The sequence below is a fragment of the Micromonospora zingiberis genome (genome assembly GCF_004331455.1).
Lineage (GTDB): Bacteria > Actinomycetota > Actinomycetes > Mycobacteriales > Micromonosporaceae > Micromonospora > Micromonospora zingiberis.
This window is the reverse complement of sequence record NZ_SJJR01000015.1, coordinates 1-57,671: the sequence shown is the minus strand read 5'-3', so window position 1 is coordinate 57,671 and position 57,671 is coordinate 1. Positions and strand designations below refer to the sequence as shown.

Below are 57,671 nucleotides of genomic sequence, written 5' to 3'. Positions count from 1 at the left end.
ACTGTGGCCAGGCGTCGGCCGGGTAGTGGGTGGGCAGGTCGAGCGCGGTGAGCACGTCGCGGTGCCGGCGGGCGGTGACCGCGTCCAACCGGCCGGCGAGCCGGGCCAGCTCGGCGGCGTACACCAGACCGACCGACACGGCGTGACCGTGCCGCCAGCGGTACCCCTCGACCTTCTCGATCGCATGCGCCAGGGTGTGCCCGTAGTTGAGCACCTCCCGTACGCCCGACTCGCGCAGGTCCCCGGCGACCACGTCGGCCTTGACCCGGATCGCCCGCTCGATCAACTCCCGGGCCACCGGCCCGGTCGGGTCGATGGCCGCCGCCGCGTCCCGCTCGACCAGGTCGAGGATGACCGGGTCGGCGATGAAGCCACACTTGACCACCTCGGCCAGGCCGGCGGCCAGGTCGACCGGCGGCAGGGTGTCCAGCGTGCTGAGATCCGCCAACACCCCGACCGGCGGGTGGAAGGCACCGACCAGGTTCTTGCCGGCCGCGGTGTTGATACCGGTCTTGCCACCCACCGCCGCGTCGACCATGCCGAGCAGCGAGGTGGCCACCGGCACCCAGCGCACCCCACGCAACCAGCAGGCGGCCACGAACCCGGCCAGGTCGGTGACCGCACCGCCGCCCAGCCCGACCACCGCGTCGGTCCGGGTGAAACCGGCCGCACCGAGCCGGTCCCAGCAGGCCGCCGCCACGTCGACGTGCTTGCCGGCCTCGGCGTCGGGCACCTCGATCGACAGCGGTGTCACGCCGGCCGCGCCGAGCCGGTCGCCGATGGCGTCGGCCAGTTCCTTCAGCGGCGGGGCGTGCAGCACCGCCACCCGGGTGGCGTCGGGCAGCAGGCCGGGCAGCGTGTCGAGCAGGCCACGACCGACCAGCACGTCGTACGGCCGCTCGCCGCCGACCGGAATCCGGGTCACCTCGTTCATCGCCGGGAGCCTAGCCCACCCGTGGCGGCCTCGACCGGCTCCGCCCGCGCGGCGCCCGATGGTTGGAACAAAGGTTTACCGCGCCGTGAACCGGGCAGGGGCAGCCACCGCCAGCGGCGGCCCTTCCTTACCGCTTCAGCAGGGGGATGATCTCGGCGGCGATCTCCTCCGGAGTGCGGCCGTCGGTCATCACCGTCGCGGTCGCCACCTCGGCGTAGAGCGGTCGGCGCTGATCCATCAGGTGCTTGAGGGTGGCCCGTGGGTTGATCGTCAGCAGCGGACGCCCGATGCCGAGGCCGACCCGCTTCACCGCGTCGGTCAGCTCGACCGACAGGTGCACCACCCGGTGCCCGACCAGCGCGGCGCGGTTCTCCTCGGCCAGCACCGCACCGCCGCCGAGGGCCAGCACCCCGTCGCAGGAGGCCAGCGCCGCGGCCACCGCCGCCCGTTCGAGGGTACGGAAGTGCGCCTCCCCCTCGTCGACGAAGATCTCCGGGATCGGCTTGCCGGCCTGGCGCTCGATGTCCGCGTCGGTGTCCCGGAACTCCACGCCCAGCTCGGCCGCGAGGACCTGCCCGACGGTGGTCTTGCCCGAGCCGGGCGCCCCGACCAGGACGCAGACCGGACGGGTGGCAGCGCTCATCGGATCACCAGCGCGTCGAGGTAGCCGGCGAGGTTGCGGCGCATCTCGGCGACCGAGTCGCCGCCGAACTTCTCCACCGCCGCCTCGGCCAGCACCAGCGCCACCATCGCCTCGGCGACGACGGCGGCGGCGGGCACCGCGCAGACATCGGAACGCTGGTTGATCGCGGTGGCCGGCTCGCCGGTGGTGATGTCGACGGTGGCCAGTGCCCGGTTCAGCGAGGAGATCGGCTTCATCGCGGCCTTCACCCGCAGCGGCTCACCGGTGGTGATGCCGCCCTCCAGGCCACCGGCCCGGTCGGTGACCCGGCGTACGCCGGTGGCGGTGGGAATGATCTCGTCGTGCGCCTCGGAGCCGCGCGAACGGGCCTGCTGCCAGCCGTCGCCGATCTCCACACCCTTGATCGCCTGGATCGACATCAACGCGGTGGCCAGCCGGGCGTCGAGCTTACGGTCCCACTGCACGTGGCTGCCCAGACCGGGTGGCACCCCGTAGGCCAGCACCTCGACCACCCCGCCGAGGGTGTCGGCGGCCTTCTTCGCGGCGTCGACCTCGGCGACCATCCGGGCGCTGGCCTCCGGGTCGAGGCAGCGCAGCGGGTCGGCGTCGATGCGCGCGGCGTCCTCCGGGCGGGGCCGCAGCCCCGGCTTGACGGCGACCGGACCCAGCTCGACCACGTGCGAGACGATCTCGACGTCGAGGGCCTGCCGCAGCAGCGCCTTGGCCACCGTGCCGACGGCGACCCGGGCGGCGGTCTCCCGCGCGCTGGCCCGCTCCAGGATCGGCCGGGCGTCGGTGTGGCCGTACTTCTGCATGCCGGCCAGGTCGGCGTGGCCGGGCCGGGGGCGGGTGAGCGGAGCGTTGCGGGCCTGCCGGGCCAACTCGTCGGCGTCGACCGGGTCGGCGGCCATCACGGTCTGCCACTTGGGCCACTCGGAGTTGCCGACCCGCAGGGCGACCGGGCTACCGAGCGTCACCCCGTGCCGCAGGCCGCCGATGACCTCGATCTCGTCCTGCTCGAAGGACATCCGCGCACCCCGGCCGTAGCCGAGCCGGCGGCGGGCCAACTCCCCGGCGATCTCGGTGGTGGTCACCTCGATCCCGGCCGGCACCCCCTCCAGCAACGCGACGAGAGCGGGTCCGTGCGATTCCCCTGCGGTCAACCAGCGCAACACAGCGGCCAGTCTGTCACGCCCGGTACCCGCCAACACGCACCGCCCGCCGCGTCCCGCCCACCGGACGCGGCCGAGGGCACCGGCCCCGTTGGAGGCCGCGCCACCTACGGCTTCTTGATCGCAATGATCGACTTGGTGAGACCCGCGAGACGCTCGTTGCGGATGGTCGCGTCCGGGAAGAGGTACCGCAGTTCCGCACGCCCGATCAGCTCGGTGGTCAGGACCTGCCGCATGGCCGCCTCGTAGGACTTACCCGGGGTGTACGCGAGCGGCCACTTGCGGGCCATCACCACCCGCATCGACACCGGCAGGAACTGCATACCGGGCGCCACCCAGTGCGGCTCCACCGGGAAGTACCGGTAGGGGGTCTGGACCCAGTAGGCGGGCGCCAGTTCGCGGATCGCCTCGGCCATCCGCCGCCGACGTTCGTGTCCGCCGACGTGCTCCAGCACGCTGTTGCTGAACACCAGGTCGTACCGTCGGCTCAGGATCTCCTTCGGCAGTTCGCAGGCGTCGGCGTGGTCCGCCTCGGCCCAGTCGGGCAGCTGCGACGGCAGCGGTTCGAGGTTCACCACGTGTACGCGGGCCGGGCGGACCGGAACCTTGGTCCAGCTCTCGACCCGCCCGCCGAGGTCGAGAACGCTCATCTCGGCGAGGTCGGGGAACGTCTCCGAGAGCCAGGCGGCCCGCCGGGCCCGCCGCTTGGCGCCGTACGAGGTGGGTGAGTCGACGAGGCGGAACCTGAGCGAGTGCAGTGCCATCGACGTCTGATCTTTCTGTAGGGGTGGATGGACGAGCTGTGCAGCGGAACCGGCCGTCAGATGCCGCGGCCGCGCTTGTGCAGGGTGCGCAGTACGGCGTCGGCGCGGACCACCCGGCCAGCCACCGCCAGGGCCAGATAGGCCCGGGGTTCGCGCGGGTTGCGCCGGATGGTGCGCCGGGCCCAGCGCATCGCTCCCCGAGGGTCGCCCGAGGCGGCCCGGGCGAAGGCGATCTGTCCGGAGACCCGGGCCTCCCCCGCCGGCTGGGTGGCGAACTCGGGATAGCGCTCCAGCAGCCACTGCAACGCCTCGGAGATGGTGTCCCACCGTTGGGCGAAGTACGACCGCTTGTGCCAACGCACCAGCACGTACGGGGTGCGCAGGTTGACCAGCGGGGCGCTGCGGGCAGCGCGCAGCAGGAACTCGTAGTCCTCGGCGTAGCTGCCCGGGATCTCCTCGTCGACCAGCCCGAACCCGTCGCGCAGCGCCGCCGCCCGGATCAGGAAGGTCGACGGGTGCAGCTCGGTCATCCGGTCCCGCAGCAGGTCGGACAGGCTGATCGAGTCGCGCTCCAGCACCCGCTCGACGGTGTGCCCGTCGTAGCTGACCCGGATGCCGCAGCTGACGAACTCGGCACCGGGCACGGCGGTCAGGGCGTCGACCTGGGCGCGGAGCTTGCCCGGCAGCCACTCGTCGTCGTCGTCGCAGAAGGCGACCAGTTCGCCGGTGGCCGCCAGGGTGCCGGTGTTGCGGGCGCCGGCCAGCCCCGGGGTACGGCTGTTGGTCACCACCCGCACCGGGCGCTGCGGGCCGGCCAGCTCGGTCAGCGCCGGGTCCGGCTCGGACTGGTCGTACACCACGACCGTCTCGACCTGACCCGGATAGTCCTGGGCGACGATGGCCCGCACCGCCGCGCGCAGCAGTTCGGGACGGTCCCGGGTGGGCACGACGGCGGTGACGCTGGGGTACGCGGTCATGGGGTGCGCCTTCCGTTCGGGCCGGGCCCGCGCCACGGCCGCCACCAGGGCCGCTGACGCCGCTGCGCGGCCTCGGCCACCAACTCCTCGACGATCACGCCCACCCGGCGCACCGCGGCGCGTTGGCCCTCGACCGCCTCGTCGTCCACGTTCGCGGTGAACCGGGCGGGGTCGGACAGGCCGGCGGTGAGGGCGTCCAGCAGTTCCTGCCGGGTCTCGCAGAGGGCGACCAGACCGGCCGCACCGAGCCGGCGGGCGAACAACTGCTGGTGGTCGTCGACGTGCTCGCCACGGGCCGGATCGCGGGGCACCACGATCGGCAGGTGCCCGTGCCGGCGGGCCTCCAGGATGGTGGCCGGGCCACCGTGACAGACCACCAGGTCGGCCCCGGCCATCGCGGTCTGCAACTCGGTGTGCCCGAGAAACGGCACCGCGTCGGGCAGGCCGTCGACCCGGGTGTGCCCGTGCTGCACGGTCAGCGCCACCGCACCGGCGACGTCGGTGTGCCATTCGCGCAGCCAGCCGACCAGCCGGTCGAAGGGATGCTTGTCGGTGCCGACCGAGACCAGCAGGTGGGTCCGGCCGTCGGGACGCCGGTCACGCGGCGCCGGTATGCGTACCGTCGCGGCCGGGCCGGCGGTGGCCGGGCGTACCGACCCGCCGCGCTGCCCCTCGGCGGGGGTGGCCTCGCCGGTCACAGCAGCGTCCCCACGACGGTGGCCTCCGGGTACTGGCGACGCTGCTCCTCCCACTGCACGAGCATCGCCGACAGGAACGGGCGGCACAGCCGGGCGGTCAGGGTCGGGGTGTCGATCCGGTCGTAGACCTCGATGTAGACCGTCGGGATCCGGCGCAACCGGGCCAGTACGACGAACGGCACCGCCACGCCGGCCCCGGTGGTGACCACGGCGGCGACCCGCCGCCGACGCAGCACCCGGGCCGCCAGCAGCGTGTTGCGCAGCAGGTTGCGTAGGTTCCGGGTGGTCGGATGGTACGCCGGGATCAGGTCCTCGCCGGCCAACAGGGACACCGCCTCCGGGGTGTCGAAGGTGACCCAGCACCGCTGCCAGGTCTCGTACCACGGTTTCAGCGCGAGCAACTGGGCCAGGTGCCCGCCGCTGGATCCGACCAGCAGCAACAGTGGCTGCTCCCCGCCGCTGTCAATGGTGTTCTCCACGCGACTCCCCACAAGTCCGCTGTGTCTGCACGACGATCACGCCCCAGCGACATCATCCACTGTGGTGGTCGGGTCGGCCCGACCACATCAGCCACCCTGTCGTTTCTCGACGACGTCCAGCAATGCGGGATGCAACGCCGGATTCCAGCCGGCACCAGCGGCGGCCAGGCGCCAGGTACGCAGCCACATCTCCACCAGGTACGCGTCGGCCACCAGGCCGCGGCGAGCCGGATCGAGACCCAGCCGGTCGCCGTACCGGTCCAGCCACTGTCGTACCTGCTCGGCCGCGCTCGCGGCCGGTTCGCCCCGCAGCACCAGCGACCGCTGGAACGCGTCGTGGGCCAGGTCGAACCCGACCGGCACATCCGGCCCGCTGTGCTCCCAGTCCCAGGCGATCAGGCCACCGGCGTGCCGACCGAGGTTCCACGGCACCCAGTCGCCGTGCCAGTGTCCGAACTCGACGGTGACGTCGCCGTGCCGACGCGCCAGTTCGGTGACCGCCGCCACCGCCCGCGCCCCGGCGGGATCCGTGGCCGCGGCCTGCTGCGCCTGCGCCGTCAACCGGGTCAGGAACGGCGAGCCGGCCAGCGGTCGCGGTGTCGCCGGGGGCCGGCCGCGTCGGGCCACCGCGAGCAGGGCCGCGAGCTCTGGCGGCGCGTCCACCGGCATCCCGCGTACCCCGGTGGGCAGCGGTTCGACCAGCGCCACGGCCTGCCCGGCCCAGCTGGTCTCGGCGAGCAGCCGGGGGGTGCCCGGATGCCCGGCCGCACCGGCCACCGCGGACAGCTCCCGCAGGGCTGCGGCCTCGGCGGTGACCAGCGCGCGGGTCGCGTCGTTCCAACCGATCTTGGCGTAGCCACGCGGCGCACCGGCGCGGTCGAACAGTTGCAACGTCGGCTTGTGGTTCGGATCCGGCGGGCGCACCCCGCAGGCCGCGTACGCGGTCCCGCCGCCGAGGTCGGCCGCGAGCCGCTCGGCGAGCAGCACCTCGGCGGGGTCGAGCGCGGCCGGCAGGGCGACACTCAACACCGGAAACGGGGCGCGGGCGACCATGCCGGCCCGCGCCGCCACGCCGAGTGCGGCCCGCACGGCCCGCACCTTCACCGGCCGCAGCGCGTTGTACGCCAGCAACGCCCCCGCCGTGGCCCGCGACGATCCGAGCGGCAGCAGGAACCGGGCCCGGTCCACCGACGGGACGATCGCGTAGCGGGCCACCACGGTGTGCCCGGCCGGGACGGCGGCATCCACGACCAGCGCGATCCGCTGATCGCCGAAGACCGCCCGGGTGACCCATCCCAGCCCGTCGTCGCGGGTACGGGGGTCCACCGCCCCGGTCACCTGGTCACCACGCCGGTCCGCCCGGCACCGCTGGCCCGCTCGCGCATCCGCCTCACGCCACCCGGTCCGGCCAGTCCAGGCTCAGCCCCAGCCGCTGCCGCAACGCCTCGTTGTGCGGGCGGTAGTACTCGGTCAACTCGGCGCGCAGCGCCGGTTCCAGCGGCGCCGACCGCCGGTCGTTGTAGACCTTGAAGTCGGGCAGGTCGAAGGCGGGCAGACCGAGGAAGTCCAGGGTGCGCCGGTAGGTGGCCCGCGCGTCGCGGTAGAGGTCCTCGCTGGGCAGGAAGAGCAACTGGGCCCGGTCGAACCGCGCCAGCCACGGTTCGAGGTGCTCCAGATAGCGGCCCCGGGCCCGGTAGGTGTACCAGTCGTAGGGCTCGCTGAAGTACTCCGGCTCGGCGATCAGCCGCTCCCGCTCCCCCGCCGTACGCTCCGCCTCGGCGGCCAGCGCGGCGGCGAAGTCCAGCGGCTCCACCCCGTTGGTGCTCCGCTCCTTCCAGTGCGAGTACGCCCGCTCCACCGGATCACGCAACAGCACGATGAGTTTCACCTGGGGCATCAGCGCGGCGACCCGCTGCGCGGCCAGCGGATGGAACATGTACAGCGGGGCGGCCTCACCCACCCGGACCGGGCCGCCGTGCCGGCTCTCCAGGGCCTCCCGCTGCCGCAGGGTCGGGAAGTGCGAGCGGTACCACGCCTCGCCCCGACCCCAGTGCTCCTCGAAGTAGTGCGAAGACTTCGTGTTCCAGGCCGGAAAGAGCCGGGGCACCAGCGGGTGCTGGATGAGGTAGTTCCACAGCGAGGTCGTACCGCCCCGCTTGGTGCCGATGATGAGGAAATCCGGCAGCGGCCGGCGGTCGCTGGTGCGTACCCCGTAGTCGACGAGGCTCTCCCGCACCCGGTTGGTCACCTGGAGCGGCACCAACTGCTTCACCCGGTCCCGGATGGACGGCACGCCACACTCACCTGCCCTTCGAAGGTCGTGGCGATGCGCTCGTCGGCGATCCGCCACGGATCTGCACCATGGTCGCCCGGATGCCACGCCGCACCCTGGGCAACGTCAACAAACCGACGCAACCGGCGGCCAGTACGGCCAGCGCCACCGCCAGGCCGACGATGCCCCGGCCGCCGGCCAACACGCCGACCGTCGCGGCAGCGCCCACCGCGCCGAACGTGAGGAGTGCGGCCCGCACCATCGACGGGTCCGCCAACGGCTGCCCGACCACGATGCGGGCACAGGTCACGGCCATCAGGTTCTCCGTGACGATGCCCGCCGCCCAGGCGCACGCCGCGCCGGTGGCACCGTGGGCGGGGATCAACACCAGACCGAGGGAGACGGTGACCGTGAGCCCGGCCACGGTCGCCGCGAGGTGCAGCCCGCTGCGTCCGCTCATCAGCAGCAGACTCTGTACGTTGCCCACCCCCGTGTTCACGAGCATGGCCAGCGCGAGCACGGTCATCGCGGTGGCGCCGCTGGCGAACCCCGATCCGAAGAGTTCGAGGAACCCCGCGCCGAAGATGGCCAGCAGCAGATACACCGGCCAGGACAGCACCAACGCCCAGGTGGTCAACTGCCGGTGCAGGGCCGCGGCCGCGTCCGGGCGGTCCTGTCCGAACAGCCGGGACAGCTGCGGCGACACCGCCACCCGCAGCCCCTGCATGGCGAGTTGACCGGCCAGGATGTACCGGCTCACCGCGCCGAAGACACCGGCCTCGGCTGCCCCGGCGAGCACGGTGGTGAGCAGTACGCCGACCCAGACCGCGCCGGCGTCGATCGCCGCCGAGGCGGCCCGGGGCAGCGCGAACCGCCAGAACGAGCCCCACTCGTCGCGTCGGGCCCGTAGCCGCGCTCCCCGGCCGAGCCCCAACGGACCAGCGACCAGCAGGAACGCCACCACCATGGCCAGTAGCGCGGGCACCAGCCAGCCGATGATGCCGGCCAGCAGTCCACCGCCGACCAACGCGGCCGCACCGACCAGCAGCGGCCGCGCGGTGGGCAGCAGGACCGACTGCACGGCAACGTAGGCCCGCATCGACCGTACGCTGCGCAGCACGGCGAACAGCAGGGTCATCGCCACCACCACCGGTACGGCGGCGAAGCTGACGGTGAGCAGGGCAGCCCCGCCGGCGTCCGACCCGTCCAACAGCCGACGGGCGAGGGGGTCGGCCGTGAGGACCCCGACGACCGCGACGGCGAACGCGGCCGCCAGCGGCGGAATCAACGCGACCGGCAGCATCCGCGCCGCGTCGCCCTGCGGGCCGGGTCGACGGCGCGGAAGACTCCAGATCAGTCCGGTCTCGGCGCCCAGTACGCACACCGCGGCAGCCACCGTCACCACACCGATCGCGGCGAAGAAGACACCGGAACCCTCGGTGCCGTAGCCACGGGTGATGACGACCACCAGGACGAAACCCATGAGTCCGTTGACGGCGGCGCCGAACAGCCCGGCCACCCCACTGCGGGCGCCCCGGCGGGCCTCGGTCGCCGCGCTGTCGGACGCCGACTCGGCCGGCGCAGCCGCCGCCACCGGACGAACAGGAAAGCTCATGTCGGCCCTCCACTGCGCCGCTCGCCACGCTCGCTCATGTCGCCGCCTCCGGGCGCGGGGGTGGGTGGGGCAGGACCGGACCGCTCGGTCGGGCATCGCGCTCCACCAGGGACATGGTGAGGGCGATGGCGAAGAAGGCCACGGCGAGGTTCGGGCTCGCCATGCCGTAGAACGGCATCTGGACAATGCACACCACCGGCACCACCGCGAGCCACTGCCCCGCCGGCGACGTGGCCCGCGCGCAGATCACCGCCGCGAGCGCGAACCAGGCGAGGAAGAACAGCAGCGCCGGTACGCCATGACAGAACAGCACCATCCACAACTGGCCTTGGGTGCCGACCGGCACGGGCGCGCTGATCGTGTCGACGGTGGCCGGGGCGCCGTAACCGAGCCAGGGCGACTCCGCCACCCGCCGCAGCACCTCCCCGTAGAGGGCGAACCGGTCGCTGTTGGTGTCGCTGGACTCGACCCGGTTGCCGATCAGCTCGGCGACCGGGATGAACAGGGTGGCGAGTCCACCGATGAGCAGCACGCCGACCACGGAGGCGCCGACCCGGATGTTGCCCCGGCGGGCGGCGCGCAACCCGAGCACCAGCAGGCCGGCGCCGAGGCTGACGAACATCGTCCGGTTCAGGGTGAGGAAGGCCGGCGCCAGCGACAACGGCAGCGACGCGATCAACACCCAGCGCAGCAGGCCACGGCGGCGCAGCATGATGAAGGCCACCACGCAGGGCAGCGTCATCGCGTACGCGCTGCCGTAGTTGTTGGTGTACGGGAAGGGGGCCGACGGCCGGTAGATGGGGTTGAGCGAGCGGACACTGAACTCGCTCGCCGTGATCCGCACCAGGTCCTGGATGTAGGAGTTGCCGGCGATACCGCCCGGCAGGAGCATCTCCATCGGCGTGCTGAGCGTGAACCGGGGTGCCAGCACCCCCAGCCAGCCGAGCACGACCAGCCCGATCCAGAACAGGCACAGTGGTACGAGCAACGACGACAGGTCCGCGCGTTGCCGCGCCACGGCGTACACGTACACGCCGACCACCAGGGCGGTCACGTAGAAGCCGAGCCGCAGGCCGAAGGCGAGCAGCGAGCCGACCGAGGCCAGTTGGGTGGCGCTGACCACGACGAGCGCCAGGAACAGCAGCCACAGTCCGGTGCCCGGCGGCAGCGGCACCCGGCCCCGGACGAGCAGCAACGCCAGCAGCACCGCACCCAGCAGCGACCAGCCCAGATAGAACGCCCCGGCCAGCCACCAGATCGGGACCAGCCCGAACATCACCACCAACGGCCACACCGGCAGCCGGGGCAGCGTCGGCGCCGCCAGCCGGGCACCCGGCACCGGGTGCTTGCCGGCCGGCTCGTCGACTGTCGGCGGGCTGAGGGTGGGCACCCTCAGCCCCGGCCGCTGCGGGTCAACACGAATCCCAGCGGCGCCACTCCGGCGGCCCGCAGTCGCTCCGCCAGCCGGCGCAGATCGTCCTGCCGGGTCCGGTCCTGCTCGACCACCACGACCGCGGTGCCCTGCCGGGCGGCGGCCACGCCACGCTCGTCGGCCTCGGCGGGCGGCGCGTTGAACAGGACCAGCCCCTGTGCGGCCCGCTGCCGCCAGGTGCCGAAGCGGACCCCGCCCGCCCCCACCGTCACCTCGTCGGCCTGCTCGGCGACCGGGCTCTTTCCGCTCGCCGGGCCACCGCCCATCCGCGGCAACATCATCGTCGCCTCCGGATCGGTCGCCCCACGGGCAGCACCCGGAGGCAACATCATCGTCGCCTCCGGGTCGGTCGCCACCCGGGCAGCGCCCGGATGCGGGGAGGGACGACGTACCGTGATCTGCTGGGTCACGTCGTCAACCGAACCGGAACCGTCCGGGCGCGGCTTGGGGATGGTCGGCCGGCCCGGGTTCACCGCCGCGGGCAGCCGACCCCGGTCCGTCATCACCGTCGCGCGCAACCGCTCCAACCGGCCACTGTCGTCGGCCACGTAGACGTCCCGGCCGGTGGCCGCCAGCGCCACCGCCAGACCGGCGGTGAGCACGGTCTGGTCCTCCCGCGTGGTCAGCAGCGCCACCCGAGCGGGCTCGCGTACCCGCTCCGCGATGGCCATCGCCACGTAGCGGATGTCGGCGTCCACCGGCTTGCGCCGGCCGCGCAGCCCTCGGCCCCGGACGGTGCCGAGCAGCGGCAGGCCGGTGGCGTCCCGCCCGTCGTCGACCGAGCGGATCCGCCGGTCCATCGACTCCCAGGCAAAGGCCAGCACGATCCCGAACAGGACACCGCCGAGCACCCCGGCCGCCACGTAGAGCGAACCGCGTCCGGCCGAGGAGACCAGGGCACGTTCGGCGCTGCGGGTGACCCAGCCCGGGTTGACGTCGACCGCGGCGATCTCGGTCCGGGCGGAGTTGAGCTGGGTGAGCTGGTTGTTCACCCCGGACAGCTCGGCCACCGCGGCGTCACGCGCCCCGTCCCGGGCGTTGGCCACCCGCCGTTGCAGGGCCGCCTGCTGCGCGGCGACCTTCTCGATGCTCTCGTCGTACGAACGCAGCATCTCCTCCCGCTGCCGCTCGTACATGGCCCGGCGAACCTCCAGGTACGACTGGGCGGCCAGGTTCGCACCGTGCACCGCCGAGTCGGCCGAGTCCGCCTTGTAGGTGAACCGCAGGATCTGCCCGCCGGCGGGCACCTCCACCTCCAGGGCGTCCCGCACGTCGCGCGGGTCCCGGACGCCGGCATCGGCCAGCCGGCTGATGACGTCGGTGCCGGTGGCGATGCCGCTCTCCACGTTCATGTTCACCGCGCGGTCGGCGGCCGCGCCGCTGGGCGTGAAGGCGTCGGTGACCACCGGGCGGACCGCCACCACCGCGCTCGCGGTGACCGCACCCGGAACCAGCAAGACGTACCCGAGTGCCGCCGCCAGGCCCAGCACCGACACGGCGGCCACCAGTCGGATCCGGTGCAGCGGGACCCGCAACAGGTCGGTCAGCGTGACCGTACGAGCCGCCATCGTTCCGCCGCCGGACCAACCGCCGGGCTGTGCATCAGTCATGAAACGCCACCGTCGCTACGTTGTCGAAAGGGAACATCGCGGGTGCAGGAGACCGCGGACAGCTCCGCCCGACGCGCGGGCCGGCGACGGGAATCCGCCACCGGCCCGACCTGAACAAATTACCGACCTTTTGCTACCTCGGGTACACCCTCACTGCACCGACTCACTGCACCGAGAAGAACATCCTGGACGTCGACCAGGACGGTCCTACCCCGGCAGTGGCGACCACCGTGCTCGCCGCGCCGCTGACCGCGGGCGTGGCCAGCGGGTCGAACGCCACGCTACGCAGGCTGCCGTCGGTGTGCCCGTACACGATCTTGCCATCGACCCAGGCCATCCCGCGCACCGCCGACCAGGTGACGCCGGTGGTCGGCAGCGTGAACTCGGTGGCACCGAGGTAGTTGCCGTCCACCTCGAAGTAGCGGTAGTAGAGCCCGTTGGCGCCGGTACGGGTGTAGTACAGGCGACCGTCCAGGAAGAACGCCCCGGTCATGTTCGCCGGGTTGTACCAGTCGTTGTAGCCGGAGGACTCCCACGGCGCCCCGATCGCGCCACCGTTGAACATCGAGATGTCCAGTCGGCTGCCGGTGGGGGTGCCCACGACGGTACGCGACCAGTAGATCCGGTCACTCACCCGCCAGGTCGCGCCGGCCCCGGTGTAGTTGGGCTGGCTGACCGTGGTCGGCGTGCCGAGGCTGGTGCCGTCGAACGGCACCTTCTCCAACTCACCCGCGACGGCACCGAGGTAGAGGAAGCCGGAGCCCGCCGTCGGAGGGTTGCGTGGAGTGATCGTCCGGCCGCCGGCGACCGGGAACATGCCGAGCCGGCCGTGGTACTCGTTGGCCATGCCGTCGGAGTTGTGCCCGAAGTAGAGACCGTTGCTGCCCCGCCAGATCACCGGCACCTGCGAGCCCCAGTTGCTGGCCCCCGAGGGCAGGGCGTTGCCGCCCCGGCGACCGGGGTTCCAGTTGACCGGCATGCCGGTGGCCGGCGTGACCGCGGCGATGCCGAGCCGGTCGATCGCCCCCGCACCGGCCGCGTCGTGCGCGTTCGGGTTGTTCAACCAGCGGAAGTGCCCGCCGAGATAGATGATGTTGTCGGCCACCTCGACCGAGGTGATCGTGTCGTTGCCGGTCCAGTTGATCCAGGTGCCCAGCTGGTTGGCACCCCGATCCGCGGTCTCGAAACGCACCAACGCGTCACAGTAGGCGGCCGGCCAGCCGGAGCCGCCGTTGGTGCCGACGACGAACCAGCTGCCGTCGCCACCGAAGCGCACGTCCTGCACGTAGTGCACGAAGGTGGCCGGTGCCGCGCACGGCGGCACGAACTTCTCCGTACTCCAGTCGAGCACGCTCGGGGTGCCGGTGAGGTCGATCAGCGCCATCTGGTTACGGGGCAACTCGTCCACGTACATGAAGTTGCCGCCGACGACCATGGTCTTGCCGTCCGGCGTGACATCGATGGCCCAGGCGTACGAACCGGTGCCGTGCCGACCGACGGTGGCGTTGACGTTGAAGGTCGGGTCGATCGCGCCGGTGGTGGCGTTGAGCCGGGCGAGCCCGGAATGCGCCGTGCCGTTGATCCAGTTGAACGCGCCGGCCAGGTAGAGGTGGTTCTGGTGCAGCACCATGTCGCGGATCATTCCGCCGTCGGAGCGGCCGACCCAGCTGTCGATGATCATGCCGGTGGCGGGGTCGAGCGCGACCAGGTTCCGGCGGGCCACCCCGTTGACGTTCCTGAACGCCCCACCGACGATGAGCGTGCCACCCGGGCCGGCGATGAGCGCGTTGACCGCACCGTCGAGCACCGGCACGAACGCGGTGTTGATGGTGCCGGTGGTCCGGTTGTACGAGAACAGGTAACGCTGGGTGATCCACGCGGCGGTGGCGGTCTGCCGGATCTGGGTGAAGCTGCCCCCCACGAACACGGTGTCGCCCACCTCGGCGAAGGCGCGGGCCTCGCCGTCGCGGGCGTGCGGGGTCTCGTCGACCGGGTTCGCCGACACCACGGTGCCTGGCTCGGGAACCGGCAGCACGGCCGCGTCGGCCGCGTTGGGCACGACCAGCACGGCCGCGACGGTAACCAGTGCGACAGCCGCGACCCGGACTCGACGTCTACGGGTTGGGCGCCACTGGAGAGAGATTATGGGCACGCTGCGCCTCCAGAGTGGACGGGATTGCGGGTAGCCTCTCGCGTCCACCCCGCAGGGCGATATCCGCCGATTGGGCGGTCGGCGCATCCGTTAGCGGACAACACCGACGGCGGTCGGATTGCCGACAGCCGACGGTGTGCCCCGAATCCGTGTCCGGTCTTCGGCTCAGCGGCTCCCTCCGGTGGGCTGCCGCAGGTAGCTGTCCCGCCCGGCGGCGGTGAACCCGGCCAGCGACGCCGCGTCGTGGTTCATCGTCATGTTGCAGGTCTTGGTCGTGGTCGTCACGCCCGGCGAGTTGAAGTAGATCGCCGCCTTGATCTTGGGATGGGCCTTCAACGCCGCTGGGAACTCCTCGAACCAGCGCCGCTTCGCGTTCGGATCGTTGACGTCGAAGTTCGTGCCGAACTCGGCCAGCATCCGCGGCTTGCCCGCGCCCAGACCCTTCTCGTCCAGCCAGCGGTAGAAGGAGCCGATCGTGGTACTCGGGCTCTTCCAGACCGTGCCGCCGTTGCAGACGTGGAAGTTGTACGGATCCCAGGCGACCCAGTCGACGTAACGGTCACCGGGGTAGAGCCCGGCGTACCGGTCGTAGTGGCCGGACCAGCCCATCATCGTCCAGACCCAGACCGCGTTGCGTACGTCGGCCGCGGTGAACCGGTCGTGCACGTACCGCCAGGCCCGGACGAAGTCGGCGTCGCTGCCCTTGGCCGGCTCGTCCTCCGGCTCGTGGTCGAAGCCGATGAAGACCGGCTGCCCGACGGCCCGGATCCGGCCGGCGACCGCGTCGATCGTCTCGTCGTACCGGCCACTGTAGACGTCCTTCCAGGTCAGGACGGTGCCGGAGGAGAAGACCCGGCTCTCCCAGGCGAAGAACATCAGCCGACCCTCGCGCATCTGTTCCTGCTGGAACGTGTCGGGGAAGGCACCGTTGCTGCCGGTGTTGGAGAAGTCGTGGTAGCGGTGCACGATGTCGAACTTCCGGCCCACCTGCGCTTCGACGTCGGTGACGGCCCGGCCGTGGTCCCAGGTCGCCGGGTTGGTCGGCGAATACATCCCCCACCAGGCGCCGCAGGACGGGACCAGCTTCTCCGACACCTTTCCGCACTTGCCCGAATCCGCTGGTGGTGGCGTCGCGCTCGGGCTCGGCCGGGCGGGCGTCGGGCTCGCGCTGGGCGAGGCGCTCGGCGAGACGGGGGCCCGCGTCGGTTCGGCGGTGGGCGGCAACGTGGCGCTCGGCGGGGCTGACGTCGGACCGGTACCCACGCTGTAGCTGATCACCAGGTTGGGGCGCACGTCCGCGTTGCGGTTCTCGGCCGAGGCCCAGTAGACGCGGGTGGCCAGGCCAGCCTGGGCCAGTGACACCGTCCAGATGCCGTTACCCGTCACCAGCCCGGAGACATCCCACTCGTTGAAACCCTTACCGACCCCGGTGACCGTGTCCAGGACCGTGCTGACCCGCTCCGGCGCCGGCCTGGACGCGGTGGCGTCGAGGGTGGACGCGTGCGCGGTCACCGTGGCGTTCAACGCCTGCCACGCGTGCACCCGCAGGGTCGCGCGAACGTTCGTCGCGTTCGCCGGCAGTGAGGTCACCAGAAAGGCGAGCACCGCGTCCCGGCCACCACGCGGATTTCCGTCACAGCGCGCCGGGCAGGTCGCCAGGGTCGTCTTGACGCTGTTGTCGCCGTCCTGCGCCACCATCGTGGCCGTGGTGTCGGCGACCACCGGGATGGCCAGGTTGTCGTCGGCGAGCAGGGGCACCATGGTCGCGGTCAGTCCGAGCACGACCGTGATGCCCAACGCGCCGAGGACCACGGCCTTGCGCCGGGGACCGGGGTGCCGGATGAGGCGATGCAGTCCACGCCTGGTCACGGAAACTCCTTGCGTCTACGGCGATGACGCTGAGCAGCGTATCGGTGTACACAACAGAGCGTGGGCATGACAGGGTCACCTAAGCGCGTCTTAAAGGTCACCTAAGCCATCGCTGCACCTCGCCCCTTCCCCGAAATAGATCATGGTGCGAATCCGCCCCTCCAGGGACAGTTCCGCACCAAGATCGCAGCGTGGGTCAGGTGGCGGCGGAGAGGGCGGCGGACATCGCGGCTCGGGGGGCGGGGATGCCGGTGAACTGCTCGAACTGGCCGACCGCCTGGGCCAGCAACAGGTCCAGGCCGGAGACGATCCGGCAGCCGGCCGCTCCGGCCGAGGCGGCAAGGGGGGTCGGCCACGGATCGTAGATCGCGTCGAAGACCACCGTGCCCGGTCGCCAGCGCACCGTGCCGGCCAACTCGTCGGCGGCGCCCTTGGGCACGGTGGAGATCAGCACGTCCGCTTCGGCCAGCGCCGCAGCGTCGGACCAGGGTGCGGCAGTCACGGTCAGGCCCAGGGTGTGTGCGACCGGTGCCAGCTCGGCGACCGCCGCCGGACGGCGGGCCACCACGGTCACGCCGGCCGCGTGCAGCCGGGCCGCAGCGGCCAGCGCCGCCCGCGCGGTGCCGCCGGCACCGAGCACCGTTACCGTCGCGCCTTCGCGTACGCCCGCCTCGGTCAGCACCTCGACCATCCCGGTGACGTCGGTGTTGTCGGCGTACCAGGAGCCGTCGGGGCGCCGTACCAGCGTGTTGGCCGCACCGACGGCGGCGGCGACCGGCGAGACCTCGGCGGCCACCACGAGCGCCGCCTCCTTGCCCGGCATGGTCACCGACAACCCGGCCCACTCCGGGCCCAGGCCGGCGACCAGATCCGGCAGCTCCGCCGCCGCGCACTCGATCCGGGTGTACGACCACCCGTCGAGTCCGGCGGCGGCGTAGCCGGCGTTGTGGATCACCGGCGAGAGCGAGTGCGCGATCGGCTTGCCCAGCACGGCCGCCCGCCGCGCGACCGCGCTCACAGGACGCCGTTCTCCTTGGCCTTCTCGATGTTCTTCAGGTGCTGGCTGTACTCCTTGGTGAAGGCGGAGTTGCCCTCCTTGTCGATCGCCACGAAGAACAACCAGTTCCCGGCCGGCGGGTCCATCGCACCCTCAAGGGCATCCTTGCCCGGGTTGTTGATCGGGGTGGGGATCATGCCGGGCAGCTTGCGATTGTACGGATTCTTCGGATTGTCGAGATCGCTCGGCGACATCTGGGCGGAGGTCTTGCCCTCCTGGCCGATCGACTCGAAGTAGTAGTTGACCGTGACGTCCATCTCCAGGCAACTACAGTCGAAGGTCTGCGAGTACACCCGGTTGTAGGCGACCCGGGCGACCTTGCCAAGATCCTTCTTCGTGCCGGCCTCGGCCTGGGCCAACGACGCGACGATCAGCGCCTCGTACGGACTGATGCCACCCCGCTCCTTCTGCACCCGGTCGGCGAACTCCATCTGCCCGGTGACGGTGAGGAAATGGTCGACCATCTGCTTGAGAATGGTCTCGGCGGTGGCGTTCGGCGGGATCTCGTAGGTGTCCGGGAAGAGGAAGCCCTCGATGGACTTCTTGGACTTCTTGCCGTCCTCCCGCTTGAACCACCAGTCCGGTACGCCGAGCCCCTCCGGGTCCTTCGCGGCTGCCTCGAACTCCTTGACCGGGATCTCGGTGTGCTCGCTGAGCAGCTTGAAGATGCTCTTGGCGGTGCGCCCCTCGGGGACGGTGAGCCCGTTGACGATCCGGTTGGCCGGGTCGAGCATCGCGGCCAGCGCCAACTCACCGCTCATCTGCTTGCGCAGCTTGTAGGTGCCGGGCTGGATGTTGCGGCTGCGGGAGTTGTCCTCGGCGGCCGTGAGGAACGCCTTGGTGCTCTTGATCACGTCGGCGTCGTAGAGCGCCACGGCCATGTCGGCCAGGAATGCGCCCTGCGGGATCTGCACCGTGACGTCCTCGGTGCCTCCGCCGTCGTAGTCGGGGGTGACGAAGTAGTTCTGGATCCGGTCGAAGCCGTAGAAGGCACCGCCGCCGATACCGCCGAGCAACATCAGGGCCAACAGCAGGGCCAGCACTGTCTTACCCCGGCCACCGCCGGATCGGCCATCTCGCCGGCGACCCCGACGGTGCTTGCCCTTGTCCCCCCGATCCTGCTCGTCGTGACCGAGGTCCAGCTCGTCAAACATCTACGTCCGCCTCCGCTGCGCTTCCAGCCAGCTCTGCAGAATCTCCACCGCGGCGGCCTGGTCGACCACCGCGCGTTGCCTCTTCCCCCGGACACCTCGTTCGGCAAGCCTACGACTCGCGACGACCGTGGACATCCTCTCGTCGGTCAGCGTCACCGGAACAGGCGCTATCACATCGGCCAGTTGACGAGCGTACGCCTTCGCGTGCTCGGCCGCGGGTCCATGCCGACCCGCGAGGTTGACCGGAAGGCCCACCACCACCTCGACCGCCTCGTGCTCGACGACCAGCGCCGCGAGTTCGACGATATCGCTCGGCACCGCATCTGACCTGGGATTCTGCTCCCGCGCGAGGGTACGAAGCGGGGTGGCCAGCACCCCGTGCGGGTCGGACCGGGCGACCCCGATCCGGACCTGACCGACGTCCACACCCAGCCGCACACCCCGGGACAGCGCCGTCACTGAACGTCACTCCTGTCGGGAGACACGTCAGGGCGGACCGCTCCGGTCCGCCCTGACATGCCGTGCCGGTAACTCACGCGTCGGCGACCGCCTTCTCGACCGTCAACAGCAGGTTCGGCAGCTCCGACTCGGGCAGCCCGCCGCCCTGGGCGAGATCCGGGCTGCCGCCCCCGCGTCCGGAGAACGCCGCCTTGACCAGGTCGCTGGCGGCGAGGCCCCGACTGCGGGCGGCCGGATTGACCGCCACCACCAGGGACGCCTTGCCGTTCGACCGAGCCGCCACCGCGACCACGCCCGGCCGGGCCGGATCGATCCGGCCGCGGATCTCCTGCGCGAGGGTGCGTACGTCGTTGCCGGCCGCGCCCTCGGGCGCCTCGATGCCGACGTAGGCGACCCCGCGCACGTCCTTGGCCTGGGCGGCGAACGCCGCCGCACCGCCGAGCACGAGCTGGGCGCGCAGCTTCTCCAGCTCCTTCTCGGCGTCCCGAAGCTGGGTGACGGTCTGCTCGACCCGGTCGGCGACCTGCTCGGACGGGACCCGGTACAGCTCGGCCAGACGGGACACCAGCAGGTGCTCGCGGGCCAGGAAATTGAACGCGTCCATGCCGACCAGCGCCTCGACCCGGCGTACGCCGGACCCGATGGACGACTCCGAGAGGATCTTGACGAGGCCGAGCTGCCCGGAACGGGACACGTGGGTGCCGCCGCACAGCTCACGGGCGTAGTCGCCGACCTCGACCACCCGGACCTGGTCGCCGTACTTCTCGCCGAACAACGCCATCGCGCCGATGCGGCGTGCCTCGTCCAGCGAGGTGACGAAGGCGTGCACCTCCAGGTCGGCCAGGAGCACCTCGTTGACCTGCTGCTCCACGTCCCGCAGCACGCTCGGCGCGACTCCGGTGGCGGTGTTGAAGTCGAACCGCAGCCGGCCCGGGGCGTTCAGCGAACCGGCCTGGGTGGCGGACTCACCGAGGAAGTTGCGCATGGTCTGGTGCACCAGGTGGGTCGCGGTGTGCGACCGGGAGATGGCCCGCCGCCGGCTGGTGTCGATCTCGGCGTAGCCGGTCTCCCCGGTACGCACCTCACCCCGGATCACCCGGGCCCGGTGCACGATCAGCCCCGGCACCGGCTGCTGCACGTCGAGCACCTCGACCTGCCCGCCACCCACCGTGATCATGCCGAGGTCCGGCTGCTGCCCACCGCCCTCGGCGTAGAACGGGGTGGTGTCGAGCACCAGCTCGATGGTGTCGCCCTCGACCGCCGCCGCCCGTGGACCGTCGGTGCCGAGCACCGCCCGCACCGTCGACTCGCGGGCCGTCTCGGTGTAACCGGTGAAGGTCACCGGCCCGCCGGCGTCGAGCACCGACCGGTACGCCGACAGGTCGGTGTGCCCGGTCTTGCGGGCCTGCGCGTCCGCCTTGGCCCGGGCCCGCTGGTCGGCCATCAGCCGGCGGAAGCCCTCCCGGTCGACGTCGAGCCCCTGCTCGGCGGCGATCTCCAGGGTCAGGTCGATCGGGAAGCCGTACGTGTCGTGCAGCTGGAACGCCTTGTCGCCGGAGAGCGCCGTGCCGCCCGCGGTACGGGTCTCGGAGATCGCGGTGTCCAGGATCGTGGTGCCGGCGCGCAGCGTGGCGAGGAAGGCGTCCTCCTCGGCGTACGCGTACGCGGAGATCCGCTCGAAGTCGGCGGCGAGTTCCGGGTACGACGGCGCCATGCAGTCCCGGGCCACCGGCAGCAACTCGGGCAACGCCCGCTCCTGCCAGCCGAGCAGTCGCACCGAACGGATCGCCCGGCGCATGATCCGGCGCAACACGTAGCCCCGGCCCTCGTTGGACGGGGCCACCCCGTCGCCGATGAGCATCAGCGCGGTCCGCACGTGGTCGGCGATCACCCGCAGCCGTACGTCGTCCGGGTGCGACTGGTTCGCCGCGTGGCCGGAGTGCACGCCGTACCGCTTGCCGGTCAGCTCGGCCGCCTTGGCCAGGATCGGCCGGACCTCGTCGATCTCGTAGAGGTTGTCGACGCCCTGCAGGATGGAGGCCATCCGCTCCAGGCCCATGCCGGTGTCGATGTTCTTCTTCGGCAGCTCACCGACGATCCGGAAGTGCTCCTTGCTGCGCACGTCCGCGATCTCGTACTGCATGAAGACGAGGTTCCAGAACTCCAGGTACCGGTCCTCGTCGACCTCCGGGCCACCTTCCAGGCCGTACTCCGGCCCACGGTCGTAGTACAACTCCGAGCAGGGTCCAGCCGGGCCGGGGATGCCCATCGACCAGAAGTTGTCCCTCTTGCCGCGACGCACGATCCGCTCCGCCGGCACCCCGGTCCGGCGCCAGATGTCGTACGCCTCGTCGTCGTCCAGGTAGACCGTCGCCCAGATGCGCTCCGGGTCCAGCCCGAAGCCGCCCGCCTCGACCGGCTTGGTGACCAGGTCCCAGGCGAACGGGATCGCCCCGTCCTTGAAGTAGTCACCGAAGGAGAAGTTGCCGTTCATCTGGAAGAACGTGCCGTGCCGGCTGGTCTTGCCGACCTCGTCGATGTCCGGCGTACGGATGCACTTCTGCACGCTCACCGCACGCGGGAACGGCGGCGTCTGCTGGCCCAGGAAGTAGGGGACGAACTGCACCATGCCGGCGTTGACGAACAGCAGGTTCGGGTCGCTGATGGCGGGCAGCGGAGCGGACGGCACCACGGCATGGCCGTTCGCCTCGAAGTGGGCGAGATACCGCCGCTTGATCTCCGCCGTCTTCATCGCTGGTGTTCCTCCGGAAAGATTTCTCGGTCACCGAACCGCGGGTCCTCCCGCAACTCGGCGAACTGGTCGTCGAACGCCTCGCCCTGGGCGAACGCCTCGTGGATCTCCTGCTCCCGCTCGGCCATCCCGGCGCGCACGTCCGCCACGAAGCTACGCAGTTCCTCGACCAGCCCGCCAGCGGATTGTGACAGGTTGTCGGCGATGCCGGCCGGGGTGTACGCGTGCGCGGCACGGGTCGCCTTGCGGACCACCACCACGCCGACGGCCAACCCGATACCCAGCCAGAACAGACGCCTCATGCTCGTACCTCCGACCGGTCAGCGGTTCTCGCGGCGAGCGGCACGCCGCTGGGCCTTGATGGTGTCCCGGACCTCGCGTTCGGTCTCGGCGTGCCGGCGGGCGGCGGCGGCCTTGCGCACCCCGTAGCCGAACGCGGCCACCTTGACCAGCGGGTTGGCCGCGGCGGCGGAGACGACCGTGACCAGGTTGGCGACGTTGGCGCTGATGTTCTGCGCGTGGCTGGTCATGGTGTCGACCTTGGCGAGCTGGAGGTTCACCCCGTCGAGCGAGGTCTGCACCTGCTCCAACGTCACGTTGACGTTGCGAACCGTGGTGTTGACGTCACCCAGTAGCGGACCGGTCCGGTCGTTGAGGTCGTTGATCATCCGGGTGGTCGCGTCCACGGTGTGCCGCAACCGCAGGATGGGCAGCGTCAGGATCAGTACCAGCATCGCGAACGCGATCGCCGCGATCAGCGCCGCGACCTCCAAAAAGCCCACGCCTGTCCTCCTCAACGAAATGTCCCGGGGCGGCAACTCCCCGATTCGCACGACCGTCTCGCCCACGCCGACGCCCGCTGACCCGCCAGAGGTCGGCAGGTGACACGCGGGACGCCAGACCAGACCCTACCGTCCGTGATGACAATCGGCTCAGGACGGTGGTGACGGCGTCAAGTCACCCAGCGGGTCGTCGCCCAGGGTCGGGTAGGGGTCCACACCGGTCAGTGACGGGTCGGTGCTCGGCTGCGGCCGGGTCCGCTCGTCGTCGATCGCGTTCCGCACCTTCACCGACACCAACGATCCAGTGCACTCCTCGGCGGCGGTCTCCGGATCCAACGACGGCACCACAGCCGGCTCGCCGTCCACCGGGGGCGGCACGCAGGTGGGTGGCCGGACCCAGAGATCGAGGGTCAACTCGTCCCGCCGCCAGCAGGTGTAGCTGCCCTTCTCCTCCTGTTCCGGGCAGTAGGCCGGCTTCCACGGCTGCCAGCCGTCCTGACTCAGCGCCGACTCGTACACCTGGGCCGTATCCTCCGGCGGCCGTTCGGAGTTCACGGTCCGCTCCCGCAGCCGGCAGTCCAGTAGGCACCAGCGGCTGCCGCTGACGTCGTCGACCGGATCGACGGCGGCCCAGGCGGGCACGTCCAATTCGTCCAGCGAGGCGAAGACCGGGTCACGGTCCTCCGCCCGCAGGCCGAAGAAGGCCGGTACCGCGCCGAGCAGCAGCACACTGACCACCGCCAGCACGATCGCGCGGAGCCGCTGGTTGCCGGCACCCTGGCGACGCGAATCCGGGTCGGCGTCGAGCCCGTCGTCCGGGGATTCGGCGGTGTCCAGTCCGTCCGGGCCGGTGGGTCGCCGTACCTCCGGCTCGACCTCAGGTCGGGGCACGGCCGGGCCCATTGGGGCGACCGCGGCGGCGGCCCGGGCCACGGCCGGGCCGTCACCGGCCCGCGGCGGCGGGGGCACCGGGGCGGCACCGGACGGTTCGGGACGGCCCGGGTTGCGTTGTGGCGGGGCGGCCCGGCCGGCCAGTCGTTCCTCGGGCCGCAGTGCGGCGGCGCCCCGGGCGACCACCGGCGAACCGGGCGGGCCGGGTCGTTCCCCACCGGCCCGGCCCGGACCGCCTGATACCGGGCTGCCCGGCGGTACGGTGCCCGGCCGAGGCGGGCCCGCGTCGGGTCGCGTCGGGTCGTAGTCGGCACGGGACGGGTCGGCGTCGGCGCGAGCAGCACCCCGGGGCGGACCCGGTGGCATGCCACCCGGACGGCCGGGGCCACCGGCGGGCGCCCCGTCGGGACGCACCGCGGCGCGTGGCGGGCCGTCGGGACGTGCCGACCTGGCCGGTCCCGGCGACCCCTCGTCGGGACGTACCCCCCTCGACGGTCCCGGCGGCACGTCGCCCGGACGCGCCCGGTTCGGCGGTCCGGGTGGCACCTCGCCCGAACCGACTGCCCTCGACGGTCCGGGCGGGTCACCGGGGCGTGCCGCCCTCGGCGGTCCCGGGGGCGTCCCGTCGAAGTTGCCGGCGCCACGCGGCGGTACGGGCGGCGCACCGCCGTCCGGGGACGGCGCCCTGGTCCGCCCGCCCGCCGGCGGCGATCCGGGCCGAGCGGGTGGCGGCGCCGATCCGGGCCGACCGGCCGGTGGCTCGTTCGTGGCCGGTGGCCCGACCGGGGGCACGGCCCGGCCACGACCGGTCGGCGGCCCGTCGACGTGGCGCGGTGCGCCCACCCCGGGCCGCTGTGGTCCGACGTCGGGCCGGTCGGCTTCGGCACCGGCCTCCGGACGGCCGGGCGGCGTCGCGGGAGCGTCCGCGCCGCGCTGCTGCCGCACCCCTGGCAGTTCACCGGAGGGGGTACCGGCGGCGCGGCCCACCGGGGCGTCGCCCGGACCCTTGATCGTGCGGAGCGCGGGATCGGTGTGCTGGGCACGACCGGCCTGTCGCAGCCAGTCCGCCGGCCGTTGCGGACGGTTGGCCCGGCCGCCGCCGGATCGGGAGTCGGCGGTCCGCTGCCCGAGGTCGCCGGTGGCCGGGCCGGCTCCGGTGCCCGGCCCCTCGTCGCTCGGCCGGCGGCCGCCGCGGCCCGGTGACTCCGGCTCGGCAGGGCCGCCCGGGGCGGGCCCGTCCATCGCCTCGGCCGCACGACGGCCGGTGGCCGGCGGCTCCGCCGCCCGACGGCCCCGCGCCGGTGTCGGCGGGCCCTGCGGCACGGTTCGGCGGCCCCGGGGCGAATTCTCGTCGCCGGTGCCACCCGACGACGGATCAGGAATCGGCGGCGCGTTGCCGGACAGCGGCACGACCGGTTGCTCTGCTTCGGGCTCAGCGGCGCGCCGCCGGCCGGCCCGCCGGCCACCGGCAGGTGCGCCCGACGGACCGTTCGGTGCGGCCGGGGTCATGCCCGCTGCGGGACGCCCCACGGCGGGGGGCTCGGATGCCGCACGTCGGCCCGGCGGCGCCGCCTGCGGACGCGGACCAGCGTCGATCTCGGACGGACCCGGGCCCCGGGGACCGTCCAGCGGCTCGGACATCGCCCGACGGGGGCCGGCGGGTGCGCCGGCCGGCCGGCCGGCAGTGCGGCCCGGCCCTGGCGGATCCGACACCGGGCCGGTCGGAGCGCCGGAGACCGGCCCGTCCGGCGGGCCGGGCGGCGCGCCGGTCACCGGCCCGGACCTCGGTTCGCTCCGGGGCCGCCCAGCGGGCGGTACGCCTCCCACCTGCGGCCATCCCCCGGACGGCGTGTTCGGCACATTGGGGTATGCCGGGGTCGCGGGTGGCCGTTCCCGGCCGCCGGCGGAGGGCTGGTGCGCGGTGCCCGGCGGTGGCACCGGACCGGACGGGGTGGCGGCGGCTGCGGGACCACCAGGCACACGAGGCCCACCAGTCGTCGGCGCGGGGCCAGCCGGGCGGGGACCACCGGCCGGCGTGGGCCCAGCCGGGCGAGGCCCGCCCGCCTGAGCGGGCGGGTGCAGCCCACCCGCCGGCGCCGGGCCACCCGTCGGCGCGGGGCCAGCCGTCGGCGCCGGGCCACCCGGGCGGGGACCACCAGCCGGGGCGGGACCACCCGTCGGGACCGGGCCAGCGGCCGGGCGGACGGCCGGTGCCCCCGGCCAGGGGCCGTCCACCGGGCGAGCGCGGGGTGGTTCGGCGGCGCCCCGGCGTGGTGGGGGCGCGGACGGTGGGTTGGCGCCGGTGGGACGTCCGGGCGCCAACTGCCCCCGGCCGTCACCGGCGGGAGCCGGGACCGGTCCGTTCGGCGGCACCGGGCCGGCCGAGGCGGGGCCGGGGCGACCCGGCAGGACCGGACCAGGGCGGCCGGTGGGCGCCGGACCGGGACGATCCGATCCGGGCGGCGCCGCCGGTCCCGGCCGCGATGCGGGCCCGTCCGGTGCCGGTACGACCCCCTCGGGACCGAGTTCACCACGCTGCTGCTTGGCCGAGCGCAGGTCGTCGATCCAGCCGAAGTCCTCACCGCCCTCCGGCTCCTCCGGGTCGGCCTCGGGCTTGCTTCGTCCCCAGCGGCGGCCCTTGACGCGCCGCTCGTCCTGGCCGTCCTCCGGTCGCTCCGAACCAGGCGATCTCACTGTTGAACCTTCCCGTCGGCGCGATCGCCGATCTCATCGGTCGCCTCGGCGTCCACTGTCGTCGACTGGGTGTCGTCGACACCGGACCGGGCCGGAGCCCGACCGCCGCCCGGCGACGCCCCCGACGGTGCGGGGGCGGGCAGTCCACGGACGATCCCGCGCAGCAGCGGGAGCCGGGTGGCCACCGACCGCTCCGCGCCGTGTTGGCTGGGCCGGTAGTAGTCGATCCCGATCAGGTCGTCCGGCACGTACTGCTGGCTGACCACGCCACGCTGGTCGTCGTGGGGATAGCGGTACCCGGTGCCGTGACCGAGGCCGCGGGCGCCGGCGTAGTGGGCGTCCCGCAGTCCCCGCGGCACCGCGCCACCCCGGCCGGCCCGTACGTCGGCGATCGCCGCGCCGATCGCCGTGGTGGCCGAGTTCGACTTGGGTGCGGTGGCCAGGTGGATCACCGCCTGGGCGAGGTTGAGCTGCGCCTCGGGCAGGCCGACGTACTCCACCGCGTGCGCGGCGGCGGTGGCCACGCCGAGCGCGCTCGGGTCGGCCATCCCGACGTCCTCGCTGGCGAAGATGACCAGCCGGCGGGCGATGAACCTCGCGTCCTCTCCGGCGACCAGCATCCGGGCCAGCCAGTGCAGCGCGGCGTCCACGTCCGAGCCCCGCATGCTCTTGATGAACGCGCTGGTCACGTCGTAGTGGGCGTCGCCGGCACGGTCGTACCGGACGGCCGCCGTGTCCACCGCCCGCTCGGCGGTGGCCAGGTCGATCCGACCGTTTCCGAGCGCGGTGGCCGAACCGGCGGCCGCCTCCAGCGCGGTGAGGGCCTTGCGCACGTCCCCGCCCGCCAGCCGGACGAGGTGCTCCTCGGCCTCGGCGTCGAGGGTGAGCGCCCCGGCCAGGCCCCGCTCGTCGGTGATCGCCCGGCGTAGCAGGCTGCGCACCGCCGCGTCGTCGAGCGGGTGCAGGGTGAGCAGCACGCACCGGGACAGCAGCGGTGAGATGACCGAGAAGTACGGGTTCTCCGTGGTGGCCGCGAGCAGCGTGACGGTGCGGTCCTCGACGGCGGCGAGCAGGGAGTCCTGCTGGGTCTTGCTGAACCGGTGCACCTCGTCGATGAAGAGCACCGTGGGCGGACCACCCGAACGGCGTTGCCGCCGCGCGGTCTCGATTACCGCTCGGACGTCCTTCACCCCCGCCGACAACGCCGACATGGCGACGAACCGCCGGTCGGTGGCGGCGGCCACGAGGTGGGCGATGGTGGTCTTGCCGCTACCGGGTGGCCCCCAGAGGATGACCGACATCGGCGCGTCGCCGGCGACGAGTTGCCGCAGCGGAGCGCCGGGGGCGAGCAGGTGCTCCTGGCCGACAAGTTCGTCCAGGCTCGCCGGTCGCATCCGCACCGGCAGCGGCGCGTCCGGGCCCACCGCAGTGAAGCCACCGACGCTGCCGGAACCCGTCACCGCACTGGCTGCGGCGGCGGGTTCACCCAGGGTGAAGAGCGTGTCGGACTCCATCACGAGAACAGTACCGGGCTCGACCGACCACGCCAGAATCGCGGCGCCGACCGAGCCCGGAGTGATCCTTCTCGGTCACCCCCGCCGGGGTCGACGGCCCCGGTACCAGCGGGCACCACGCCGTCCGACACCGGCCAGGTGCAGCGCGAGCAACAGCAGGCCGAGCAGCACAAGAGTGTTCCAGCTGAGCAGGTCCGGTGCACCGAGTCTGGTGTCCAGCAGGTCGAGCAGCAACGCGAAGCCGAAAACCACGGCGGCGGCGATGGCAAGCATGATGTTCCTCCGGTGGGGGTTCCAGTAGGTCGGCCCGCCATGTACCCGATCGGTCCCCTCACCAATCTCCACGGTGGACCGCTCCTGGTCCGAAAGCTCCCCGGTCGGACCCTTCCGTACCGCCGTCCCGACGTTGACCTCCAGGCTGCCGTCATGATCATCGCCGAGGTCGTACCCGTCGGGCGGGACACGATCCCGGGCGTTGTCGGCCCGGTACGACATGGTCGCGCTGGGCGTCTATCCGGCGAACGTGGGCGCGATCCGGCTCTACCGTCGACTCGGCTACACCGACACCTTCCGGCTCACCTCGGTCCGCAACGCCTGACCAGCGACCCGGTCGGCCCGCCACGCCGGCAGGTACAGCGGCGCGGCGACGGCCAGCACCACGGCGCCGACCAGCATCGCCGCGCTCACTCCGGCCCGATCACCGACGTAGCCGAGCAACACCCCGCCGAGCGCGGCGGCCGGCATGGCCACCATCGAGTTCACCGAGATCACGCTGGTCCGGTACGGGCCGTCGACCTGTCGGTGCAGCAGTCCCATGTGCAGCGGGTTGGACGCGCCGTGCACGGCGTAGCAGGCGACGAAGGCGATCAGCACGCCGACCGGTCCGGCGAGCAGGGCCATCCCGACGACCGTGACGCCCTGCACGACGCGCAACAGGGCGGCGCCGGGCGCGGCACCGAGCCAGCGGATGAGCAGCGGCGTGAGCGCGGCGCCACCGGCGGAGGCGAGCCACGCCGCCGTGCTGGCCGGGCCGAGCAGCGCACCGGCCCGATCGGCGTCGCCCACCACCTCGGCGAGTCGGATCGGCAACAGGCTCTCGAAAGTGACCATGCCGAAGCCCCAGAACAACTCGACCGCCACCAGCGCGAGCAGCACCCGGGACCGGCGCAGCAGGCCGAACGCCTCGCCGACCATCCGTGGGGCCTGGCGCAGGGAGGCCCGCAACGCGCCCGCGCCGGCCGCCGGACGTTGCTCCACCAGCAGCGTCAGCAACGCCACCAGGGCAACCGCCTGCAACAGGACCGCGACCACGATCGGCGTGCTGAGCGCACTGACCGGCCCCACCGGACCGAGGGCCACCAGGCCGCCGCTGAGCAGCGCGCCGGCCGCCATGCACACGCCGAGGACCATGCCGGCCTGGCCCAGACCCTTCTCGTACGCGGCGTCCGGATCGGCGGCGAGCGTGCTGTCGACGTACCAGGATTCGAGCGGGCCGCTGTCCAGCGCCCGGAACACGCCCTGCAACGCCCAGACGGCGACCAGCAGGGCCAACGAGTCGGCGACCACCAGCAGGGCCAGCGAGGCCAGACCGACCGCGTTCGCCACCACCAGTACCGGCTTGCGACCCAGCGCGTCGGCGAACCCGCCGGTCGGCACCTCCAGCAGGAGCACCACCACCCCCTGGGCGGCGACGGCCAGGCCGATCTGGGTCAGGGTCAGGCCACGCTCCTGCATGAGCAGGATGAACACCGGGATCAGCAGGCCGACCGGCAGCCACCGCAGACCGTGCAGGACCAGGAAACGGTGGCGGATCTGCGTGACGCTGAGCGCGCTCATCGGGCACCCGGCACCAGGGGAAAGCCAGCGACGAACAGGATGACCTGCTCGGCGGCGGGCGCGTCGGGCGCCTCCGGCACGTCGGCGTCTCGGTACCGCTTGATCACCGCCCACAACTCGTCGTTGAGGGCGCGCAGTTGGGCGGGCGAGAGGGTGAGCAGTGTGTCGCTGAAGTCGACCGCCGCACGCCACTCACGCGGCCGATCGTGCTGCACGGCGATCCAGCGCTGGGCGAACTCGGCCACGAACTGGAACTGTCTGCCCTGAAGCCAGTCCGCCGCGGCCCGGGCCTCCGGGTCACCCTCGAAATCCGTCGTCTGCCACGAACTGACGTCGTGCGCGGCACGCCAGTAGCGCCGCCGACCGGCACCCTCGGCCGGCTCCTCGACGACCAACCCGACCTCGGCCAGTTGGCGCAGGTGGTAGCTGGTCGCGCCGGTGTTGGTGTCGAGTTCGGCGGCCAGCTCGGTCGCGGTCGCCGGCCCGCTGGTGCGCAAAGCGCCGAGCAGTTGGACGCGGAGCGGATGGGCGAGCGCCCGGATCTGCCGCGCGTCGACGTGCACGACCCTCGGTTCGGCCCCGTTCGACATCTCCGCCATGTATGCACAGTAGCTATGCACATCACCTGTGCACAATTATTGTGCATACATGGTGTGCACCATGCCCGGGCAGCTGGACCGGGCGCCAACCGTCGAGCGGCGGGCCGGCGTGACCGGGCCGATGGCAGTTCCCCCGTCGGCCACCCTCGCCCAGGTGGTCAGCCAGCGAACAGTTCGGTGACCCCGCGCAGCCGGGTACGCAGCAGGCCGGCGGCACGGGCGGAGTCGAGGCGCACCTCGGTCGGGCGCACCACTGCGGCGGCGGCACCGGTGCTGGTCCGCAGTCCCGACGCATCGATGCCCTCCCGGCGGGCCACCAGCCGGCCCAGCTCCGCCCGGCTGACCGCGTCCGGGCCGGCCACGTTGAGCGGACCTGCATAGTCGGTGCGCACCAGTTCCCGCACGGCGGCGGCGAGATCACCCACGTCGACCGGGCAGCGCAGCTCGTCGGTGAACAGCACTCCCCGGCCGGCCAGGGCGTCCAGGCAGAGTCGGATCTGCGGGCTGCCCGGCCCGAGGATCAGTGAGGTACGCACCAGCACGGCGGCCGGGTCGAGCGCCCGTACCGCCGTCTCCGCAGCCGCCTTCGCCGCGCCGTACGGAAAGATCGGAGTGGGCGCGTCGTCATCGGCGTACGCCTCAGGACGGCCGGCGTGCAGCGCGTCGCTGGAGAGGTGCACCAACCGGGCACCCGCCTCGGCAGCGGCGCGAGCCACGTGCGCCGCCCCGTCCGCGGTGACCGTCCAGTCGGCGTACCGGTAGGGGGTGCTGACCACGGCGTCGGGGCGTATCTCCGCGACCAACGTGCGCACCGCGACCCGGTCCGTCACGTCCACCCGCCGGACCACCACACCCGGCACCCCGACCTCGCCCGAGTGGCACGTCCCGACGACCGACCACCCGGCGTCGACACCCTGCCGGCAGACCTCCCGACCAAGAAACCCACTCCCACCCACCACCAGAACCCGCATCCCCCGCCCCCCGCTGGTTGATCAAGAAGTTTGCGTCGGTGAAACGCCTAGATCATGACGCAAACTTCTTGATCAACGGGGCGAGGTGCCGGGGGTGCCGTGGGGTGGGGTGGGTGGGTCAGGTGGGGGTGGATACGGGGGCGGCGGGGCCGGCGGTGCCGGGGTGGGGGGCCTGAGCCGGCTTGGGCTTGGCGTCGATGCCGGCTTCGGTGCGCTGTTGCGCGGTGATGGGGGTGGGGGCGCCGGTCAGCGGGTCGAAGCCGCCCCGGGTCTTCGGGAAGGCGATCACCTCGCGGATCGAGTCGGCGCCGGCCAGCAGCATGCAGACCCGGTCCCAGCCGAACGCGATGCCGCCGTGCGGCGGCGGGCCGTAGCTGAACGCCTCCAGCAGGAAGCCGAACTTGTCCTGCGCCTCCTCGGGCGTGATGCCGAGCAGCTCGAAGACCCGCTGCTGCACGTCGCGGCGGTGAATACGGATCGAACCGCCGCCGATCTCGTTGCCGTTGCAGACGATGTCGTACGCGTACGCCAGGGCCCGGTCCGGCGCGTCCTCGAACCGGTCCACCCACTCCGAGTTCGGCGAGGTGAACGGGTGGTGCACCGCCGTCCAGCCACCCTCGTCGGTCTTCTCGAACATCGGCGCGTCGACCACCCAGCAGAACGCCCAGGCGCTCTCGTCGACCAGGCCGGCCCGCTTGGCGATCTCGATCCGGGCGGCGCCGAGCAGTTCCTGCGCCTCCCGGGTCTCGGCGCTGGCGGCGAAGAAGATCGCGTCACCGGGCTTGGCGCCGACCGCGTCGGCCAGTCCGGCCAGGTGCTCGGCCGACAGGTTCTTCGCCACCGGCCCGCGCGCCTCGCCGGTCTCGGCGTCCAGCACCACGTACGCCAGGCCCTTGGCGCCGCGCGCCTTGGCCCAGTCCTGCCAGCCGTCCAGTTCCTTGCGGGTCTGGCCGGCGCCGCCGGGCATGACCACCGCGCCGACGTAGCCGCCCGCGTCGATCGCCCCGGCGAAGACCCGGAACTGGGTGCCGCGCAGGTAGTCGGTCAGTTCGGTCAGCTCGACGCCGTAGCGCAGGTCGGGCTTGTCCGAGCCGTACCGGGCCATCGCGTCGTGCCAGGTGATCCGCGGGATCGGCCGGGGGATCTCGTACCCGGCCAGGTCGGACCAGAGGGCGGCGACGATCGCCTCACCGAGGTCGATCACGTCGTCCTCGGTGACGAAGGACATCTCGATGTCGAGCTGGGTGAACTCCGGCTGCCGGTCGGCCCGGAAGTCCTCGTCCCGGTAGCAGCGGGCAATCTGGTAGTACCGCTCCATCCCGCCGACCATCAGCAGCTGCTTGAACAGCTGCGGCGACTGCGGCAGCGCGTACCAGCTGCCGGGTTGCAGGCGGACCGGGACCAGGAAGTCGCGGGCGCCCTCCGGGGTGGAGCGGGTCAGCGTGGGGGTCTCGATCTCCAGGAAGTCCCGCTCGTGCAGCACGGTACGGGCCAGCTGGTTGGCCCGCGAACGCAGCCGCATGGCCCGCGCCGGGCCGCTGCGCCGCAGGTCGAGGTAGCGGTACTTGAGCCGGATGTCGTCACCGGCCACCACCTGGTCGTCCACCGGCAGCGGCAGCGGCGCCGCCTCGGAGAGCACGTCCAGCTCGGTCGCGGTCACCTCGATCTCGCCGGTGGGCAGCTCCGGGTTCTCGTTGCCCTCGGGGCGGCGGGTGACCTCGCCGACGACCTTGACGCAGTACTCGTTGCGCAGCGCGTGCGCGTCCTCCTCGCGGAAGACCACCTGGACCACGCCGGAGGCATCGCGCAGGTCGACGAAGATGACACCGCCGTGGTCGCGCCGGCGGGCCACCCACCCGGCGAGCGTCACCGTGGTGCCGGCGTCCGTCGCGCGCAGGCTGCCGGCGTCATGGGTACGGATCACGACGTGCGTCTCCTCATCTGGCTCTACATCTGCTCCGGCATTCTCTCAGCACGCCCACGCCGCCGTTTGCCGGGTGCAAGGAAGGGCCCCACGTTAACGCCTGGCGTAGTAGCGGGGCCCCTTATTAACAACACGCACCCAGGGCACGCAGGCGGGCGGGCCGCCGGAGGAGGAATCCGGCGGCCCGCCCATGGAAGGAGAGGACAGGAGTGGTCGATCAGTAGACGCTGACCCCGTAGCGGCTCAGCACCGGCCCGATCGGCTGGAAGTACGTGGTGCCGCCGGTGGTGCAGTTGCCGCTGCCGCCCGAGGTCAGGCCGAGGGCGACGCTGCCACTGAACAGCGAGCCACCGCTGTCACCCGGCTGGGCGCAGATGTTGGTCCGGATCAGGCCGCGCACCTGACCCTCGGCGTAGTTGACCGTGGCGTTGAGCCCGGTCACCGAACCGCTGCGCACACCGGTGGTGCTGCCGGACCGCTGCGCCGACTGGTTGACGAACGCGCTACCGGAGCTGGTGATGTCCCGGTAGGTGCCGTTGTACAGGTAGACGTTGCCCGGCTGCACGACGCTCTGGTTGGCGTACCGGACGATGCCGTAGTCGCTGCCCGGGAAGACACTGCCGGTACGCGAGCCGAGCAGGGCGGTCTGCGCGGAGTTGCTGTACCAGTTCGCGGCGATGTTGGTGCAGTGCCCGGCGGTGACGAAGTAGTAGGTGCTGCCGGCCCGCACGTTGAAGCCGAGCGAGCAGCGCCCGCCGCCCTGGGCGTAGATGGCCTCACCGCCGGAGATGCGGGTGCTCAGCACACCGGTCTCGGCCTCGATGCGTACCGCGCCGTTGGTCCGCGCGGCGGCGGCCTTCACCCGCTCCAGCTTCGCGCCGGTGACGGTGCTGTCGACGGAGACGACCACCTGGTTGGTGGCCGGGTCGACCCACCACGCGGTGCCGGGGATCGCCGCGGAGCGGTCCAGCTCGGCGGTGGCGCGATTCAGCTCCGCCGCACCACGCTTGACGAGCTTCGGGGTGGCACCGGCAGCGGCCACCTGACGGGCCGCGATGCTGTCGGTCACCGCGACGACCATCTTGCCGCTGGCATCGGCGTACGCGCCGGCGGCGCGGGCACCGAGTCGCTCGGCGAGGGTCGCGGCGGCGTCGGGTGTGGCGGACGCGGGTGCCGCCTGGGCCGGCGTGCCGGCCAGTACGCCGGCGACCAGGGTTCCGGCCGCGGCGATGGTCACGACGCGGCGCAGCATTGACCTTGTGGGTCGCATGTAACAGCCTCCCGATGGGGGTTGGAGGGCCCTGTCACGTCGACAAGGCAGGGGGCAACTCGGCCACCTGGGGAAACGGCCAAGCGAAGGCAAGTATTCACATATTTAAGATCATAGGCAAGACCTACTTTGCCCGAATTTCGCCACCCGGCCGAGGTAATCTCTCCGCAACATTGTGGACACAGATAGCCGTCTATACGCTCTGGTCACCGCCACAACCCGGCAACCGTGCACCGGAGGCCACCATGACCCTCGTCCGACGCGCGCTGGCCACCCTCGCCGGCGTCACCGCCCTCGTCCTACTCGTCACCACCCCCGCCGCCGCCGATCCCGGCCCACCGCCGAGCTCGATGGCCAGCCTCGGCGACTCCATCACCCGCGGCTTCAACGCCTGCGGGTGGTACGTCGACTGCACCAGCCGCTCGTTCAGCACCGGCGACGACTCCACGGTGAACAGCCACTACCTGCGCATCCGCCGGGCCAACTCGGCGATCAACGGCCGCAACCACAACGCCGCCCGCACCGGGGCGAAGTCCGCCGACCTGTACGGCCAGGCCGGCACCGCGGTAAGCCAGGGCGTCGGCTACGTGACCATCCTGATCGGCGCCAACGACGCCTGCACCAGCTCGGAGTCGACGATGACCTCGCCGGCCACCTTCCGGGCGAACATCGACTCGGCGCTGGCCCGACTCAAGACCGGCCTACCGAACGCCAAGGTCTACGTGATCAGCATTCCGGACGTGCACCGGCTCTGGTCGGTCGGCAAGGACAGCAGCAGTGCCCGTACCGCCTGGTCCCTCTTCGGCATCTGCCAGTCCATCCTGGCCAACCCGACCTCCACCGCCCAGGCCGACGTCGACCGCCGTAACCGGGTCCGGCAGCGGGTGGTCGACTTCAACGGCCAGCTCGCCGCAGCCTGCGCGGCATACGGCGCGAACTGCAAGTACGACGGAAACGCCGTCTTCGGCTACCCGTTCACCCTCGCCCAACTCTCCGGCTGGGACTACTTCCACCCCAACGCCACCGGCCAGCAGGTCCTAGCCACCGTCTCCTATCCCCCCGGCTTCGCCTGGTAACCCCACCCCACCCCACCCTCGCCTCACCCCGCCCCACCCCGCCCCACCCCGCCCCGCCCCGCCCCGCCCCGCCCCCGCGATCTTGCACTTGTCGTCGGGGCAAACCAGGGCACAAGCCCCGTAACGGCGACCGAAAGTGCAAGATCGCGGGGGGCGAGGGGGCGGGGCGTGGGGGCGAGGGGCGAGGGGGGCGGGGGGTTAGCCGATGAGGGGTTTGAGGTCGGGGTGGGGTGGGGTCCACTCGCCCGGCGCGGCGACGAGTTGCTCGCCGGAGCGGATGTCCTTGACCTCGTCGGGGGCGCCGTCGGCACCGGGGAACCAGACGTACGGGATGCCCCGCCGCTCGGCGTACCGGATCTGCTTGCCGAACTTGGTCGCGCTGGGCGACACCTCGGTGGGGATGCCCCGCGACCGCAGGGCCTCGGCGACCCGGTTGCTGACGGCCCGCAACTCCTCGTTGGTCACCGCCACCAGGACGCAGGTCGGCACCTCCCGGGACACCGACAGGGCGCCCGTGCCGAAGAGCAGCCCGAGCAGCCGGGTGACCCCGATCGAGATGCCGACCCCGGGGAACCGGACGTTGCCGGCACTGGCCAGGTTGTCGTACCGGCCGCCGGAGCAGACCGAGCCGAACCGCTCGTACCCGATCATCTGCGTCTCGTAGACGGTGCCGGTGTAGTAGTCCAGGCCCCGGGCGATGCGCAGGTCGGCCACGCAGAGGCCGGGCGAGTGCGCGGCGGCGGTCTCGACCACCGTGGTCAGCTCGGCGATGCCCTCGTCCAGCAGCGGGTCGCTGACCCCGAGCGCGCGTACCGCGTCGGCGAACGACGCGTCCGGCGCGGAGATCTCGGCCAGCGCGAGGCACGCCTTGGCCTGTGCCTCGCTCGCCCCGGCGGTGGCCGCCAGCAGCTCCGTCACACCGGCCGGGCCGATCTTGTCGAGCTTGTCGACCGCGCGCAGCGCCGCCTCCGGGTCGGTCAGCCCGAGACCACGGTAGAAGCCCTCACAGATCTTGCGGTTGTTCACCTGGATGCGGACCGGCGGGATCGGCAGCGAACGCAGCGCGTCGCCGATGACCAGCGGCATCTCCGCCTCGTGGTGCGGGGCGAGGGTGTCCCGGTCGACGATGTCGATGTCCGCCTGGAGGAACTCCCGGTAGCGCCCCTCCTGCGGGCGCTCACCGCGCCACACCTTCTGGATCTGGTAGCGCCGGAACGGGAAGTTCAGCTTGCCGGCGTTCTCCAGCACGTACCGGGCGAACGGCACGGTCAGGTCGAAGTGCAGACCGAGGGAATCGTCACCGGCCGGACCCTCCGCATCGCCCTGCAGGCGCCGGATCACGTAGACCTCCTTCGAGGTCTCCCCCTTGCGCAGCAACTGGTCCAGCGGCTCGACCGCCCGGGTCTCCAGCGGGGCGAAGCCGTACAGCTCGAAGGTCGACCGGATCCGGTCCAGGACGTACTGCTCGATCATCCGCTGGGCGGGCGTCCACTCCGGGAAGCCGGAGATGGGCGTGGGCTTGCTCATGATGCTCCGTTCACAGACCCGCGCGGCCCGCGCGGGGAAAGATTCGGGGCGGCCGCTACAGGCCGCGGGTGGGGGCCGCCGGTCCCGCGCCGCCCATCCCGACCACCTCGGCGAGGTACGGGTTGGTGGCGCGCTCGCGGCCGATGGTGGTCGCGGGGCCGTGGCCGGGCAGTACGACGGTGTCGTCGGCCAGCGGAAGGATCTTGTCCCGCAGGCTGGTGAACATCGTCGGCAGGCTGCCGCCCGGCAGGTCGGTGCGGCCGATCGAGCCGGCAAACAGCACGTCACCGGAGAGACAGACCTGGTCGGCCTCCCAGGGCGAGCCGGCGCCGGGCAGCCGGAACAGCACCGACCCGCCGGTATGGCCGGGCGCGTGGTCGACGGTGATCTCCAACCCGGCGAGGGTGAGCGTCGTACCGTCGGCCAGCTCCGCCACGTCCTCCGGCTCGGCGTACGGCAGCCGTCCGCCGAACATCTGGGCCAGGTCCACCGACAGCCCCTTGGCCGGGTCGGCCAGCAGTTCCCGGTCCCCCGGGTGCACGTACGCGGTGATGCCCCGTGCCCCGCAGACCGGCGCCACCGAGAAGGTGTGGTCCAGGTGCCCGTGGGTGAGCAGGACCGCGGCCGGGTGCAGGCGATGCTCGGCCAGCAGCGCGTCGAGCCGGTCGATCACCCCGATGCCGGGGTCGACCACCACGCACTGTTCCCCCGGCGCGGTGGCGACCACGTAGCAGTTGGTGCCGAAGGCGTCGGCGGGAAAGCCGGCAACGAGCACGTCCGCTCCCCTTCCTCGAACTGTCCTTAGGTGGCAGCCTAACCGGCCGCTGACGACCCTTCCCGGGTCCGCCCCACCAGCCCCACCGGCCACCGGCGGGTGCCGGTGAGCCCGAGCATCGACCTCGTACACGACTTTTCCAGCCACTACCCGTACACTCTGGCGGGCGTGTGGCGTGGCGCACCTGCCGCCCGACGGGTACGCGACCACCGGCTGACGACCAGGGTAGAGGAAGGGGAGCACGGGTGGCTTCCAGCAGGGACCGGCAGCGCAAACTGGCGCGGGCCAAGCTCGACCGGCAGATGGCCCGCCGGGCCGCCGTCGTCAAACGGCGTCGGCAGATCCGCGCCGGCGTCGGTACCGCCCTGATCCTCGTACTTGTCGTCGCCGGTTCGGCCTGGGCGTTGGGTGCGTTCGACCGGGAACCGACCGACGACACCGCCAGCAACGAGGTCTGCCTCTGGACCCCGCAGAACACCGAGGGCAACCCCAACCTCAAGGAGGTCGGCGAGCCGGCCACCACCGGGCTGCCGATCACCGGCACGCGGCCGATGACCTTGGTCACCAACCAGGGCGCCCCGATCAACGTCGAGTTGGATCTCGCGACCGCGCCGTGCGCCGCCGCGAGCATCGCCCACCTGGCGAGCCAGTCGTTCTACGACAACACCAAGTGCCACGAGATCACCGCCGAGGGCGCGGTGCGCTGCGGTGACCCGAGTGGCACCGGGCTGGGCGGTCCGACGTACACGTTCCACAGCGAGAACGTGCCGACCGCGCCTGAGGCGTCGCCGCAGGCCAGCCCGGCCCCGGACGAGCCGCCGACGTACCCCAAGGGCACGGTCGCGATGATCTCGAACCCGCCGGGCGCCAACGGCAGCCAGTTCCTGATCTTCTTCAAGGACTTCACCACCGCCGAGCCGGCGTACCCGATCATCGGTCGGGTCACCCAGGGTCTCGACGTGGTGGAGAAGATCGGTGCCCTGCCGACCGTGGACAATGGGTCCGGGGAGAAGGTCAAGCCGGAGAACGACGACGTGGTCGTCCAGAGCCTGACCGTCGGTGAGCCGGTGCTGGATCCGGCATCGCCCACCGATCCCACCCCCACGGGTACGCCGAGCCCGGCGGTCTCCGGCACGCCCGAGGCCAGCCCGAACGCCGGTTGACCCACGACGGTCAGCGGCATCCACAGACAGTCCAGGAGGATCGAGGCGTGACGTCCACCAGAGAGCGGCAGCGCGCGGCGGCCCGCGCCCGGCTCGAGAAGGAGATGGCCGAGCGGTCGGCCCGGGCCCGCAAGCGCCGCCAGACGCAGGCGGTCGTGGGTGGCGGCGTGGTCCTGCTGCTGGTGGTCGCCGGGACGGTCTGGCTGGCCAGCAGCCTGATCGGCGACGACAGCGGCACCGACAACACCGCCCAGAACGCAGACACGGTGCAGTGTGACTGGATCGAGATCCCGACTGGCGAGCGGACCCCGACGACCAAGGACGTCGGGCTGCCGGACACCGAGCAGAGCCGGGTCGGTTCCCAGACCATGACGATCACCACCAACCTCGGTCCGATCACCGCGCGAATCGACCGGTCGGCGGTGCCGTGCACCTCGGCGAGCTTCACCCACCTGGCCGAGCAGAACTTCTTCGACAACACCAAGTGCCACCGGCTGGTGACCGAGGGCATCAAGGTGCTCCAGTGCGGCGACCCGAGCGCCACCGGCAACGGCTGGCGGGAGACCGACGGCACCGGTGGCCCGAGCTACCGGATGGCCGAGGAGAACCTGCCGACCGAGATGCGGCCGCCGTACCCGCAGGGTGTCATCGCGATGGCCAACTCCGGTCAGCCGGCCAGCACCGGCAGCCAGTTCTTCATCGTCTACGGCGACTCGCCGCTGGACCCGAACTACACCGTCCTCGGCACCATCACCGGTGGCATGGACATCGTCAACGAGGTGGCGACCGCCGGCGACGACGGCGCGTTCGCCCAGCAGGCTGGCGGCGGCCACCCCAAGAAGGAAGTCGTCATCACCGACCTCACCATGAGCTGACCCGCCACAACTCACCCCGAAGCGCCCGCCGGCTCGCCGACGGGCGCTTCGCTGTCCGCACCCGCACCCGCACCCGCACCCGCACCCGCACCCGCACCCGCACCCGCACCCGCACCCGCACCCGCACCCGCACCCGCGATCTTGCACTTTGTGTCGCCCTTATGCAGCTTTTGTCCCGCTATGTGGAGACCAAAAGTGCAAGATCGACGCGATCGGGGGTGGGGGGTGGGGGGTGGGGTGGGGGGGTTAGGAGCCGGAGGTTACGCGGTAGGCGTCGAAGACGCCGTCTACCTTGCGGACGGCGGCGAGCAGGTGGCCCAGGTGTTTGGGGTCGGCCATCTCGAAGCTGAACCGGCTGACCGCCACCCGGTCGCGGGTGGTGGTGACGGTGGCGGAGAGGATGTTGACCCGCTCGTCGGAGAGCACCCGGGTGACGTCGGCGAGCAGCTTGTGCCGGTCGAGTGCCTCCACCTGGATGGCGACCAGGAAGGTCGAGGCGGAGGTGAGCTTCCAGTTCACCTCGACCACCCGCTCGCCCTGGGCGCGCAGGTCCTCGGCGTTGGCGCAGTCGTCGCGGTGCACGCTGACCCCGCCGGAGCGGGTCACGAAGCCGAACACCGAGTCCGGCGGCACCGGGGTGCAGCAGCGGGCCAGTTTGATCCACACGTCGCTGACCCCGCGTACCACCACTCCCGGGTCGTGGCTGGAGGCCCGGCTGCGGGGCGGCCGGGTGGCCACCGCGGTCTCGGCGATGTCCTCGGCCGCGCCCTCCTCGCCGCCGTAGGTGGCCATCAGCTTCTGCACCACCGACTGCGCGGAGACCTGGCTGTCGCCGACCGCCGCGTACAGCGACGCCACGTCGGCCAGGTGCAGATCCCGGGCGATCGCCATCAGGTTGTCGGAGGTGAGCATCCGCTGCAGCGGCATGCCCTGCTTGCGCATCGCCTTGACGATCGCGTCCTTGCCCTCCTCGATCGCCTCCTCGCGACGCTCCTTGTTGAAGTACTGCCGGATCTTCGTCCGCGCCCGGGGGCTCTTGACGAAGCCCAGCCAGTCCTGCGTGGGGCCGGCGGTGTCGGACTTCGAGGTGAAGATCTCGATCACGTCGCCGTTGGACAGCGTCGACTCCAACGGCACCAGCTTGCCGTTGACCCGCGCCCCGATGCACTTGTGCCCCACCTCGGTGTGCACCGCGTACGCGAAGTCCACCGGCGTCGACCCGGTCGGCAACGGGATGACGTCGCCCTTCGGGGTGAAGACGTACACCTCCTGGCTGGACAGGTCGAACCGCAGCGCGTCCAGGAACTCGCTCGGGTCCGCCGCCTCCCGCTGCCAGTCCAGCAGCTGCCGCAGCCAGGTCATCTCGTCGATGTGCGCCGGCGGGCCGACGATCTGGGTGCCCTTCTCCTTGTACTTCCAGTGCGCCGCGATGCCGAACTCCGCCGTACGGTGCATCGCGTACGTGCGGATCTGCATCTCCACCGGCTTACCGGTCGGCCCGATCACCGTGGTGTGCAGCGACTGGTACATGTTGAACTTGGGCATCGCGATGTAGTCCTTGAACCGGCCCGGCACCGGCTGCCAGTTCGCGTGGATGACCCCCAACGCGGCGTAGCAGTCCCGCACCGTGTCGACCAGGATCCGCACACCCACCAGGTCGTAGATGTCGTTGAAGTCCCGACCTCGCACGATCATCTTCTGGTAGATCGAGTAGAGGTGCTTCGGCCGACCCGTGGTCTCCGCCTTGATCTTGGCGGCCTTCAGGTCGGTCTGCACCTTCTGGGTCACCTGCCGCAGCAACGCCTCCCGCTGCGGCTGGTGCTCCCCGATCAGCCGGTTGATCTCCTCGAACCGCTTCGGGAACAACGTCCCGAACGCGAGGTCCTCCAGCTCCCACTTGATCGTGTTCATACCGAGGCGGTGGGCCAGCGGGGCGAGGATCTCCAGCGTCTCCTTCGCCTTCTGCTCCTGCTTGGGGCGGGGCAGGAAGGTCAGCGTACGCATGTTGTGCAGCCGGTCGGCCAGCTTGATCACCAGTACCCGCGGGTCCTTGGCCATCGCCACGACCATCTTGCGGATCGTCTCGGCCTTCGCCGCGTCACCGAGCTTGACCTTGTCCAGCTTGGTGACGCCGTCGACCAGCAGGGCGACCTCGCCGCCGAAGTCCGTGCGCATCTGGTCGAGGGTGTACTCGGTGTCCTCGATGGTGTCGTGCAGCAGCGCGGCGACCAGGGTGGTGGTGTCCATGCCCAGGTTGGCGAGGATGGTCGCCACCGCGAGCGGGTGGGTGATGTACGGGTCACCGGACTTGCGGTACTGGCCGGAGTGCCAGCGTGCCGCCGTGTCGAAGGCGCGCTGCAACAGCCGGGCGTCAGCCTTGGGGTGATTCTCCCGGTGTGACGAGATCAGCGGCTCCAGTACCTCGCTGACCTGCGAAGACTGCCAGGGCGCGTTGAACCGGGCCAGCCGCGCCCGGACCCGGCGCCCAGTGGGGGCGTTGGACAGCCCGAAGCCACTGCTCGGTGCGGAGTCAAGGGCGGTCTCGGCGGGTACGACCTCGGCACCGACGGCCGTACGAGCCACCTCGCCGCTGGGCAGCACCGTGCCGGTTCCGCCGCCCGGCGCCGCAGCGGCGCTGTTGCGATCGGTCACCGAGCCGTCCGCGTCGCCTGTCGGGTGCACCGTGCCCTCCACCGGAGGGGCGACATCGTGGGACACCGGCCTCCTCACCGCTCGCCGGAAGTGAACCGACCGTGCGCCGGCCGGCCTGGTCTCGTGCCGACCGGACGGGTAACCGTCCGCTCAGCAATGGGCAATGCTACCCGCCCCGGAGGTGCCCTGCCGCTCCGCCGGACGGACCGTGCCCACTCCGCCCGGTGGCGGTGTCGTCTCAAACGGTCAACAGGGCATGTACGGGACGCGGAGCCAGCCGCTCCCGCCCCTTGAGGAAGGACAACTCCAGCAGCACGGTGAACCCGGCGACGGTGCCGCCGGCCCGCTCGACCAGATCCAGGGTCGCCGCCGCGGTGCCCCCGGTCGCCAGCACGTCGTCCACCACCAGCACCCGGTGGCCGGCGGTGAAGGCGTCCTGGTGCACCTCCAGCGTGGCCTCGCCGTACTCCAGCGCGTAGGAGGCGGCGTAGGCGGGTCGGGGCAGCTTGCCGGCCTTGCGTACCGGCACCACGCCGACCCCGGTCGCGTACGCGATGGCCGCGGCGACGACGAAGCCGCGCGCCTCGATGCCGACCACGGTGTCGAAGGACTCCCGCCCGTGGTACGCGACGATCCCGTCGATCACGTCCCGGAAGGCGGCGCCGTCGGCGAACAACGGCATGAGGTCCTTGAACATGACGCCAGGCTTGGGGAAGTCGGGCACGTCGAGCACCCGGCTGGCCACCAACCGGGCCACCTCCGGGCCGCTGTCACCCCGTACCCCGCTGCTGTGGGTCTCCGTCACGGCAGTTCCGCTCCCCTTCCACACGACGGCGGCGCCCGGCACGCTGCTCGCACAGCATGCCGGACGCCGCCGGATCAGTTCCTACCGGGTGGCCCCGGTGTCCCTCAGCGTCGCTTTCCGCCGCCCGGACGGTTGCCACCGGGGCGCCCGCCCCGGGCGCCGCCGGACCGCTTGCCCGTGGGCCGGGCACCCACCTTCGGGGCCGCCGCGCCGGCCATGGCCGCGCTGGCCTCCGCCGGCACCGGCTCCTCGTCCCGCTCGGGGTCGGCGGACGGGGCCGCCTTCGCGGTGCTCTCGCTCCGGGTCGCCGCGCCGGCCCGACGCGCCTCCACCCGCTTGTTGTGGGCCTGGATCCGCGGGTCGCGGTTCTTCAGCACCACCAGCAGCGGGGTGGCCAGCAGGATCGAGGTGAGGAACGCCATGCCCATACCGACGAACAGCACCAGACCGAGGTCCTTCAGGGTGCCCGCGCCGAGCAGGCCGGCACCGATGAAGAGGATGCCGCCGACCGGCAGCAGCGCGACCACCGAGGTGTTGACCGAGCGCATCAGGCTCTGGTTGACCGCCAGGTTGGCCGCCTCGCCGTAGGTCTGGTTGTTGTTCGCCGTGATGCCTCTGGAGTTCTCCTGCACCTTGTCGAAGACCACCACCACGTCGTAGAGCGCGAAGCCCAGGATGGTGAGGAACCCGATGATCGTCGACGGGGTCACCTCGAACCCGACGATCGAGTAGATGCCGGCGGTGAGCGCCAGGTTCATCACCAGGGAGAAGATGGCCGCGACCGCCATCTGCCACTCGAAGCGCAGCACCAGGTAGACCGTGACCAGGGCGATGAAGATGACCAGACCGAGCAGGGCCCGGTTGGTCACCTGGCTACCCCAGGCCTCGCTGACCCGGTTGGCGCTGATCTGCTCCGGGGAGAGGCCGAACCGCTCGGCCATGTCGAGCCGGACCGTCTCGGCCTGCTCCGGGTCGAGCTGGGTGGTCCGCAACTCGTAGTACGAGCCGCCGGCTCCACCGACCTGCTGGGCGGTCACCACGTGGGCACCTGCGGTGTTCAGCGACTGAGCTGCGGTGGTCTCCGCATCGTCCATGGTGCCGACGCTGGTGGGAATCTGGAACGAGTTGCCACCGGCGAACTCGATGCCCGGGTTGAACCCCTTGATGAGGACGCTGCCCAGCGCGATCAGCACCAGGACGGCGGCCACGGTGAACCACATCTTGCGCCGGCCGACGATGTTGAGGCCGGCCTCGCCCCGGTAGAGGCGGCTTGCCAGAGTGTTCTCAGCAGCCATCTCAGGCCTCCTTGACACGCGGGTTGCGGGACTGGGCCTGCTCAGACCTGGCCGGCAACACCCGGCCGAGACCACTGACCCGCGGGGACAGGAACGCCCGGCTCCGGGCGAGCATCGTCATCATCGGGTGCCGGAAGAGGAAGACCACGACCAGGTCGAGCACCGTGGCCAGACCGAGGGCGAAGGCGAAGCCCTTGACCGTACCGACCGAGACGACGTAGAGCACCACCGCCGACAGGATGGTGATGGCGTTCGCCGAGATGATCGTCCGGCGGGCCCGGACCCAGGCCCGGGAGACCGCGCTGCGCGGGCTGCGACCCTCGCGGATCTCGTCCTTGAGGCGTTCGAAATAGATGACGAACGAGTCTGCCGCCACACCGAGCGAGACGATGATGCCGGCGATACCGGCGAGGGTGAGCGTGAAGCCGATCTGCCGGCCGAGCACCACCAGGGCGCCGAAGAGCAGCATCGCCGACAGCACCAGGCTCGCGAAGATCACCGTGCCGAGCAGTCGGTAGTAGAAGAACGAGTAGATGATGACCAGCAGCATGCCGACACCGGCCGCGAGCAGGCCGGCCCGCAGGTGGCTGGCGCCCAGGGTGGCGGTGACGTTCTGCGACTCCTGCGCCTCGAAGGTGACCGGCAGGGCGCCGTAGTTCAGGTAGCCGGCCAGCTCGCTGGCCTCGGCGTTGCTGAAGTTGCCGGTGATCTGGGAGTTGCCGGTGAGCACGCCCTGGATCTGCGGCGACGAGATGATCTTGTTGTCCAGCACCACGGCGACCCGGCACTTGCCCTCGTCGCCGAGCGCGGAGGCGTCACACGCCTGGCCCTCGTTGTTGAATGCCTCGCGGGTCAGCCCGGTCCAGTTCTCCTGGCCGTTGCGGGTGAAGTTCAGGCTGACCACCCACTGGCTGGTCTGGTCGCGTACCGCGCTGGCCGAGTCGACGTCGGTGCCGAGCACCTTCGCCACGTCCAGCAGGTTCTTGGCGTAGCCACCCTCACAGGAGACGACCTGCTGCTTCGGGTCGGAGATGGAGGCCGGCGGCCGGTCGTCGAGCTGGACGCAACCGATGGTCGGCACGTTGAACTGCATCTGGGCGGGCAGCACCGCGACCTCGCGGCCGGTCAGCTCGGCGAACGGCTTGAGCTTCTCGGCCAGCGTCGGGTCGGCGGTCAGGTCGGCCGGCGCCTGCAACGCGTTCGCGGCGGCCCAAGCCTCCGCGCCGACCTTCTCCTCGACGGCCTTGCGCTGCTCCTCGATGCCCTGCGGAACCGGCTCCTCGCTCGCGCTCGGCGACGGCGCGGCGCTCGGGCTCTGCGACGGCGTCGGGGTCGGCGCCCCGCCACCCTGCCCGCCCGCCGACGGCGACGCGCTGGCCTCGGCGTTCGGGGTGGGGCTGGCGCTGCCGGTCGGGCTCGGCGTGGGCGTCGGCGCGGCGGAGCCGGTCGGGCTCGGCGCCGGCGACGGGATCGCGCCGCTGCCGTCGGCGATCTTCAGGACCTTGCGGAAGCGCAGCTCGGCGGCGTTACCGATCTCGGTCAGGTCGCGGTTCTCGCCGGGCAGGGAGACGACGATGTTGCGGTCGCCCTCGGTGACCACCTCGGCCTCGGCCACACCGTACGCGTTGACCCGGCTCTCGATGATCTGGCGGGCCTGTTCGAGGTTCGCCGCCGTCGGAGCCCGGCCGTCGAGGGTGTTCGTCGCCTCCAGCGTGAGCCGGGTACCACCGACCAGGTCAAGACCGAGGCGGGGTTCGAGCCGGTCCTTCCAGCCACCGCTGGCACCGCCCGAGAAGAACACCAAAAGATAGAGGACGACGAGGATGCCGCCCAGTACGGCCAACTGCCGTCCCGGGCGCATCTGTCCCTGAGGTGGTGCCACGGCTGTCCTGTCTCCCTGTACGGTCGCGCCGCCGCGGGCGCGACGGCGGGTCGGTCGGTTCTCCGGCCGACGATCTGCCTTCCGACGGCGCCCGGGGCTGACGCCGCCGCCTCGGGTGGTCAACGCGGGCGCGTGGACCGGACCGAACCGGCGCGCCGACGCCCGGCGTCGGCCTTCTATCCAGTTGTTCCACCGCCGCGTCGGCGCTCACCCGCCGGGGACGCGTGCGGGCGATACCCACCCGGTTGCCACCGGCGTACCAGTGGACCGGGTGGGCGCGGTGCTCATTCCTTGACGACGTCGCTTTCCTCGGCCACCGGCTCGGTGGGACGCTCTGCCTTGGTCACCACGCGGGCGATCGCCGGCCGGGCGTAACGGGTCTGCACTCCGGGGGCGACCTCGAGCAGGACGCTGTCGTCCTCGACACCAGAGACCGTGCCGTACAGTCCGCCGATGGTGACCACCTCGTCGCCAACGGAGAGACCGGACTGCATCGACTCGGCCTCGCGGCGGCGCTTCTGCTGGGGGCGGATCATCATGAAGTACATGACGCCGAAGAGCAGCGCGATCATGAGGATCGGCGTGAAGCCGCCCGCTCCGCCGCCTTCTGCTGCGTGAAACACGGTTGTCGACCTTCCCATTGGCCCCAGCTCGGCGCTTGGCGCCGGAGCGGAGGCGGATTTTCACATCCTGTACAGACCGCGGCGAGTCTAGTCGCTGTATCTGGGAACGCCGAATGCGGCACAGATCACGAACAGATCACGGCTCGGCGCTGTCCACCGAAAACAGATCAGGCACGGTCGGCGCTTCGGACGCAAATGTACCATTTGGCGGCGTACGGCCCAGGTGCCGCCAGGCGGCCTCCGTCGCCACCCGGCCCCGTGGCGTACGGGCCAGCAGCCCCGCCCGCACCAGGAACGGCTCGCACACCTCCTCGACCGTGTCCGGCTGCTCCCCCACCGCCACCGCGAGGGTGGACAGGCCGACCGGGCCACCCCGGAACGAGTCGACCAGCGCGCGGAGCACCGCCCGGTCGAGCCGGTCCAGCCCGAGCGCGTCGACGTCGTACACGGTCAGCGCCGCACGGGCGGTCTCGACGCTGACCACACCGTCGGCGCGAACCTCGGCGAAGTCACGCACCCGGCGCAGCAGGCGGTTGGCGATCCGGGGGGTGCCCCGGGACCGGCCGGCGATCTCCGCCGCGCCGTCGTCGGTGATCGGCACCCCGAGAATGCGCGCCGAGCGGTGCAGCAGCGTCTCCAGGTCGGCCGGAGAGTAGAAATCCAGGTGGGCGACGAAACCGAACCGGTCGCGCATCGGGCCGGTCAGCAGACCCGACCGGGTGGTCGCGCCGACCAGGGTGAACGGCTCGACGTCCAGTGGGATGGCGGTGGCGCCCGGGCCCTTGCCGACCACCACGTCGACCCGGAAGTCCTCCATCGCGCTGTAGAGCAGCTCCTCCGCCGGCTTGGCGATGCGGTGGATCTCGTCGATGAACAGCACGTCGCCCTCGGCGAGGCTGGTCAGGATCGCGGCCAGGTCACCGGAGCGCTCGATGGCGGGGCCGCTGGTCACCCGGATCCCCGCGCCCAGCTCGGCGGCGACGATGTTGGCCAGGGTGGTCTTCCCGAGGCCCGGCGGCCCCGACAGCAGGATGTGGTCGGGCGGCGAGCCGCGCCGCATCGCCCCCTGCAACAGCAGGTCGAGCTGGTCGCGGACCCGGTGCTGGGCGATGAACTCGTCCAGCCGCTTCGGGCGGACGCTGACCTCCGCGTCCCGCTCCGCCTCGTTGGCGTACGCCGAGACCAGCCCGCCGTCGGTGCCGGTCACGGGATCCTCTTCATTCGCGACTGCGGGGCTCGCAAACCCGGCTCACTCCTCGCGCTCATCGGGTCCGGCCCAGCAGCCGGATGGCCTGCTTGAGCAGCACCGGCACCGGCGGTGGCGCGCCGTCGACGGACTCCGCGACCGCGGCGACCGCCTGGTCGGCCTGACCCGCCGTCCAGCCGAGCCCGATCAACGCCTGGCGGACCTGCTCCGGCCAGGCGCCACCGGTGACCCCGGCCGCGCCGTCGGCGCCGACGGCGACCGGGCCGATCCGGTCACGCAGCTCCAGCACCAGCCGCTCGGCACCCTTCTTGCCGATGCCGGGTACCCGGGTCAACGCCGCGGTGTCGGCGTTGGCGATCGCCTTGCGTACCGCGTCGGGGGTGTGCACGGCGAGCACCGCCTGGGCCAGGCGTGGCCCGACCCCGCTCGCGGTCTGCAACAGCTCGAACAGTGACTTCGCGTCGTCGTCGGCGAAGCCGTAGAGGGTGAGCGAGTCCTCCCGGACGACCAGGCTGGTGGCCAGCCGGGCCGGCTGACCGATCCGCAGGTCGGCGATGGTGCCGGGGGCACACTGCACGGCCAGGCCCACCCCGCCGACCTCGATCACCGCATGGTCCGGGCCGGTGGCGGTCACCACGCCACGCACACTGGCGATCATCTCGCTCCTCCTCGTCTCACCCGGTCCGCGGCGGCGGCCAGCTTCGAACGCGTACCACCACGCCAGACGTGGCAGATGGCCAGCGCGAGGGCGTCCGCGGCGTCGGCCGGACGCGGCGGCTCGGACAGCCGCAGCAGCCGGGTGACCATCGCGGTCATCTGCGCCTTGTCCGCCTGGCCGGAACCGGTCACCGCCGCCTTCACCTCGCTCGGGGTGTACGTCTGCACGGGCAGCCCGGCACGGGCCCCGGCGAGCACGGCGATCCCGCTGGCCTGGGCGGTGCCCATCACCGTACGCACGTTGTGCTGGCTGAACACCCGCTCCACGGCCACGCTGTCCGGCCGGTGCTCGGCGACCAGCTCGGTGAGCGAGCGGTCCAGGTGCAGCAGGCGGGCCGGCAGCTCGTCGGCCGGGTCGGTGTAGACCACGTAGTAGGCGACCAGCGTGCAGGGACGCCCAGGCACCCCCTCGACCACGCCGACGCCGCACCGGGTCAGCCCTGGGTCGACGCCGAGCACCCGCACGCCTCCCCCTCCCAGCCACGAGCAGTACGTGTGTTCGACACCCTACCGATGCCGCCGTACGGCCGCGCCCGGGGACACGCCCGGCGGGGCGGCATCGCTCCCACGCCGGCTGACGTCAACGGCGACAGGATGTCGCCCGCGACCACACCATCGCGCAGGAGTATGTGCCGCGACGCCATGTGCGCCCGTCCACACAGCTCGTAGTTTCATGCGCCATGACGGCAGAACCCGTGGCGGTCCCCCACGTCGTGAACGTCGACCTCGCTGGCCGCACCGCGCTGGTGACCGGTGGCGGCAGCGGCATCGGCCGGGCCTGCGCCCTACGGTTGGCCGCGGCCGGCGCCACCGTACTGGTGGTCGACCGCAACGTCGAGTCGGCCAAGCTGGTGGCCGCCGAGGCCGGCGGCCACGCCATCGGGGTGGATCTTGCCGACGTCGCCGCGGTGGACCGGCTCGACGCCGACGTGGACATCGTGGTCAACAACGCCGGCCTGCAGCACGTCGCCCCGGTCCAGGAGTTCCCCGTCGAACGCTTCGAGTACATCCAGCGGGTCATGGTGGAGGCGCCGTTCCTGCTGATCCGGCGGGCGTTGCCGCACATGTACGCGCGCCGTTGGGGCCGGATCGTCAACATCTCCTCGGTGCACGGGCTACGCGCCTCGCCCTACAAGGCGGCGTACGTCGCGGCGAAACACGCGCTGGAAGGGCTCTCCAAGGTGGTGGCCCTGGAGGGCGCGGCGCACGGCGTCACCGCCAACTGCATCAACCCGGCGTACGTGCGCACCGCTCTGGTGGAGAGCCAGATCGCCGACCAGGCGGCCACCCACGGCATCCCCGAGAGCGAGGTGATCGAGAAGATCATGCTGGTCCGGGCGGCCGTCAAACGCCTCATCGAGCCGGACGAGGTGGCCGAACTGATGGCCTACCTCTGCTCACCACCGGCGGCCTTCCTCACCGGCGCCTCGATCGCGCTCGACGGGGGCTGGACGGCGAACTAGTGGCACCCCGCACAATGTCGGTCATGTCGTCGCCGGTGGAGTTCCTGGAACTACTCGCCCGGGAAGCCGCCGCGGTCGAGTTCGAGGGGCCACTGGTCGCCGCCCGCTCGGCCGGGCTCCCGGCCGACCGGATCGCCGAGATCGAACAGGCCAAGACCGTCGCGCTGCGGGTCCGCGCGCTGCTGGAGCGCCGCCGCCGCCGGGAGAGCGAACTCTCCGGCCTGTACGACACGGTCAGCGACCTGGCCGGGCTGCGTGACCTGGACGACGTACTGCGGGCGATCGTGCACCGGGCCCGGCACCTGCTCGGCGCCGACGTCGCCTACATGACGCTCAACGACGCCGAGCGCGGCGACACCTACATGCGGGTCACCGACGGCTCGGTCTCGGCCCGGTTCCAGCGACTGCGGCTGCCGATGGGTGCCGGACTGGGTGGCCTGGTGGCCCAGTCGGGCGCCCCGTACGTGACCGCGAACTACCCGCAGGACGACCGGTTCCACCACACCCGGGAGATCGACGCCGGGGTGGGCGAGGAGGGGCTGGTGGCCATCCTCGGGGTGCCGCTACGGCTCGGCTCCACCAGCATCGGCGTGCTCTACGCGGCGAACCGTTCGGCCCGGCCGTTCGCCCGTGAGGAGGTGGCGCTGCTGCTCTCGCTGGCCGCGCACGCCGCGGTGGCGATCGACACCGCGCGGCTGCTGGCCGAGACCCGGGCGGCGTTGGCGGAACTGTCGGCGGCCAACACCACCATCCGGGCGCACAGCACCTCGGTCGAGCGCGCGGCGTCGGCCCACGACCGGATGACCGCGCTGGTGCTGCGCGGCGGCGGGGTGGAGGACGTGACGGCGGCGGTCACCGAGGTGCTGGGTGGGGCGCTGCTGGCACTGGACACCGAGGGCCGGCTACTGGCCCGGGTCGGCGAGATCGACGAGCCGGACCGGGCCGACATCGTCGAGGCGGTGGCCGCGTCCCGGACCGAGGGACGCAGCGTACGCCGGGGTGAGTTGTGGTACGCCGCCGTGGTGGCCGGGGCGGAGAACCTGGGCGCGCTGGTGCTGCACCCCGAGGGGGAACTGGCCGACGCCGATCAGCGAATCCTGGAGCGGGCCGCGCTGGTGACGGCGTTGTTGCTGCTGTTCCGGCGGACCGTCGCCGAGGCGGAGGGCCGGGTCCGGGGCGAACTGCTCGACGATCTGATCGCCCGGCCGTTGCGGGACACCGAGGCGCTGCGCAGCCGCGCCCGCCGCCTCGGCGTGGACCTGGACGCCCCACACGTACTGGTGGCGGTCGGCGACGACGCGATCGCGGCCACCGGCTCGGCCCGTCAGCGGGTGCTCTCCTGGGCCACCACGTACGCCTCGACCCGGGGCGGGCTGGCAGCGGCGCGCGACGGGCGGGTGGTGCTGATGCTGCCCGGCCAGGAGGCCGGTGGCAGCGCCCGGGCGGTGGCGCGGGATCTGTCCCGGGTCACCGGACGGCCGGTGACCGCCGGGGCGAGCGGCCCGTGTACCGGGCCGACGTCGCTGGCCACCGCCTTCCAGGAGGCCGACCGCTGCCTGACCGCGCTGGGTGCCCTGGGCCGCGCCGGGCAGGGCGCGAGCACGGCCGAGCTGGGCTTCGTCGGGCTGCTGCTGGGCACGGTCTCCGGCGGCGGCGACACGGACGTGAGCCGGTTTCTCGCCACCACCATCGGCCCGGTCGTCGACTACGACGCCCGCCGGGGCACCGCCCTGGTGCGCACCCTGGAGGCATACTTCGGGGTGGGTGGCAGCCTGGCTCGGGCCGCCGAGTTGCTGCACGTACACGTCAACACGGTGACCCAGCGGCTGGAGCGGGTCGGGCAGCTGCTCGACGCGGACTGGCAGAAGCCCGAGCGGGCCCTGGAGGTGCAGCTGGCCCTGCGGCTGCACCGCCTGCGTACCCCCGCCGACTGAGCCGCCCCGACGGAGACCGGGCCGGTCAGCCCCACCAGAACAGCGAGCCGAGCACCGTGTAGAGGGCGACCAGCGCCAGCCCTTCGAGGTGGTTCACCGTGCCGTCGATGGTCACGAAGACGACCAGCAGCGCCGCGACGATGACCGCGACGATCTGCAACGGCGGGAAGATCAGGGTGAACTCCCCGGCGCCGAGCAGCGGGGCGATGAGGGTCAGTACCGGGGCGAGCATCAGCGCGACCTGGAGGGCGCCCTCCATGGTGATGGCGGTCGCGGTGTCGGCGTCGCCCCGGAGACTGAGCTGGACCGCCGGGACGAGTTGCGACAGGTTGCCGACGGTGGCCACCAGGAACAGACCGACGAAGGCGGCATTGAGGTTCATCGCCTCGGTCGCCGGCAACAGGGCGTCCATCAGCCAGTCCGCTTCGAAGGCGATGAGCAGCCCGGCCGCGCCGACCACGAGGAGCACCCGCGGCAGCGGCCAGGTGCCCACCTTGGCCTCACCCGCACCGTTGTGCACCGGCGGGGGCGCGTCGGCGTTCTTGCCGAGCCGGAACGGCAGGGCCACCACGAAGACGACCAGCAGGGCGATCGCCACCACGTAGGAGACGGCGTTGGTGTGCTGGGCGGCGGGGGTGCCGAGGTTGACCGCGATCGCCGGGGTGATGAGCGTGGCCATCAGGAGCACCAGCATCACCCGGGTGACCTTGGCGTGCCGACCGTCGATGGTCATCGTCCCGTTGCGCAGCCCGCCGGTCAGGTACGCCAGCCCGTTGCCGAGCAGCAGCAGGTTGAGCACCGATCCGATCAACGCCGCCTGCACCACGGTGATCAGACCGGCGCGCAGGGCGAAGATGCAGATGATGAGCTCGGGCAGGTTGCCGACCACTGCCTGGAAGGTGCCGATGGCGGCCGGGCGCATCCGGCCGCCGAGTTGGTCCAGCGCCCGGCCGAGCACGGCGGAGGCGAGGGTGATCGCGGCCAACGTGCCGAAGAAGCGCAGCACCGGCGGCGCACCGGTGAAGTGGGCGACGGCGGCGAGCAGCGCGGCGACGACGGTGAGGCACCACAACAGCACGTCGACCATGCGGCCGATGTCGCGGCGCCAGCGGGTCGCCTCGGACACCAGGGCCAGCATGATCAATAGCCTATGTCGGGACCCGCGTCACGCCAAGATCCCCGACCGGGAGACCACCGCCGGCCCCGCGCGACGCCGACGCGGCACCATCGGCCCGCGCCGCCCGCCCTCGGGCTGCGCGGGGCAGGCCAATCGGCGCGTCAGTGCGCGTGGCGCGGACCGCGCCGGGTGGTCAGTGCTCGCCGTAGTGCTGCCGGGTCTCCCTGATCGCCTCCTCGGCCGCGGCGCGCTCCTGCACCGTGACGCCCCGCTTGGCGGCCATCCGCGCCCGCAGCAACTCCACCACGATCGGCAGCACCGAGATCACCACGATGGCGATCAGGATGTACTCGATGTTCGTCTTGACGAACGGGATCTGGCCGAGGAAGTAGCCCAGCACGGTCACGCCGGTGCCCCAGAGGATGCCGCCGACGACGTTGTAGATGACGAAGGTGCGGTAGTTCATCCGGCTCACCCCCGCCACGATCGGGGTGAACGTCCGGACGATCGGCACGAACCGGGCCAGCACGATGGACCGGGCGCCGTATTTCTCGAAGAAGTCGTGTGCCTTGAGCAGGTTCTCCTGCTTGAACAGCCGCGAGTTCGGCCGCCGGAACAGCGCCGGGCCGACCTTGCGGCCGAACAGGTAGCCGACCTGGTCACCGGCGATCGCGGCGATGGTGATGAGCAGGCACACCAGCCACAGCGGGTACTTGAGGTACTGGCCGTCGGCGACGAGCAGCCCGGTGGTGAACAGCAGCGAGTCACCCGGCAGGAAGAACCCGATCAGCAGCCCGGACTCGGCGAAGACGATCACCAGGATGCCGATCAACCCGAACGTGGAGATCAGCCACTCAGGATCGAGCCAGTCCGGCCCGAGAGCCAGGGTGGTAGTGATGGGCGTCGACACAGGGACCTCCGATGACCGCGGCAATTGTCCCGACTACCGCGGGACGCCCGTAGTCTAGGCGGTGTCCAGGAGCGTTGGCGGTGTCGCGGCGAGGTTCACGCCGACCCAGATCGGCCCGGCGCCCGACATCGGCCCACGTCGATCCCGACGCCTCCGCCTGCCCCGGCCGCGCGCCCGTCGGCAACCGGGGCGCGGGAGTTGCGCCTCAGCCGGCGCGGATGCCGGTCAGCACCTGGTCGACGACCCGCGCGGGGAGCGTCGTCACGTCCAGGTCGGGGTTCCAGTTCATCACCCGCTGGATGAGCATCGGGCCGGTGAGCATCGCCATGGTCACCTCGATGTCGAGGTCGGCGCGGAGTTCGCCGTCGCGGATGCCGCGCCGCAGCACCTCGCGCAGCACCGCCCGGCGGGGCTCGACGATGCTCTGGTAGAGCGCGTAGTGCTCGGGATTGCGTTTCACCTCGGGCACCAGGCAGGGCATGATCTTCGCCGCCCGGGGGTCGACGTTGTGCCCGATCGCGCCGACCAGCGTGATCAGGTCCTCTCGGACCGACCGGCCGGCCGGCTGCGGCGGACTGCCCTTGAGGGTACGCAGCGCGTCGTGCAACAGCGCGTCCTTGCCCGGCCAGCGACGGTAGATGGTGGCCTTGCCGACCCCGGCCCGCGCGGCGATCGCCTCCACCGAGATCGCCTCGATCGTGCTGCCCTCGGCGAGGAGGTCCAGCGTGGCCTCGATGATCGCTTCGGCCGCGCGGACGCTCCGCGGCCGACCGGGCGGCCGGGGAGCCTCTGCCGTGCTAGTCATGCCCGCATTGTCCCCGACGTTATGCGGCACCGGCCATCTCGGGTTCACCGACCACTGGCGGCACGGCGGAGTCGCGCCGTCCGGGCATCCAGCGCAGCGCCACCAGGACGCCGCCCGCGGCGACCAGCGCGGCCAGCGCCGCCGACCAGTGCATCGCCGAGACGAAGGCGTCGTTGGCCGCCGCGATCAGCTGCGGCGCCGCCGGCCCGAGCTGCCCGGCGGTGGCGTACGCACCGGAGATCGACTCACCGGCCGCCTCGCGGGCTCCCGGTGGCAGGTCGGCCAGGGCCGGGTCGATGCCGTTGCGGTAGCCCGCGGCCAGCACCGAACCGAGCACCGCCACGCCGAGTGCGGCGGCGACCTGCCGGATGGTGTTGCTGACCGCCGAGCCGACGCCGGCCTTCTCCCGGGGCAGCGCCGACATGATCGACTCGGTGGCCGGCGGCATGATGTTGGCCATCCCGGCGCCCTGCAGGAAGAAGCAGACCAGCACCACCCAGACGGGTGTGACCGCGTCGACGAAGGCGAACGCGCCGAGCCCCACGGCGGTCAGTCCCAGCCCCACCATCGATACCGCGCGGGCACCGTACCGGCGCACCATGGTGGCGCTGCGCGGGGCGAAGACCAGTTGGGCGACGGCGAAGGGCAGGAAGAGCAGGCCGGTCTCCAGCGGGCTGTAGCCGCGCACCAGTTGCAGGTAGAACGAGCTGAAGAACATCACGCCCATGGCGGCGAAGAAGACCAGCCCGATCATCGCCACCGGCGCGGCGAAGTGCGGCAGCCGGAACAGCCGTACGTCCAGTGACGGGTGGCTGCTGCGCCGCTCGTAGGCCACGAACCAGGCCAGCACCCCGAGTCCGCCGACGACGGCGACCCAGACCAGCGGCCGACCGAAGCCGTGTTCGCCACCGTCGATGATGCCGTAGGTCAGGGTGACCAGACCGACCACCGAGAGCAGTACGCCGAACGCGTCGATCCGACCCGGGGCCGGATCCCGCGACTCGGGCACCAGCAGCGCCACCAGGACCACGCCGAGCGCGACGACCGGCACGTTGATCAGGAAGACCGAGCCCCACCAGTAGTGCTCCAGCAGCAGGCCACCGAGGACCGGGCCGATCGCCACCGCCAACCCGACCGCGCCGGCCCAGATCCCGATGGCCCGCCCCCGTTCACGCGGGTCGAAGACGTTGGAGATGATCGACAGGGTGGCCGGCATGATGGCCGCGCCGCCGACCCCCATCAGCGCGCGGGCCGCGATCAGCTGGCCGGGGCTCTGCGCGTACGCGGAGACCAGCGACGCCAGGCCGAACAGCACCAGGCCGATGAGCAGCATGCGCCGCCGGCCGGCGCGGTCACCGAGCACGCCGAAGGTGAACAGCAGCCCGGCGAAGACCAGCGTGTAGGAGTTGATCGACCATTCCAGTTCGCCCTGGCTGGCCCCGAGACCGTGCACCGGGTCGGCGAGCGTACGCAGCGCGACGTTGAGAATGGTGTTGTCGAGGACGACCACGAGCAGGCTGATCACCAGCACCCCGAGGATCGCCCACCTCCTCGGGTGTCCGGTGTTCTCGTTCGGCGGCATCTCCGCGCACCCCCCGGCGTTTCGATACGGTCCCGTCCGTAATCGAATCTGAGCGTAGGCCCGGCATTAACGATACGGAACTGTTTCGTATCGTCTGTGATCCCGGTCACCGCCAGCGGGGGTTCGGCGCGAGGCGAGTCGCCCCCGCTGGGCGTGTCTGCCGGTGTGCCCGTCTGGGGTCGATGTCCGCTATGCGGCGCAGGTCGGTGGGGCGTGGACGGAATCTTCGGCAGGTGGGTGGCGTTGTAACCGGGTGGCTGACGAAGGCAGACCGCCCGCGACGGTGATCCGCTGACGGAGCCGGGCTGCCCCACGCGACGGGCTGACGGAGCCGGGGCCGCCCCGCGACGGTGTCCTTCGCACGGCCGAGGACGAGCCACCGCGCCGGAGACGCCCCCTGGCGGTCCCCGGAATGCGCCGCCCCGCCCGGTCGTTATACCTGGACCCGGCGCCGCGACGAGCGCCTTGGTGCCTCGCGGATCCGATCCGGCCACCTCCCGCGCCGCGCCTCGTGAACCCGGGCGAATCCCCTGATCTTCTTCGCGCCACCCCGGCGCGTACCTGCGCGCCCTCTCCCCCGACCGGGCGCGCCACCTCACCCCCGAATGGAGCTTGATCATGAACACCATGCTGCGTAAGAGCGTGCTCGCCATCGCCGGTCTGACCGTCGCCGGTGGCCTCGCCGCCGGCCCGCTGAACCACACCACCACCGATCCGGCACCGGTCAACCCCATCGCCGCCGC

The 57,671-nt window shown here is 71.9% G+C and carries 48 protein-coding genes and 1 pseudogene (1 of these 49 running past the window's edge); 6 read left to right on the top strand and 43 right to left on the bottom strand.

Going from position 1 to position 57,671, the window contains the following annotated elements; genetic code table 11:
- From aroB to E0H26_RS20355, 23 genes are all read right to left on the bottom strand, one after another.
- Positions 1-934, bottom strand: the 5' portion of a protein-coding gene (aroB, locus tag E0H26_RS20465) for a 3-dehydroquinate synthase (RefSeq protein WP_131306109.1). Its footprint begins 143 nt before the window's first position; the window shows 934 of its 1,077 coding nt (coding positions 1-934); it begins with the start codon at positions 932-934; its stop codon lies off the left edge, out of view.
- Positions 935-1,061: 127 nt separating this feature from the next.
- Positions 1,062-1,577, bottom strand: a complete 516-nt coding sequence (locus E0H26_RS20460) for a shikimate kinase (protein ID WP_131306106.1) — start codon at positions 1,575-1,577, stop codon at positions 1,062-1,064.
- On the bottom strand, positions 1,574-2,752 hold the full coding sequence (aroC, locus tag E0H26_RS20455; RefSeq protein ID WP_131306104.1) for a chorismate synthase: 1,179 nt from the start codon (positions 2,750-2,752) through the stop codon (positions 1,574-1,576). Before aroC ends, E0H26_RS20460 begins: the two co-directional genes overlap by 4 nt.
- A 104-nt stretch (positions 2,753-2,856) precedes the next feature.
- Complete coding sequence (locus E0H26_RS20450) at positions 2,857-3,513, bottom strand: class I SAM-dependent methyltransferase (protein ID WP_131306101.1); 657 nt, start codon at positions 3,511-3,513, stop codon at positions 2,857-2,859.
- Positions 3,514-3,569: 56 nt separating this feature from the next.
- On the bottom strand, positions 3,570-4,490 hold the full coding sequence (locus E0H26_RS20445; protein WP_131306098.1) for a glycosyltransferase family 2 protein: 921 nt from the start codon (positions 4,488-4,490) through the stop codon (positions 3,570-3,572).
- Positions 4,487-5,104, bottom strand: a complete 618-nt coding sequence (locus E0H26_RS20440; RefSeq protein WP_131306320.1) for a glycosyltransferase — start codon at positions 5,102-5,104, stop codon at positions 4,487-4,489. The genes E0H26_RS20445 and E0H26_RS20440 overlap by 4 nt, the downstream gene beginning before the upstream one ends.
- An 80-nt stretch (positions 5,105-5,184) precedes the next feature.
- On the bottom strand, positions 5,185-5,667 hold the full coding sequence (locus tag E0H26_RS20435) for a glycosyltransferase family protein (protein ID WP_131306095.1): 483 nt from the start codon (positions 5,665-5,667) through the stop codon (positions 5,185-5,187).
- A gap of 87 nt (positions 5,668-5,754) precedes the next feature.
- Positions 5,755-7,005: a serine/threonine-protein kinase gene (locus E0H26_RS20430; RefSeq protein ID WP_131306093.1), complete on the bottom strand. Its 1,251-nt coding sequence runs from the start codon at positions 7,003-7,005 to the stop codon at positions 5,755-5,757.
- Positions 7,006-7,057: 52 nt separating this feature from the next.
- Entirely contained in the window at positions 7,058-7,960 is a 903-nt protein-coding gene (locus E0H26_RS20425; protein ID WP_131306089.1) for a sulfotransferase domain-containing protein, read from the bottom strand.
- Positions 7,961-7,967: 7 nt separating this feature from the next.
- Complete coding sequence (locus tag E0H26_RS20420; RefSeq protein ID WP_131306086.1) at positions 7,968-9,554, bottom strand: lipopolysaccharide biosynthesis protein; 1,587 nt, start codon at positions 9,552-9,554, stop codon at positions 7,968-7,970.
- Between the two features lie 34 nt (positions 9,555-9,588).
- Positions 9,589-10,944, bottom strand: coding sequence for an O-antigen ligase family protein (locus E0H26_RS20415; protein WP_131306083.1), 1,356 nt, complete (start codon positions 10,942-10,944; stop codon positions 9,589-9,591).
- 2 nt (positions 10,945-10,946) lie between these two features.
- The gene (locus tag E0H26_RS20410) at positions 10,947-12,596 is read right to left on the bottom strand and encodes a lipopolysaccharide biosynthesis protein (protein ID WP_131306081.1); all 1,650 of its coding nucleotides are present in this window, start codon (positions 12,594-12,596) and stop codon (positions 10,947-10,949) included.
- 163 nt (positions 12,597-12,759) lie between these two features.
- On the bottom strand, positions 12,760-14,739 hold the full coding sequence (locus E0H26_RS20405) for a hypothetical protein (RefSeq protein WP_240742283.1): 1,980 nt from the start codon (positions 14,737-14,739) through the stop codon (positions 12,760-12,762).
- 174 nt (positions 14,740-14,913) lie between these two features.
- Positions 14,914-16,617, bottom strand: coding sequence for a glycoside hydrolase (locus E0H26_RS20400; protein WP_131306075.1), 1,704 nt, complete (start codon positions 16,615-16,617; stop codon positions 14,914-14,916).
- Positions 16,618-16,813: 196 nt separating this feature from the next.
- Entirely contained in the window at positions 16,814-17,635 is an 822-nt protein-coding gene (locus E0H26_RS20395) for a shikimate dehydrogenase (RefSeq protein WP_131306072.1), read from the bottom strand.
- On the bottom strand, positions 17,632-18,828 hold the full coding sequence (gene mltG / locus E0H26_RS20390; RefSeq protein ID WP_131306069.1) for an endolytic transglycosylase MltG: 1,197 nt from the start codon (positions 18,826-18,828) through the stop codon (positions 17,632-17,634). The genes E0H26_RS20395 and mltG overlap by 4 nt, the downstream gene beginning before the upstream one ends.
- On the bottom strand, positions 18,829-19,287 hold the full coding sequence (gene ruvX, locus E0H26_RS20385; protein WP_131306066.1) for a Holliday junction resolvase RuvX: 459 nt from the start codon (positions 19,285-19,287) through the stop codon (positions 18,829-18,831).
- 73 nt (positions 19,288-19,360) lie between these two features.
- Complete coding sequence (gene alaS, locus E0H26_RS20380) at positions 19,361-22,039, bottom strand: alanine--tRNA ligase (RefSeq protein ID WP_131306063.1); 2,679 nt, start codon at positions 22,037-22,039, stop codon at positions 19,361-19,363.
- Positions 22,036-22,341 (bottom strand): hypothetical protein, encoded by a 306-nt coding sequence (locus tag E0H26_RS20375; protein WP_131306060.1) that lies wholly within the window; start codon positions 22,339-22,341, stop codon positions 22,036-22,038. The genes alaS and E0H26_RS20375 overlap by 4 nt, the downstream gene beginning before the upstream one ends.
- 18 nt (positions 22,342-22,359) lie before the next feature.
- Positions 22,360-22,821 carry a DUF948 domain-containing protein gene (locus E0H26_RS20370; RefSeq protein ID WP_131306057.1) on the bottom strand — a complete coding sequence of 154 codons (462 nt, stop codon included), beginning with the start codon at positions 22,819-22,821 and terminating at the stop codon, positions 22,360-22,362.
- Positions 22,822-22,971: 150 nt separating this feature from the next.
- A complete protein-coding gene (locus E0H26_RS20365; protein ID WP_131306318.1) occupies positions 22,972-23,658 on the bottom strand; it encodes a hypothetical protein in 687 nt (228 codons plus the stop codon).
- Between the two features lie 2,744 nt (positions 23,659-26,402).
- The gene (locus E0H26_RS20360) at positions 26,403-27,920 is read right to left on the bottom strand and encodes a replication-associated recombination protein A (protein WP_131306054.1); all 1,518 of its coding nucleotides are present in this window, start codon (positions 27,918-27,920) and stop codon (positions 26,403-26,405) included.
- A 75-nt stretch (positions 27,921-27,995) separates the two neighbouring features.
- Positions 27,996-28,193 carry a hypothetical protein gene (locus tag E0H26_RS20355; RefSeq protein WP_131306052.1) on the bottom strand — a complete coding sequence of 66 codons (198 nt, stop codon included), beginning with the start codon at positions 28,191-28,193 and terminating at the stop codon, positions 27,996-27,998.
- Positions 28,194-28,395: 202 nt separating this feature from the next.
- Between E0H26_RS20355 and E0H26_RS30340 the strand changes: the two genes are divergently transcribed.
- Positions 28,396-28,518, top strand: coding sequence for a GNAT family N-acetyltransferase (locus E0H26_RS30340; protein ID WP_276320405.1), 123 nt, complete (start codon positions 28,396-28,398; stop codon positions 28,516-28,518).
- Between the two features lie 14 nt (positions 28,519-28,532).
- On the opposite strand, the pseudogene E0H26_RS20345 reads toward E0H26_RS30340, so the two are convergent.
- The 5 genes and pseudogenes from E0H26_RS20345 to E0H26_RS20325 form a co-directional block, all read right to left on the bottom strand.
- A pseudogene (locus E0H26_RS20345) lies at positions 28,533-29,756 on the bottom strand (MFS transporter); the annotation flags it as partial.
- Positions 29,753-30,355: an ArsR/SmtB family transcription factor gene (locus tag E0H26_RS20340; protein ID WP_131306046.1), complete on the bottom strand. Its 603-nt coding sequence runs from the start codon at positions 30,353-30,355 to the stop codon at positions 29,753-29,755. The gene E0H26_RS20340 and the pseudogene E0H26_RS20345, both read right to left, overlap by 4 nt.
- Before the next feature lie 158 nt (positions 30,356-30,513).
- A complete protein-coding gene (locus E0H26_RS20335; protein WP_131306043.1) occupies positions 30,514-31,326 on the bottom strand; it encodes a sugar nucleotide-binding protein in 813 nt (270 codons plus the stop codon).
- 118 nt (positions 31,327-31,444) lie between these two features.
- Positions 31,445-33,250, bottom strand: coding sequence for an aspartate--tRNA ligase (aspS, locus tag E0H26_RS20330; protein WP_131306040.1), 1,806 nt, complete (start codon positions 33,248-33,250; stop codon positions 31,445-31,447).
- Between the two features lie 217 nt (positions 33,251-33,467).
- Entirely contained in the window at positions 33,468-34,520 is a 1,053-nt protein-coding gene (locus E0H26_RS20325) for a S1 family peptidase (protein ID WP_131306037.1), read from the bottom strand.
- Between the two features lie 245 nt (positions 34,521-34,765).
- On the opposite strand from E0H26_RS20325, the gene E0H26_RS20320 reads away from it, so the two are divergent.
- On the top strand, positions 34,766-35,596 hold the full coding sequence (locus E0H26_RS20320) for an SGNH/GDSL hydrolase family protein (protein ID WP_131306034.1): 831 nt from the start codon (positions 34,766-34,768) through the stop codon (positions 35,594-35,596).
- Between the two features lie 198 nt (positions 35,597-35,794).
- Here the strand turns inward: E0H26_RS20320 and hisS are convergent, their stop codons facing one another.
- Positions 35,795-37,123, bottom strand: coding sequence for a histidine--tRNA ligase (hisS, locus tag E0H26_RS20315; RefSeq protein ID WP_131306030.1), 1,329 nt, complete (start codon positions 37,121-37,123; stop codon positions 35,795-35,797).
- Positions 37,124-37,178: 55 nt separating this feature from the next.
- A complete protein-coding gene (locus tag E0H26_RS20310; RefSeq protein WP_131306027.1) occupies positions 37,179-37,898 on the bottom strand; it encodes an MBL fold metallo-hydrolase in 720 nt (239 codons plus the stop codon).
- 245 nt (positions 37,899-38,143) lie between these two features.
- Between E0H26_RS20310 and E0H26_RS20305 the strand changes: the two genes are divergently transcribed.
- Together E0H26_RS20305 and E0H26_RS20300 are read left to right on the top strand one after the other, a co-directional pair.
- On the top strand, positions 38,144-39,061 hold the full coding sequence (locus E0H26_RS20305) for a peptidylprolyl isomerase (protein ID WP_131306024.1): 918 nt from the start codon (positions 38,144-38,146) through the stop codon (positions 39,059-39,061).
- Between the two features lie 47 nt (positions 39,062-39,108).
- Positions 39,109-39,936 (top strand): peptidylprolyl isomerase, encoded by an 828-nt coding sequence (locus tag E0H26_RS20300; RefSeq protein WP_131306021.1) that lies wholly within the window; start codon positions 39,109-39,111, stop codon positions 39,934-39,936.
- Here the strand turns inward: E0H26_RS20300 and E0H26_RS29385 are convergent.
- The 9 genes from E0H26_RS29385 to ruvC all read right to left on the bottom strand — a co-directional run bounded on the left by E0H26_RS29385 (position 39,923) and on the right by ruvC (position 49,582).
- Positions 39,923-40,069, bottom strand: a complete 147-nt coding sequence (locus E0H26_RS29385) for a hypothetical protein (RefSeq protein WP_165521931.1) — start codon at positions 40,067-40,069, stop codon at positions 39,923-39,925. The genes E0H26_RS20300 and E0H26_RS29385 overlap by 14 nt on opposite strands.
- A gap of 113 nt (positions 40,070-40,182) precedes the next feature.
- On the bottom strand, positions 40,183-42,654 hold the full coding sequence (locus tag E0H26_RS20295) for a RelA/SpoT family protein (RefSeq protein ID WP_131306018.1): 2,472 nt from the start codon (positions 42,652-42,654) through the stop codon (positions 40,183-40,185).
- A 172-nt stretch (positions 42,655-42,826) separates the two neighbouring features.
- A complete protein-coding gene (locus tag E0H26_RS20290; RefSeq protein WP_131306015.1) occupies positions 42,827-43,393 on the bottom strand; it encodes an adenine phosphoribosyltransferase in 567 nt (188 codons plus the stop codon).
- A gap of 104 nt (positions 43,394-43,497) precedes the next feature.
- Positions 43,498-44,688 carry a protein translocase subunit SecF gene (gene secF, locus E0H26_RS20285; protein ID WP_131306012.1) on the bottom strand — a complete coding sequence of 397 codons (1,191 nt, stop codon included), beginning with the start codon at positions 44,686-44,688 and terminating at the stop codon, positions 43,498-43,500.
- A gap of 1 nt (position 44,689) precedes the next feature.
- Complete coding sequence (gene secD, locus E0H26_RS20280; protein WP_206025265.1) at positions 44,690-46,570, bottom strand: protein translocase subunit SecD; 1,881 nt, start codon at positions 46,568-46,570, stop codon at positions 44,690-44,692.
- 284 nt (positions 46,571-46,854) lie between these two features.
- Positions 46,855-47,193: a preprotein translocase subunit YajC gene (gene yajC / locus E0H26_RS20275; RefSeq protein WP_206025262.1), complete on the bottom strand. Its 339-nt coding sequence runs from the start codon at positions 47,191-47,193 to the stop codon at positions 46,855-46,857.
- Between the two features lie 136 nt (positions 47,194-47,329).
- Complete coding sequence (gene ruvB, locus E0H26_RS20270; protein ID WP_131306006.1) at positions 47,330-48,400, bottom strand: Holliday junction branch migration DNA helicase RuvB; 1,071 nt, start codon at positions 48,398-48,400, stop codon at positions 47,330-47,332.
- Positions 48,401-48,455: 55 nt separating this feature from the next.
- On the bottom strand, positions 48,456-49,058 hold the full coding sequence (gene ruvA / locus E0H26_RS20265) for a Holliday junction branch migration protein RuvA (protein ID WP_131306003.1): 603 nt from the start codon (positions 49,056-49,058) through the stop codon (positions 48,456-48,458).
- A complete protein-coding gene (gene ruvC, locus E0H26_RS20260) occupies positions 49,055-49,582 on the bottom strand; it encodes a crossover junction endodeoxyribonuclease RuvC (protein ID WP_131306000.1) in 528 nt (175 codons plus the stop codon). Before ruvC ends, ruvA begins: the two co-directional genes overlap by 4 nt.
- A 215-nt stretch (positions 49,583-49,797) precedes the next feature.
- Between ruvC and E0H26_RS20255 the strand changes: the two genes are divergently transcribed.
- On the top strand, positions 49,798-50,580 hold the full coding sequence (locus tag E0H26_RS20255) for a 3-hydroxybutyrate dehydrogenase (protein ID WP_131305997.1): 783 nt from the start codon (positions 49,798-49,800) through the stop codon (positions 50,578-50,580).
- A gap of 14 nt (positions 50,581-50,594) precedes the next feature.
- Positions 50,595-52,514 carry a helix-turn-helix domain-containing protein gene (locus E0H26_RS20250; RefSeq protein WP_131306314.1) on the top strand — a complete coding sequence of 640 codons (1,920 nt, stop codon included), beginning with the start codon at positions 50,595-50,597 and terminating at the stop codon, positions 52,512-52,514.
- Between the two features lie 25 nt (positions 52,515-52,539).
- Here the strand turns inward: E0H26_RS20250 and E0H26_RS20245 are convergent, their stop codons facing one another.
- The 4 genes from E0H26_RS20245 to E0H26_RS20230 form a co-directional block, all read right to left on the bottom strand.
- Positions 52,540-53,652: a calcium:cation antiporter gene (locus E0H26_RS20245; protein WP_131305994.1), complete on the bottom strand. Its 1,113-nt coding sequence runs from the start codon at positions 53,650-53,652 to the stop codon at positions 52,540-52,542.
- 172 nt (positions 53,653-53,824) lie between these two features.
- Positions 53,825-54,541, bottom strand: coding sequence for a DedA family protein (locus E0H26_RS20240; protein WP_131305991.1), 717 nt, complete (start codon positions 54,539-54,541; stop codon positions 53,825-53,827).
- Between the two features lie 205 nt (positions 54,542-54,746).
- Positions 54,747-55,346: a TetR/AcrR family transcriptional regulator gene (locus E0H26_RS20235; RefSeq protein WP_131305988.1), complete on the bottom strand. Its 600-nt coding sequence runs from the start codon at positions 55,344-55,346 to the stop codon at positions 54,747-54,749.
- A gap of 19 nt (positions 55,347-55,365) precedes the next feature.
- Positions 55,366-56,928 carry an MFS transporter gene (locus E0H26_RS20230; protein WP_131305985.1) on the bottom strand — a complete coding sequence of 521 codons (1,563 nt, stop codon included), beginning with the start codon at positions 56,926-56,928 and terminating at the stop codon, positions 55,366-55,368.
- Positions 56,929-57,671 lie beyond the last annotated feature (743 nt).

Bases quoted from the DNA above. Each gene is read 5' to 3' on its own strand.
- E0H26_RS20460 (WP_131306106.1), bottom strand. From the start codon at position 1,577: ATGAGCGCTGCCACCCGTCCGGTCTGCGTCCTGGTCGGGGCGCCCGGC.
- E0H26_RS20450 (WP_131306101.1), bottom strand. From the start codon at position 3,513: ATGGCACTGCACTCGCTCAGGTTCCGCCTCGTCGACTCACCCACCTCG.
- E0H26_RS20445 (WP_131306098.1), bottom strand. From the start codon at position 4,490: ATGACCGCGTACCCCAGCGTCACCGCCGTCGTGCCCACCCGGGACCGT.
- E0H26_RS20420 (WP_131306086.1), bottom strand. From the start codon at position 9,554: ATGAGCTTTCCTGTTCGTCCGGTGGCGGCGGCTGCGCCGGCCGAGTCG.
- E0H26_RS20410 (WP_131306081.1), bottom strand. From the start codon at position 12,596: ATGACTGATGCACAGCCCGGCGGTTGGTCCGGCGGCGGAACGATGGCG.
- mltG (WP_131306069.1), bottom strand. From the start codon at position 18,828: ATGTTTGACGAGCTGGACCTCGGTCACGACGAGCAGGATCGGGGGGAC.
- alaS (WP_131306063.1), bottom strand. From the start codon at position 22,039: ATGAAGACGGCGGAGATCAAGCGGCGGTATCTCGCCCACTTCGAGGCG.
- E0H26_RS20375 (WP_131306060.1), bottom strand. From the start codon at position 22,341: ATGAGGCGTCTGTTCTGGCTGGGTATCGGGTTGGCCGTCGGCGTGGTG.
- E0H26_RS20360 (WP_131306054.1), bottom strand. From the start codon at position 27,920: ATGGAGTCCGACACGCTCTTCACCCTGGGTGAACCCGCCGCCGCAGCC.
- E0H26_RS20355 (WP_131306052.1), bottom strand. From the start codon at position 28,193: ATGCTTGCCATCGCCGCCGCCGTGGTTTTCGGCTTCGCGTTGCTGCTC.
- E0H26_RS20340 (WP_131306046.1), bottom strand. From the start codon at position 30,355: ATGGCGGAGATGTCGAACGGGGCCGAACCGAGGGTCGTGCACGTCGAC.
- E0H26_RS20335 (WP_131306043.1), bottom strand. From the start codon at position 31,326: ATGCGGGTTCTGGTGGTGGGTGGGAGTGGGTTTCTTGGTCGGGAGGTC.
- E0H26_RS20325 (WP_131306037.1), bottom strand. From the start codon at position 34,520: ATGCGACCCACAAGGTCAATGCTGCGCCGCGTCGTGACCATCGCCGCG.
- E0H26_RS20320 (WP_131306034.1), top strand. From the start codon at position 34,766: ATGACCCTCGTCCGACGCGCGCTGGCCACCCTCGCCGGCGTCACCGCC.
- hisS (WP_131306030.1), bottom strand. From the start codon at position 37,123: ATGAGCAAGCCCACGCCCATCTCCGGCTTCCCGGAGTGGACGCCCGCC.
- secF (WP_131306012.1), bottom strand. From the start codon at position 44,688: ATGGCTGCTGAGAACACTCTGGCAAGCCGCCTCTACCGGGGCGAGGCC.
- ruvA (WP_131306003.1), bottom strand. From the start codon at position 49,058: ATGATCGCCAGTGTGCGTGGCGTGGTGACCGCCACCGGCCCGGACCAT.
- E0H26_RS20255 (WP_131305997.1), top strand. From the start codon at position 49,798: ATGACGGCAGAACCCGTGGCGGTCCCCCACGTCGTGAACGTCGACCTC.
- E0H26_RS20250 (WP_131306314.1), top strand. From the start codon at position 50,595: ATGTCGGTCATGTCGTCGCCGGTGGAGTTCCTGGAACTACTCGCCCGG.
- E0H26_RS20245 (WP_131305994.1), bottom strand. From the start codon at position 53,652: ATGCTGGCCCTGGTGTCCGAGGCGACCCGCTGGCGCCGCGACATCGGC.
- E0H26_RS20235 (WP_131305988.1), bottom strand. From the start codon at position 55,346: ATGACTAGCACGGCAGAGGCTCCCCGGCCGCCCGGTCGGCCGCGGAGC.
- E0H26_RS20230 (WP_131305985.1), bottom strand. From the start codon at position 56,928: ATGCCGCCGAACGAGAACACCGGACACCCGAGGAGGTGGGCGATCCTC.